Here is a 55,645-nt window from a genome sequence, read left to right as displayed (position 1 = left end):
ACCGCTTCTGCGCCTCAGGCCTGGAGGCGGTGAACATGGCCGCCATGAAGGTGAAGAGCGGCTGGGAAGACCTGGTCGTGGCCGGCGGTGTGGAGAGCATGAGCCGCGTGTCGATCGGCTCCGACGGCGGCGCGTGGGCGCAGGACCCGGAGACCAACAGCGCCACGCTGTTCGTGCCGCAGGGCATCGGCGCTGATTTGATCGCCACGCTCGACGGCTTCACGCGCGACGACGTGGACGCCTTCGCGCTCGAATCGCAGAAGCGCGCCGCCGCTGCGCGCGCGGCCGGGCATTTCCAGCACTCGGTGGTGCCGGTGAAAGATCCGCTGGGCCAGATCATCCTGGCGGTGGACGAGTTCATCAAACCGCACACCACGATGGCGGGCCTGGCGGGCCTGAAGCCCGCCTTCGAACAGCTCGGCGCCATGGGCTTCGACGCGGTGGCACTGCAGCGCTACCCGCAGGTGGAGCGCATCCACCATGTGCACCACGCGGGCAACTCCTCGGGCATCGTGGACGGCGCGGCCGCCCTGCTGATCGGCAGCGAGGCCGCGGGCAAGACCCACGGTTTCACGCCGCGCGCGCGCATCGTGTCGGTCGCGCTCTCGGGCGCGGACCCGACCATCATGCTCACCGGCCCCATGCCGGCCGCGCGCAAGGCGCTGGCCAAGGCCGGCCTCACCATCGACCAGATCGACCTGTTCGAAGTGAATGAAGCCTTTGCCGCCGTGCCCATGCGCTTCATGCGCGAGATGGGCGTACCGCACGAGAAGGTGAACGTGAACGGGGGCGCCATCGCACTGGGTCACCCCTTGGGCGCCACGGGCGCGATGATCCTGAACACGCTGATCGACGAGCTGCACCGGACGAAAAAGCGCTACGGCCTCGCCACGCTGTGTGTCGGCGGCGGCATGGGCATTGCGACGATCGTAGAGCGCATCTGAACCGAGCGGAGACACCAACATGATCACAAAAACCATCCGCTACGAACTTGCCAACGGCATCGCAACGATCACCTTCGACGAGCAGGATTCCCCCGTCAACACCATGTGCCTGCAGTGGCAGGACGATCTGGACGCCGTGACCGCCCAGGTGGGCAAGGACCGCGAACAGATCAAAGGCATCGTGCTGGCCTCGGCCAAGAGCACCTTCTTCGCCGGCGCCGACCTCAAGGGCGTGATGCGCTCGACCGCCGCTGATGGCCACCGCGTGTTCACCGAGATCGAGCGCATCAAGCGGAACTTCCGCAGCCTGGAGACGCTGGGTGTGCCGGTGGTGAGCTGCCTCAATGGCGCCGCGCTCGGCGGTGGCTGGGAGGTGGCGCTGGTCGGCCACCACCGCATCGCGGTCAACAACCCCAAGGTCCAGTTCGGCCTGCCCGAGATCACGCTGGGGCTGATCCCCGGCGGCGGCGGCATCACCAAGATGACGCGGCTGCTGGGCCTGGTGGCCGCGCAGCCCTACATCCTGGAGAGCAAGCTCTTCGGGCCCGAAGAGGCCCTGAAGATCGGCGTTGTGCACGAACTGGTGGCCACGCCCGAAGAGCTGATGCCGCGCGCGCTGGCCCACATCGAAGCCGCGCAAGGAAAACCCGAGGCCTGCCAGCACGTGTGGGACCGCAAGGACTACAAGATGCACGGCGGCACGCCGAGCAACCCCAAGATCGCTGCCATGCTGAGCGTGGCGCCGGCGGTGCTCAAGCAGAAAACGCGCGGTCTCTACCCTGCCCCCGAAGCCGCGCTGGCCGCGATGGTGGAAGGCGCCATGGTGGACTTCGACACCGCCATGCGCATCGAGAGCCGCTACCTCGCGGGCTTGATGGTCAGCCCGGTGGCGAAGAACATGATCAACACCTTCTTCTTCAACATGAACGCCATCAAGGCCGGCCAGAGCCGCCCGAGGGACGTGCCGCGCTACAAGCCGCAGAAGGTGGGGCTGCTGGGCGCCGGCATGATGGGCTCGGGCATCGCCTATGCCCAGGCCAGCCGCGGCATCGCCACCGTGCTGAAGGACGTGAGCCTGGAAGCGGCCAACAAGGGCAAGGCCAACAGCGTGAAGGTGACGCAGCCGCGTGTGGACAAAGGCCGCATGAGCGCAGCCGACCAGCAGGCGCTGCTGGCGCGCATCACACCCACAGCGAGCACGGCGGACCTGCGGGGCTGCGACCTGATCATCGAGGCGGTGTTCGAGCACCGCGAACTCAAGGCCGCGGTGACGCACGAGTCCGAACCCATGCTGGCCGAGGGCGGCTTCTTCGCCAGCAACACCTCCACCCTGCCGATCACCAGCCTGGCCAAGGCGAGCGCCCGGCCGCAGAAGTTCGTCGGCATCCATTTCTTCAGCCCGGTGGACAAGATGAAGCTGGTGGAGATCATCCGGGGCAAGGAAACCGACGACGAGACCATCGCCCGCGCCTACGACTACGTGCAGGCGCTGGGCAAGCTGCCGATCGTGGTGAACGATGCGCGCGGTTTCTACACCAGCCGCACCTTCGGCACCTTCGTGATGGAAGGCGTCGCGATGCTGGGCGAAGGCATTCCGGCGCCGGTGATCGAAAACGCCGCCATGCAGGCCGGCATGCCCGTGGGGCCGCTGGCCGTGCTGGACGAAACCGCGCTCTCGCTCTCCGTGCACGTGCTGGAGCAGACCCGCGCCGACTATGCCGAAGAGGGCCGCCACTACGACACCACGCCGGGCGAAGCGCTGGTGGAGCACATGGTCAAGCAGCACCACCGCAGCGGCCGCGCGGCCGGTGGCGGTTTCTACGACTATCCCGCCGGGCAGAAGAAAACCCTCTGGCCCCAGCTCAAGACCCTGTTTGAAAAGCCCGATGTCGCCTGGGACCTGCAGGACGTGAAAGACCGCCTGCTCTACCGCCAGTCGGTGGAGACAGCGCGCTGCCTGGCCGAAGGCGTGCTCACCAGCGTGCACGACGGCAACATCGGCTCCATCTTCGGCATCGGCTTCCCGGCCTGGACCGGCGGCGCGCTGCAGTTCATCTACGGCATGGGCATCGACGCGTTCGAGAAACGCTGTGCCGAACTGGCAGCGAAGTTCGGCCCGGGTTTTGCACTGACCGATGCCGTCAAAGCGACGATCCGACAGCACCAGCCGGTGTACTGACGCGCGTCAAGACGGCGCAAGGCCAGGCCGCTAGACTGAATCCCGCCGCCGACGGGCACCCTGTCCGCCGGTTTTTTTCGACCCCAAGCCTCCATCCCATGAAACGACTCGAAGGAAAAATCAGCCTCATCACCGGCGCCGCACAAGGCATTGGCCTGGCCACCGCGCTCAAGTTCGCGCGCGAAGGCGCGACCGTCATCGTCTGCGACGTGAAGCAGGCCGCGGTGGACGAAGCGGTGCAGCAGTGCCAGGCGCTCGGCGCCCAGGCGGCCGGCTTCGTGATGGACGTGACGCAGCGCGAGATGGTCGACGCGGTGGTGGGCCAGGTGCTGACGCGCTTTGGCCGCATCGACGTGCTGGTGAACAACGCCGGCATCACGCAGGACGCCCGGCTGCAGAAGATGACGCTGGAGCAGTTCGACCGCGTGATCGACGTCAACCTGCGCGGCGTCTTCCACTGTGCGCAGGCCGTGGCCGACATCATGGTTGAACAGGGCGCCGGCGTGATCCTCAACGCCAGCTCGGTGGTGGGCATCTACGGCAACTTCGGCCAGACCAACTACGCGGCCACCAAGTTCGGCGTGATCGGTTTCACCAAGACCTGGAGCCGCGAGCTCGGTCCCAAGGGCGTGCGCGTCAACGCCGTGGCGCCGGGCTTCATCGCCACCCCCATCCTCAGCACCATCCCCGAGAAGGTGATCCAGGAAATGGAGCACCGCGTGCCGCTGCGCCGTCTGGGCCAGCCTGAGGAGATCGCCAACGTCTATGCGTTCCTGGCGAGCGATGAAGCGAGCTACATCAACGGCGCGGTGATCGAGGTCTCGGGCGGCATGTCGGTTTGACGCCGTCCACCAGATACTTGCCTCCGTCAAGTATTTGACCCAGAATCCGGGGGCATGAACCTGCCCACCGAGATCCCGGTCAACCCCGAACAGGTCCGCGCCCTGCGGGCCTTCAACCGCTTCTACACCCAGCGCATCGGCATCCTCGACCCCTACCTGGGCAGCGCGTTTTCGCTCACCGAGGTGCGTGTGCTCTACGAGCTGGCCCACCACGCGCCGTGCACCGCGAGCGAGCTCGTGCGCCGGCTGCTGCTCGACGCGGGCTACCTCAGCCGCATCCTGCGGCGCTTCGCTGCCGAGGGTTGGTTGGAGCGCACCCCGGCCCCCACTGACGCGCGCCAGCAGATGCTGGCCTTGACCCAGGCAGGTCGCTCGGTGTTCGAGCCCTTGCAGCAGCGCTCGCGCGAAGAAGCCGCCGGCCTGCTGGCCGCACTGGCGCCCGCTCAGCGAGCCGAACTGATGGCGGCGCTGCAGCGCGCGCAGACCCTGCTCTCGCCCGAGACCGCACAGGCCCGCAGCGCACGCACCATCGTGCTGCGCGACCCACGCCCGGGCGACATGGGCTGGGTGGTCCAGCAGCACGGCGAACTCTACTGGTGCGAATACGGCTGGAACGCCGAGTTCGAGGCGCTGGTGGCCAGCATCGTGGCCGGCATGATGAAACACCACGACCCGGCCTGGGAGCGCGGCTGGATCGCCGAGCTCGACGGCGAACGCGCGGGCTCGGTCTTCTTGGTGCGCAAGAGCAAGACGGTGGCCCAGCTGCGCCTGCTGATCCTCACGCCCGCGGCGCGCGGCCTCGGCCTGGGCGGGCGGCTCACCGACGAGTGCATCGCCTTCGCACGCGGCAAGGGCTACCGCAAGATGGTGCTCTGGACCAACCGCAACCTCGACGCCGCGCGCGCCATCTATGCCAGGCGCGGTTTCACCCTGGTGGACAGCGAGGCGCACCACAGCTACGGGCGCGACCTGGTGGGAGAACACTGGGAACTCGCCCTGTGAACCTGGCCCTGCTGGCGGCCGCGGCCACCGGCGTGCAGGTCGGTGCGACCATCGTCGCCTCGCGCTACGTGGTGGCCGAGGTGCCGCCGCTCACGCTGGCCCTGCTGCGTTACGCCATCGGTTTCCTGAGCCTGCTGCCCTTCGTGTGGCGGCCGCTGCGTGCCCACCCCTGGCCGGCCGGCACCACCTGCCCACCGGGCCGCGACCTGCTGGCCATGGCCGCGCTGGGCGTGGGCCAGTTCGCGTTGCTCATCGCCCTGCTCAACTTCGGGCTGCAGCACATCGGCGCGGCCAGCGCGGCGCTGATCTTCAGCCTGTTCCCCCTGCTCACCCTGCTGCTCGCGGGCGCGCTGGGACAGGAACGCCTCACGCCGGGCCTGCTCGCGGGCGTGGTGCTGTCGATCGCCGGGGTCGGGCTGTCGCTCTGGCCGCGGCTGGCGAGCGGCGGCGCGGGCCACTGGTGGGGCGAGGCCGCGGTGCTGGGCAGCGCGCTCACCGGTGCGGTGTGCAGCGTGCTCTACCGGCCCTACCTGCGCCGCTACCCCACGGTGCCGGTGTCGGCCCTGGCCATGGGCGTTTCGGTGCTGTGTCTCGCGCTGCTGGCGCTGTTTGAACACTGGCCGCAACGCGTGGTGGGCCTGGCCCCGGGGACCTGGGCCGTGGTGGCCTTCATCGGCCTGTCCAGCGGCGCGGGCTACTTCGCCTGGCTGTACGCGCTCAAGCACGAATCGCCCACGCGCGTCACGGTGTTCCTTGCGCTCAACCCGGTCACCGCGGCGCTGCTGGGCGCTGCCCTGCTCGGCGAGCCCCTCGATGTCTTTCTGCTCGGCGCCCTGGCGCTCATTGCGCTCGGCCTGTGGCTCGCCACCCGCCGGGCGCGGTAGGCGGGTGCCCCGTGGGGCCAAACACCGCGCCCGATAATCGACCCATGCCCGCCCCAGCGAACACCCTCTCCCCGGCCGTCGAAGCCGCCCCCAACCAGCCCCGATCCAAAACCGACCTCTTCATGTCCTTCACCTGGCTGGCCCTGCAGGGCTTTGGCGGGGTGCTGGCGGTGGTGCAGCGCGAGCTGGTGGAAAAAAAGCGCTGGATGACGCGCGAGCAGTTCGTGGAGGACTGGGCCGTGGCGCAGATCATGCCGGGCCCCAACGTGGTCAACCTTTCGATGATGATCGGCGGACGCTACTTCGGCCTGTCCGGCGCGCTGGCTGCGCTCACCGGCATGCTGGCGGCGCCGCTGGTGGTCGTGCTGCTGCTGGCCGCGCTCTATGGCAGCGTGGCAGACAGCGCCACCGCACAGGGTGCGCTGCGCGGCATGGGCGCGGTGGCCGCCGGCCTCATCACCGCCACCGGCATCAAGCTGATCGCTGCGCTTGGCAAGAACGCCATGGGTCTCGGGGTGTGCATCGGTCTGGCGGTGCTCACCTTCGGGGCGATCGCCCTGCTGCGCTGGCCGCTGGCCTGGGTGCTGCTGGGCCTGGGCGGTGCGGCCTGCCTGAGGGCTTACCGTGTGCTGGGTCGGGCGGGCAACGGGAGCGAGGCATGAACATGGCCCCCACGCTCGCGAACTGGACCGACCTGTTCCTGCACTTCGCCTCGCTCTCGCTGCTGGCGGTGGGCGGCGCCATCACCACCGCACCCGACATGCACCGCTACCTGGTGAGCGAACAGGGCTGGCTGAGCGACGCGCAGTTCACCTCGTCGATCGCGCTGTCGCAGGCCGCGCCCGGCCCGAACGTGCTGTTCGTCGCCCTGCTGGGCTGGAACCTGGGCCTCAACGCGGGGGGTGGTCCGTCGGCCGGCTGGCTGGCCTGGGCGCTCGCGCTGCTGGGCGTCGTGGTGACGCTGGTGGCGATCATGCTGCCCTCGTCCATCCTCACCTACACCGCCACGCAATGGGGCCACCGCAACCGCGAGCTGCGCGCGGTGCGCGCCTTCAAGGCCGGCATGGCCCCGATCGTGATCGCACTGCTTATCGCCACCGGCTGGCTGCTCAGCGCGGCACACAACCAGCCGGCGCGCGACTGGCCACTGTGGCTGCTGACCGCCTGCGCCACCCTGCTGGTGTGGCGCACGAAGATCCACCTGCTGTGGCTCATCGGCGCCGGTGCGGTGCTCGGCGCCTTAGGTCTGGTCTGAGGGGCCGGAGCCCCGCCGGTCATTTTTCCCGCTTCAGACCTGCCAGGCCCTTGATATCCAGCGCGGCCAGCGCGCCGCGAAGGCCATCCATGTCCACGTTGTCACCCGTGAGTTCGACCATCACGCCGTTGGCCAGCATCACCGACATCTCCGCGCTGCTGCCGTCCTTGCGGTATTCCTCCTTGAAAGAAACACCGTCCTTCTGGTAGATGCGCTCGACCTCGTCCCGGGTCTCGCGATTGACGGTGCTCTGGGCCCAGGCGCCCATGGCCATGCCGAGCGCGGGCACGGCACCGAGGTCCTGCACCTTGACTTCCACGCGGCCGTTGTCCCGGGTGTATTCGGCGGTGACGCTGGAGAAGCTCATGCCCATGGCGCTGTCGGAGCGGGCCTCGATCGCGGTGCGCTCCATGCCGGCCAGCTTGTCCGGCACATGGGTCTGCAGCAGATCGGGCGCAAAGGGTTTGCCACCCTGCCCGCCCATGGCCGCCCCCACCATGTCGGCCATGGCCTTGCCGGCCGCGGCGGAGTCACCCTTGGCCTGGGCCTCTTCCATGCGCTTGCTCGCCTCCTCGACCTTCTTGCCCGCTTCTTCGATCTTGGCCGTGTCGATGGTGATCTCGGTCCCCGGCACTTTGATGCTCACCTGGTCGGACGGGGACGCGGCGCCGCCCATCATCATGCCCGGGCCACCCCCGGTAAACAGCGCGCTGACGGCGCCCACCACCAGGCTCGCCACGATGCCGCACACGATCAGCACCGCGGTGTAGCCCACCGCCTTCTCCTCGGGCGCCTTCATCAGCACCGGAATGCCGGTGTAGATCAGGTAGATCGAATACAGCGCGGCGATCACCCCGAGCATGGACAGGGCCGGCAGCAGGCTGAAGATGCCGCCCACGAAACCCGCCGTGGAGCCGTAGGCCACCAGCTTGAAGGCGTTGAGCAGGTTCTTTTCACCCTTGAAGGTGGGCGCCAGCGCATTCGCGATCAGGGCCAGCACATAGACCATCACCAGCGACAGCACGAAGCCCACCACCATGTTGACCAGGCCGCTGACGATGGGCACCCGGAACGAAATGCCAAAGGCGCCCGCGCCAATCAGGCTGAGCCCGATGAAGGTCGCGATGGCCGGTATGGCGGCCAGATAGATCAGGTAATTGGTGTAAATCGCCTTGGGATCGGTGGCTTCCTGTTCAATGACAGGCCATGTTTCCTTGGGTTTGAGAAGAATGGCTTGTACGCGGTCAACGATCGTCATGATTCCCTCCGGTTGAAAAACCTTGCGCGGCCTGGCGCCGCCTGTGTGCCTGGTCCCGCCACCTCCGGCAGGGCCTGGCTCAGAAACGGATCAGCGCGGATTCTCGAAGAACACCGAGTTGGTGTAGTCGCTGATCTCGAAATACACCTTCTTCTCGCCCGGGTCCACCTGCATGTTGAGGTTTTCGTCCAGGGTTCCGTAGCCATAGCGGTAGGCGCGCGGCTTGCCATCGTCGGTGCCCAGCGCGGTGCTGACCTTGTCGATCTTGAGGAAGCGGCGCACCACCTTGTCGCCCGCGTACACCTCCAGCACGCCGTCGGTGCCGGTCCAGTTCTGGATTTCGCGGCTGAGCTTGTTCTGCTGCTCCTGGGTGCAAGCCGCGGCAAACACAGCGACGCTCAAGGCAGCGATCAACCCGGCGCGTTGGGCAGATGGGCTCGTCATTCAATCCTCCAGCAGTGTTGGCAGGCATTGTGCCGCAGGTTCGCGCAGGCACGTGTCGGCCACCGCGTCCAGTTCGGTCGCCTCGGGGTTGATCACCACCACCCGGGCGCCGCGCCGGTGCGCGGTGTGCGCCAGGCCGGCGGCCGGGTAGACCACGCCCGAGGTGCCGACAACCAGCATCAGGTCGCAGCGGTTCGCGGCGTTCTGCGCCGCCTCCAGCGCGGGCAGCGGCAGCATCTCGCCAAACCAGACCACGGCCGGGCGCCGCAGGTTGCCACAGGCCGGGCAATGAGGCGGATGACCGGCCTCCACGAAATCGGGGTGGCAACAGTCGCGCGGCATGTCCAGCCAACGGTCGTCGGCCAGGTTGCCGTGCAGGGCGATCGCGTCGGTGCTGCCCGCGCGCTGGTGCAGGCCGTCCACGTTCTGCGTGATGAGCGTGAGCCGGCCCGGGTGGCGCCGCTGAAAGGCCGCGAGGGCGAGGTGCCCCGCATTGGGTGCCACCTGGGCGATCATGTCGCGGCGGAACTGGTACCAGTCCCACACGCGGCGCGGGTGGGCGCGAAACGCGTCCTCGGTGGCCAGGTCTTCCGGTTTGAACTGCGCCCACAAGCCGGTCTGGGCGTCGCGGAATGTGGGCACGCCGGATTCGGCGCTCATGCCCGCGCCGGTGAGCACGGCGATGTGGTGCGCGCTCCCGATCCAGTCGCGCACCGTGGGCATGTTCAGCTGCGCTGTCGCAGCGCTTCGTAGAGACAGACGCCGCTGGCCACCGACACGTTCAGACTTTCCACCGCACCGGCCATGGGGATGCTGACCAGCTCATCGCAGGTCTTGCGCGTGAGCTGGCGCATGCCGTCGCCCTCGGCGCCCAGCACCAGCGCCACCGGGCCTTTGAGGTCCACCTGGTACAGCGTTTTCGGTGCGTCGTCGCTGGTGCCGATGATCCAGATGTTGCGCTCCTTCAACTCACCCAGGGTGCGCGCCAGGTTGGTCACCATGAAGTACGGCATGGTTTCGGCCGCGCCGCTGGCCACCTTGGCCACGGTGGCGTTGATGCCGGCCGCGTGGTCCTTGGGCGCGATCACGGCGTGAGCGCCCGCGCCATCGGCGACGCGCAGGCAGGCGCCCAGGTTGTGCGGATCGGTGATGCCATCGAGCACCAGCAGCAGCGGCACGGTACCGGCGGCTTCCAGACCCTCCAGCAACTCGTCAAGCGAATGCACCTGGGGAATGGCCATCACCCGCGCCGCCACACCCTGGTGGCCATGGCTGCCGGCGAGCTTGGCCAGGCGCAGGCCATCGGCCTCGATCAGGCGCACATTCGCCTCTTTGACGCGGTCCAGAAACTGGCGCATGCGCGCGTCGCGGCGCGTGGGCTCGAAATAGATTTCGACGATGGATTGCGGCGCGGTTTTCAGGCGCACGCCGACGGCGTGAAAGCCGAAAAGCACTTTGGGAGAAGACATACCCTGATTATCAGCGCCCTCCGGGCGTCCCGCGTCGCCTTCGGCCCGGGTGATCACCTCCGGCGCGCAATGCCCCACAGAGGATGCGGCGGAACGGGCTCCGTCAAGCCGGCGCCTCCGCGGTCTCCACCACCTGACCGGCCTCGATCGTGATCCGGCGCTCACAGCGCTGGGCGATGGCGCGGTCGTGGGTCACCAGCACCAGCGTCGTGCCCTGCTCGCGGTTGAGCTCGAACATGAGTTCCATCACTTTTTCGCCGGTGGCGAAGTCCAGGCTGCCCGTGGGCTCGTCGGCCAGCAACACGGCGGGCTGCACCACAAACGCCCGCGCCAGCGCCACGCGCTGCTGCTCGCCGCCCGAAAGCACCTTGGGGTAGTGACCCAGGCGCTCGCCCAGACCCACACGCTGCAGCATGCGCGTGGCGGTGGCGCGGGCATCGGGCCGGCCGGACAGCTCCAGCGGCAGCATCACGTTTTCCAGCGCGCTCAGGTTGCCCAGCAGCTGAAAGCTCTGGAACACGAAGCCGACCTTCTGGGCGCGCAGGGCGGCCCGCTGGTCTTCGTCGATCACAAACAGGTCCACGCCATCGACGACCACGGTGCCGCTGGTGGGCGTGTCCAGCCCGGCCACGATCGACAGCAGGGTGCTCTTGCCCGAACCCGAGGCGCCCACGATGGCCGCAGTTTCCCCTTTGTTCAGTGAGAAATCGATATCGCGCAAAATGGTCAGGGTACCCGTGGAGTCGGTCACCGACTTGAACACATGCTGCACAGCAATCATCACATCGGACATGGAAAGGCCTCAGGTTGAAACGACGTCACTTTAACGCCCTGCTCGTCGGGGCAGCCTGCCTGGGGTCTATCGGTGCGGCGATGGCACAGACCGCCTCGGCGGCCACAGTGCCCACGGTGCTGGTGGTGGGTGACTCGCTGAGCGCCGAATACGGCCTGCGGCGCGGCAGCGGCTGGGTGGCACTGCTGCAGCAGCGCCTGGACAGCGAAAAAGTCCCGGGCCGCATGGTGAACGCCGGCATCAGCGCCGACACCACGTCGGGCGGCCGCTCGCGCCTGCCGGCCCTGCTGCGTCAGCACAAACCCGCCGTGGTGATCATCGAACTCGGCGGCAACGATGCCCTGCGCGGCATGCCGCTCAGCATGACGCGCGACAACCTGGCCGCCATGGCCCGGCTTTCCCGCGAGGCCGGTGCCCGCGTGCTGCTGGTGGGCATGGAGGTGCCGCCCAACTACGGTCCGAAGTACACACAGGAATTCCGCCAGGTGTTCAAGACGGTGGCGCAGGCCGAGAAGATCGGTCTGGTGCCCTTTCTGCTGGCGGGTGTGGCCGATCTGCCCGATGCGACCACCACGCTGTTCCAGAGCGACCGCATCCACCCGAACGAAATGGCACAACCCACACTGGCCGCCAACGTGTGGCCCGCGCTGCGCGCACTGCTCGTGAAACGATAATCCGGCATGCCCGTTCACACCCTGCCCGCCAGCGAAGCGCTGAGCCGACTCGACCGTTTTGACGCCATCATCGACGCCCGCACCGAAGACGAACACGCGCTCGACCACGTGCCCGGCGCACTCAACTGGCCCACGCTCAACAACGCCGAACGCATCACCATCGGCACGATGTACAAGCAGGTCAACGCGTTCGAAGCCAAGAAGCGCGGCGCCGCACTGTCAGCCCGCAACATCGCGGCCCACATCGAACGCGAGGTGCTCGACAAGCCGCGGGACTGGAAACCGCTGGTGTATTGCTGGCGCGGCGGCAACCGCAGCGGTGCGCTGGCCACCATCCTGGGCGCGATCGGCTTTCAGGTCACGCTGATCGAAGGCGGCTACAAGGCCTGGCGCGCGGCGCTGGTCGAGTCCCTGCCCGGGCTGGCCACCCGCCTGCACTACCGCGTGGTCTGCGGCCCCACCGGCAGTGGCAAGACGCGGCTGCTGCAGGCGCTCGCCGACCAGGGCGCGCAGGTGCTCGACCTGGAAGCCCTGGCGAATCACCGCAGTTCGGTGCTGGGCCACATTCCGGGTGTGCCGCAGCCGAGCCAGAAACGTTTTGACAGCCTGATCTGGGAGGCGCTTCGTCGCTTCGACCCGGCGCGGCCGGTCTACATCGAAAGCGAAAGCAAGAAGGTGGGCAATGTGCGGGTGCCCGATGCACTGATCGACGCCATGCGCGCGAGCCCCTGCATCGACCTGCAGCTGTCGGACCAGGAGCGTGTGGCGCTGCTGCTGGAGGACTACGATTTCTTCGTCCAGGACAGCGCGCATTTCTGCCAGCGGCTGGAAGCGCTGTCCGAGTTGCGCGGCAAGGCCGTGGTGGAAGGCTGGATCGCCCAGGTGCAGGCGGGTCAGACCCCGGCGGTGGTGCTGGAGCTGCTGAAACTGCACTACGACCCGACCTACGCCCAGTCCATCTCACGCAATTTCAGGCAATACGGCCAGGCCTTGCCCTGCGTGCTGCGCGACCGCTCGCCAGCCGCGCTCAACGAAGCGGCAGCGTCATTGATCGCGGGTGAGGCCGCTGCGCCGGCCACCTGAGCCGGTGCGGGTTCAGGCACCCAACCAGAGCACGCCCGCGCCCAAGGCCAGAAAGATCACCGCGGCCACCGCGTGCACCGCCTTGATCGGCACCCGCCGCGTGAGGGCCTCACCAAAGAACACCACCGGCGCGTTGGCCAGCATCATGCCCAGGGTGGTGCCGGCAACCACCGCCACCAGCGGCGCGTACTGCGCCCCCAGCGCGACGGTGGCGATCTGCGTCTTGTCGCCCATCTCGGCCAGAAAAAACACCCAGGTGGTGGTGGCGAACACGCCGAGCCGCCCCTTGGGCGCGGCGTCGATGTCGTCCAGCTTGTCGGGGATCAGCATCCAGCCGGCCATGGCGATGAAGGAGACACCCAGCACCCAGCGCATCACATCCGGTCCCACGGTGGCCATGACCCAGGCACCCACAGCACCGGCCAGGGCGTGGTTGAGCAGCGTGGCCACCAGGATGCCCCAGATGATGGGCCAGGGTTTGCGGAACCGGGCCGCCAGCACCAGCGAAAGCAGCTGGGTCTTGTCGCCCATTTCGGCGAGGGCAACGATGCCGGTGGAGAGGAGAAAGGCTTCCAAAACTGTGCTCCAGGGGCCGGAAAACCAAAAGACCGCACAGCAGCCCCGGCCCTTCCGGCGGCTGTGCGGTCAAAGGTCTTGCCAGGCCTGAAGCTGTCGGCGCCATGGCCATGGGGGCCAAGTGTGTTGACGCGGACCTCTGCGTGGTGCAGAGCGGCTACTCCCCAATGACGGGTGAGGCGCGAGTATAGACGACGGGCAACGGGTGGCCGCGCGCCGGGCAGCGCGCGGCCACCACCGCGTCAGATCAGGGGCACACCGGTCTTGCTCTGGATGAACTCGCGCGTCACGCCGTCGGCCAGTTCCACCAGTTTCAGGCCCTCGGGCGTCACGTCCATCACGCCCAGGTCGGTGATGATGCGGTCGACCACGCCCTTGCCGGTCAGTGGCAGGGTGCACTGGGGCAGGATCTTCAGGTCTTCGGTGCCGTCCTTTTTCTTCGCGACGTGTTCCATCAGCACGATCACGCGCTTGACGCCGGCCACCAGGTCCATGGCGCCGCCCATGCCCTTGACCATCTTGCCCGGGATCATCCAGTTGGCCAGGTCGCCCTCGGCCGTCACCTGCATGGCGCCGAGGATGGACAGGTTGATCTTGCCGCCACGGATCATGGCAAAGCTCTCGTGGCTGCCGAAGATGGCAGAACCCTTCATGGTCGTCACCGTCTGCTTGCCGGCGTTGATCAGGTCGGCGTCCACCTCGTCTTCGTACGGGAAGGGGCCGATGCCCAGCATGCCGTTTTCGCTCTGCAGCCACACCTCGACGTGGTCGGGCACGTGGTTGGCCACCAGCGTCGGGATGCCGATGCCGAGGTTCACATAAAAGCCGTCTTGCAGTTCCTGGGCCGCACGCGCGGCCATCTGGTCTTGGGTCCAAGGCATGTTGTGCTCCTTACTTGCGGTCGCGGGTGGTGCGCTTCTCGATGCGCTTTTCCGGGGTGGGGTTGTGCACGATGCGGTGCACGTAGATGCCCGGCAGGTGCACGTCGTCCGGGGCGATCTCGCCGGTGGCAACGATGCGTTCGACTTCGACGATGCAGATCTTGCCGGCCATGGCGGCGGCCGGGTTGAAGTTGCGTGCGGTCAGGTTGAAGCGCAGGTTGCCCGACTTGTCGGCCACATCGGCCTTGACCAGGGCGACCTCGGGGAACAGCGCGTGTTCCATCACGTAGGTTTCGCCGCCGAACTCACGCAGCTCCTTGCCTTCGGCCACCAGGGTGCCGACACCGGTCTTGGTGAAAAAGGCCGGGATGCCGGCGCCACCGGCACGCAGCTTCTCGGCCAGCGTGCCCTGGGGCGTGAATTCGAGTTCGAGTTCACCAGCCAGGTACTGGCGCTCGAACTCCTTGTTCTCGCCCACATAGGAGGAAATCATCTTTTTGATCTGGCGCGTCTGCAGCAGCTTGCCCAGACCGAAGTCATCCACACCGGCGTTGTTGGAGATGGCGGTCAGGTTCTTGACGCCGGAATCGCGCAGGGCGTCGATCAGCGCTTCGGGAATGCCGCAAAGGCCAAAACCGCCCACGGCGATGAGCTGGCCGTCAGCGACCACGCCCTTGAGGGCTTCGGCTGCGCTCGGGTAAATCTTGTTCACGTCGGTTGCTCCAGTGGTTGAACAGGGGTGAATGCAACGATACTACGTAACAGCATACGTAGTTTGACCTAATGGCTAACCCGAATACCGATCTCTCCGGCATCGACTACCGGCTCGCGTTCGACCTGGCGCCACTCGGGCTGGCGCTCTCGCGCCAGCGCACGATTGTGGACTGCAACCAGGCCTTGTGCGAGATGTTCGGGGCGGCGCGCGAGCAGCTCGTGGGCCAGAGTTTTCAGGTGCTCTACCCGAGTGCCGACGAATACGAGCGCACCGGTGCACGCATCACCCCCATCCTCGGGCGCAGCGGTACCTACGCCGACGACCGCGTCATGAAACGCGTGGACGGCCGCTTCAAGGGCGAAACCTTCTGGTGCCACGTAACCGGGCGCGCCCTGCGCCGCGAGGCCCCACACGAGGCCGGCATCTGGAGCTTTGAAGACCTGAGTTCACGCCGCGCGGTCAAGGCAGAGCTGACCGGGCGCGAACGTGAAGTGGCCGCTTTCCTGATGAACGGCCTGACCAGCAAGGAGATCGGCAAGGCGCTGGGCATCAGCCACCGCACGGTGGAGATCTACCGTGCGCGACTGATGCGCAAATACCAGGCCGGCAGTTCGGTCGATCTGGTCCACAAGTTGATCGCGGGTTGAACCCGTGCCACCTGGAGACCACATGTCCCCCACCCTAGAAGAACTGCTGGCCCGCATGCGTACGCTGGAAGATCAACTGGAGCAGGAGTACAGCCAGCACCGGGAGGAGTTCGCCCGCCGTCGCGCGGCCATGGCGGAACACTTCCTGGAGCTTCAGCAGCGCCAGAAGGTGGGGTTGTGGCCGTACCTGCGACAGAGCCGCTGGCCGGTGCTGCTGTCGGCACCGCTGGTCTACTCGGGCTGGGTGGCCTTCGCACTGCTGGACGCTTTTGTCAGCCTGTACCAGGCGGTGTGTTTTCCGATCTACGGCATCTCCAAGGTCGGCCGCGCGGACTACCTGGTTTTCGACCGTGCCGATCTGCCCTACCTGAACGTGGTGGAAAAATTCAACTGCTTCTACTGTTCCTATGGCAACGGCGTGGCGGCGTATGCACGGGAAATATCGGCGCGCACCGAGCAGTACTGGTGCCCGATCAAGCACGCCCGGCGCCTGCGCGATGCCCATCCACGCTATCCGCAGTTCTTTGAACATGGCGACGCCGAAGCCTTCCGCTTCGGCATGGAACGCCTGCGGCAGATGCTGGCCGAAGCGGGCGCTCCGCCACCCGCGCCGCCGGATCAGCATCCGTCAGACTGAGCGGCAGACCCGCTCCAGGCCTGCCACAAGGGTTCATTGCGGCTGGTAGCCGCTGTCCTTGATGATCTTCGCCCAGACCTCGCGGTAGGCCACTTCGCGTTTGCCCAGCTCGGCGCCACTCATGAAGCCCACGGTCAGGCCCATGGCCGTCAGCTTGTCCTTCACTTCGGGCATGGCGATCACCTTCTGCAGGGCCGCACCGAGCTTGTCCAGCGCGGCTTTGGGTGTGCCAGCCGGTGCAAAGAGACCGTAGTACGGCACCTCTTCGAAGCCCTTGATGCCGAGCTCGGTGAAGGTCGGCACGTCGGGCAGCGCGGCCTGGCGTTGCGTGCCCATCACGGCGACCACGCGCAGCTTGCCGGCCTTGTGGTTTTCGATGAAGTCGGGCACCGAGCCCACGCCCGCGGGAATGATGTTGCCCAGCATGTCGCCCATCATGGGCGCGCTGCCGCGGTAAGGCGCGGCCACCAGGTCCAGGCCGAACTGCTTGCCGATCACCTGCACGGCGAACTGCGGCGTGGACGCGGGCGCGGGGATGCCCATGGTGGCCTTGCCGCCACTGCCCTTGACACCGTCGATCCAGGCCTTGAAGTCGCGCGCGGGCGTGCCGCCCGACAGCGCCACGGCGTTCACGAAGGTGGCAAACCCGGCCACGGGCACGAAGTCCTTGGCGGGGTCGAAGCCTGGGTTCTTCATGGTCAGCGGCAGGATGGAAACGCTGTGGTCGTGACTCAGGAACACGGTGTGGCCATCGGCCGGTGCGACCTTGAGCGCATGCGCGGCGAGCTGGCCGCCCGCACCGGGTTTGTTGTCCACCAGCACGTTGTCCCCGAGCTCGCCCTGCAGGCGCTCGGCGAGGATGCGCGCCACGGCATCGGAACCGCCACCGGCGGGGAAACCGACGAGGATTCTGGTGGGGGTCTGCGCCTGGGCCAGACCGAAGCCGGCCACGGCAGACAAGGCCAGCGCGAGGCGGCCGGCACGGGTGATGAAGGAACGGCGGGGCGATGTCATGGGTTCAACTCCTGAAGAAAAAAACGGTGGTGTTCGGGGTGGCGCTGTCAGGCTCTGGATGGCTCCACCACCTCGGCCGCGGTGCGGAACGCTTCCACCGAGGTGGGGATGCCGCAGTAGATGGCCGCGTGCAGCAGCACCTCCTGAATCTCCTGCACGGTGGCGCCGTTGTTCAGCGCGCCGCGCACATGGCCTTTGAGTTCGTGCTGCTTGCCCAGTGCGGTCAGCATGGCCACGGTGACCAGGCTGCGCGTTTTGCGGTCCAGGCCCTCGCGTTGCCAGACGTCACCCCAGGCGGCGCGCGAGATGTGGTCCTGGATCGGCTGGGTGAACGGCGTGGTGCCGGCCAGCGCCCGGTCCACGAACGCATCACCCATGACCTCGCGGCGCGTGGCCAGGCCTTTGTCGTACTGCTCGTCCTGCATGCTGTGCTCCATGTGTCTGTTCAACGGTTTCCCCGAGGATAAACTTTCAGACCAAGCAAGAAACTGACCGGAGACAAACCATGAGCGATGCCCGCTACCCTCTGCCCGACCTCAACACCCTGCCTGAGGACCTCAAGGCCAAGATCCTGGAGGTGCAGGAAAAAGCCGGCTTCGTGCCCAACGTGTTCCTGGCGCTGGCGCGCCGCCCGGCCGAGTGGCGTGCCTTCTTTGCCTACCACGATGCGTTGATGACGCCCGAAACCGCAGGTCGCGAAAGCGGCCTCACCAAGGGCGACCGCGAGATGATCGTCACGACCACCAGCGCCGCCAACCACTGTCTCTACTGCGTGGTGGCGCACGGCGCGATCCTGCGCATCTACGAGAAAAAGCCGCTGGTGGCCGACCAGGTGGCGGTGAACCACCGCAAGGCCGACATCAGCCCGCGCCAGCGCGCCATGCTCGACTTCGCGATGAAGGTCTGCCTGGCCTCGCACCAGATCGACGACGCCGATTTCGCCGCCCTGCATGCCCACGGTTTCAGCGACGAAGACGCCTGGGACATCGCCGCCATCACCGCGTTCTTCGGCCTGTCCAACCGCATGGCCAGCTTCAGCGGGATGTTGCCCAACCCCGAGTTCTACCTGATGGGGCGGGTGCCGAAAGCGAAGTGAACGGCCAGCGGCATCCAACGGCCCTGAATCAGCCCGGCAGCCGCGGCAGGCCACCCGCGGTTTCGATCAGCGCGCGGGCATGCGCCGACATCGCCACCGACTTCTGCTTCGGAAAATCGACCCAGACGATGGTCGCACCGCCATTGGCGTAAACCGTGTCCGGTTCGTCGGTGCGCAGCATCTCGTGGTAGGTGTCGAACGAGGTGCGGCCCATGGCGCCCAGGTAGGTGCGCACCAGCACGTCGCCCGGAAACTCGAACTGCCGGATGAAGTTGCAGAAGGCGTTGACGATGACAGGCCCCTCGCCCTTTGGATCGGCCGGCAGGCCCATGCCGAAAAACCAGTCCAGGCGTGCGATCTCCATGTAGCGGAAGTACAGCGTGTTGTTGACGTGGCCCATGGCGTCCATGTCGCCCCAGCGGATGGGGACGACCACGCTGTGCACCAGCTTCTTGTCTTCGGGAAGGTTCAGTTTCATCGGTGTGCCTTGATGGATGCGAGGATGCCCAGCACGAACAGCACGCAGGCCGCCCATTGCAGTGCGACCGGCCACTGTCCGCTCCAGGCGAAGGTGTAGACCAGTCCGAACACGGTTTCGCTCACGATGAGCTGGCCCGCGAGGCTCGGGCTCAGGCGCCGGCTGGCCATGTTCCACAGCACCGCGGCCACCCAGGCCGAACCGATGCCGGTGACCGCGCACACGGTCACAAAACCCCAGAAACCGGGGCGCGCCGTCATTTCGTCCCAGGGCGAACCCCACAGCGCCCAGAGCAGCAGCGCGCCCACACCGGCGGCCACGCCCAGCCAGTTGGCCCATTCGGTGGAATTCACTTCCGGGTGACGACCGAGCCAGGCGGCGTTGAGCAGTCCAAAGGCGGTCCAGCTCGCCATCGCCGCCACGGCGTAAAGGATGCCGCGCCACAGGTGCCCGCCGACAGCCTCGCCCGCGGCCTCGCCGGAGGTCTGCATCATGAGCAGCATGCCCAGAACCGTGAGCAGCAGTCCCGGCACCAGCGCCACCCAGCGCATCGCCTGCGGTTTGCCCAGCACCATGACCCACAGGGGAATCGTACCGATGATGAGCACCGGCAGGGCCGCGCCCGCGTCGGCGATGGCCAGCACGAGCAGCAGGTAATAACCGGTGTAGCCGAGCACGCTCAACGCCAGCGCGGCACCGGCCTGCCGCAGCGTCGGCACGCGTGGCACCGGCCCGCCCGCTGCGCGGCGCGCGTGGCCCAGCAACAGCAGCAAGGCCGAGAACAGACCACAGGCCACGAACCGGCCCACGGTGTAGTCCACCGAGGTGAACCCCTCGACGATCAGCGGGGCGACAAAGGTCATGCCCCAGAAAGCCCCCGCGCCGAGACCTGCCAGGATGCCCATCACCATGCCGGGCGGCCAGGCCAGCGGCCGACCCGCTTCAACCGACATCAAGCGTCATACCCCAAAACCGTCGTCCGCAGCGATCACCGCGCCGTTGATGAAATGGCTCTCGTTGGCGCACAGCATCATCAGCACCGCATCCAGGTCGGCGGGTTGGCCCACGCGTTTGCGCGGCAACATGTTGATGAGCTTCTGGCCCTGTTCGGTCTGCCAGTGGTGGTGGTTGATCTCGGTGTCGATGTAACCCGGGCAGATGGCGTTGACATTGATGCCGAAACGCCCCCACTCCATCGCCATCGCCTTGGTCATGTGCACCACGGCGGCCTTGCTCATGCAGTACACGCCGATCTGCGGCAGCACCTTGAGCCCGGCCATCGAAGCGATGTTGACGATGCGTCCACCCACATAGGTGCCCGGCGCCGCGCCCTTGGCCCGCGCCAGCATGCGCTTGGCCACTTCCTGTGCCACGAAGAAAGCGCCCTTGGTGTTGGTGTCGAAGATGAAGTCGTAGTCCTCTTCGCCCACATCCTGCAAGCGCTGCGTGGTGCTCACGCCCGAGTTGTTGATCAGGATGTCGATGGCGCCCACTTCGGTCTCGGCGTGCGCGATCGCGGCCTTGATCGACGCCAGATCGGTCACATCGAGCGCGACAACATGGGCGTCGCCGCCATCGGCTTCGATGTGGGCACGCAAGGCCATCAGGCGGTCGGTGCGGCGGCTGGCCAGCACCACGGCGGCCCCGGCATTGGCCAGCGTCTTGGCAAACTGCTCACCCAGACCGCCCGAAGCGCCGGTGATGAGTGCCACGCGGCCCGAAAGATCCAGCGAGTAAGCCATTTGGATTTCCTCCTCATATGGGACCACCGCGAAGGCACTCGCGTCGGCCGTGACACCGATTGTGGCGCATCGCCCACTAGAATCCGTCTCCATCACGACAATGACTGCCCCATGTTCCTGACGATGGGCTTGCGCTGTCAGACGAAACATCCACCAGAGACTGCACCCCATGAGCCCAGAAGAAATCCTCAGCACCTACGGTCCGCGAGAAGCGATGGAATACGACGTGGTGATCGTCGGCGGCGGCCCCGCCGGCCTGGCCACCGCCATCCGCCTCAAGCAGCTCGCCGCCGACAAAGGCAGTGAGATCAACGTCTGCGTGCTGGAAAAGGGCTCCGAGCCCGGCGCCCACATCCTCTCGGGCGCGGTCATGGACCCCAAGGCCATCACCGAGCTGTTCCCGAACTGGAAGGAACTCGGCGCGCCGCTGAACCAGCCGGTGACCGGCGATGACCTGCTCGTGCTCAGCGAAACCGGCGCCCAGCGCACGCCCGACTGGCTGATGCCGCGCAACTTCGACAACCACGGCTGCTACGTCATCAGCCTGGGCGCCGTCACCAAATGGCTGGGCGAACAGGCCGAAGCCCTGGGTGTGGAGATCTTCCCCGGCTTCGCCGCCGCCGAAGTGCTCTACAACGAGGACGGCTCGGTCAAGGGTGTGGCCACCGGCAACCTGGGCGTGGGCAAGGACGGCGAGCCCATGGAGAGTTTCCAGATCGGCATGGAACTGCACGCCAAGTACACCGTGTTCGCCGAGGGCGCGCGCGGCCACCTGGGCAAGCAGCTGATCGCCAGGTACAAGCTCGACGAAGGCAAGGACGCCCAGACCTTCGCCATCGGCATCAAGGAGCTGTGGGAAGTGCCGGCCGACAAGGCCAAGCCGGGCCTGGTGGTGCACACCGCCGGCTGGCCGCTGAACGACGACGCCTTCGGCGGCGGCTTCCTCTACCACCTCGAGGGCAACAAGGTCACGCTGGGCTACGTCATCGGCCTGGATTACCAGAACCCCTGGATGAGCCCGTTCGAAGAGATGCAGCGCTGGAAGACCCACCCCAGCATCAAGGCGCACATCGAAGGCGGCAAGCGCCTGGGCTACGGCGCACGCGCACTGAACAATGGCACGCCGCAGGCCCTGCCAAAACTGGTGTTCCCGGGTGGCGCCATGGTCGGCTGCGATGCCGGCTTCCTGAACGCTGCGCGCATCAAGGGCAGCCACGCGGCCATCAAGAGCGGCATGCTGTGCGCCGAGGCGGCTTTCGAGGCCGTGGCGGCGGGCCGCCAGTCCGACGAACTCACCGCGTTCGAGAGCGGCTTCAAGGCCAGCTGGCTGCACGAGGAGCTCTGGACCTACCGCAACTTCAAGAACTGGTTCAAGAAGAGCCCGCTCATGGGCAAGCTCATGACCGGGGTGGAGCACTGGTTCCTGCCCAAGGTGGGCGTGAGCGTGCCGCCCTGGACGCTGCACAACACGGCCAAGGACCACACCAAGCTGAAGCCGGCGGCCGAGATGCCGCAGATCACCTACCCCAAGCCCGACGGCGTGATCACCTTCGACCGCCTCTCCAGCGTGTTCGTCAGCAACACCAACCACGAAGAGCAGCAGCCGGCGCACCTGACGTTGAAGGATGCATCGGTGCCGGTGCAGATCAACCTGGCCAAATACGCCGGGCCCGAGAGCCGCTACTGCCCGGCTGGGGTGTACGAGTTCGTCAACAAGGACGGGGCCGACCAGCTGGTGATCAACGCGCAGAACTGCGTGCACTGCAAGACCTGCGACATCAAGGACCCGACGCAGAACATCGTCTGGGTCACGCCCGAGGGCGGTGGCGGGCCGAACTACGCCGGCATGTGAAGCCGCTCAACCCCTGAAAAGGCCGCCCCGGAGCGGCCTTTTCCCTTTGCAGCAACACCCGGGCCAGACGGTGCCGCCGATCGGCAGGTCAAATATTGCAAAAAGTATCAGGGCCGATATTCTGGCGACACTTCCCGACCCGCCGCCATGAACACCGCAGCCCTCTACAAGCACCGCTGGACACTCATCCGGATGCCTTTGGCGTTGTTCGCGATCGCTCTGGCCAGCGGGGTCTGGTGGTGGTGGAATCCCATGCCGCCAACCCGGCTGACCATCAGCACCGGCCTGGCCGACGGCGCCTACCCGCTCCATGCCTCGCGCTACGCCGAAGCCCTCGCCCGCCGGGGCATCCAGCTGGACGTCCAGCTGTCGGCTGGTTCACCCCAGAATCTCGAACGCCTGCAGGCCCACCCCGCGACGGCCGATCTGGCCCTGGTGCAAGGCGGCTTCGGCTGGTCTTCCGCCGTCGGCCCGGACGTTCCGAAGGCATCGGTGCAGACGCTCGCCAACGTGGACATCGAAGCCTTGTGGCTGTTCAGCCAGGGCACCCCGCTGACCACACTGAGCCAGCTCGGGGGCCTGCGCGTGGCCGCCGGGCCCGAGGGCAGCGGGCACCACAACCTGCTGCGGCGCCTGCTGGCGCAGGACCGCGTACCGCCCGAAGACATCCGCTGGTCGGAACTCAGTGGCCTGCCGGCGCGCGACGCCCTGCTGCGCCATGAAGTGGACGCGGTGTTCATGGTCGCCACGCCGCGCTCCCCCGGTGTAGAGGCCCTGCTGGCGGCCCCCGGGGTGCGCCTGGCAACGCTGCAGGGCACCGGAGCGATCGCCGAGCGCAACAAGTACCTCGAAAGCCGCCTGCTGGCTCAGGACGCCATGGGCGCCAACCTGCCCTCCGCAGACACGGCCATGCTGACCACCCCGACCCATCTGCTGGCCCGCGAAGACCTGCATCCGGCGCTCAAGCGGATGGTGACCGCCGTGGCTGTGGAAGTGCATGGGCAGAGTGGTCCCTTTCACCGTGCTGGCGAGTTCCCTTCCTTGCGCGCCAGCGACTTCCCCTCAGCGCCGGAATCCCGCAGGGTCATGCTGCGGGGCCTCAACCTGTTTGAACAACACCTGCCGTTCTGGTGGGCCCAGGTGACCGAGCGCCTGCTGCTGATCGGGCTGCCGGTGCTGCTGGTCACGGCCCTGCTGGTCCTGCTGGTGCCGGCCTGGCTGCGCTGGCGCCTCGAAGGGCACGTCATGCGCTGGTACGGTGAACTGCGCTTCATCGAGGACGATCTCGCCAGCCAGAATCTGGATGTCGGGGGCATGGAGCTGAGCCACATCCACAACCGCCTGCGCCGCATGGAAACGGCCGTCGCGACCATGCAGCTGCCGGAAGAACTGGCCCAGCACTGGTTCACCCTCCGGCAGCACATCGAGTTCGTGCGCTCACGCATCCTGGAGTACCGCGGGCGATGAAACTGATGCTGCTCTACCGTCGCCGCTGGCTGCTGATCTACCTGCCCATCCTGCTGGCACTGGCGGGTGTGCTGGCCATGGTGACCCGCCTCTGGCAACCGCTGCCGCCGCAGCGGCTGGTGATCGGAACCGGTCCGGCCCAGAGCAGCTACCTGCGGCTCGCCCAGCTCTACGCCAGCCGCCTGGAACACCGGGGCATCGCCGTCGACCTCGTCCCTCACCCCCGACCGCAGGACGCGCTGCAGCACATGACACAGGGCGACGGCGCGGTCGACGTCACCTTTGCCCAGGGCCTGTACGCCCCCGCCCATGCAACGCCCACCCCGGCCGACGGCGTGCAGGCGCTGGCCGTGATCGGTCACGAAATCATCTGGATCTTCGCCCGCGACGACATTGCCGACATGGGCCAGCTGCGGGGCCGGCGCATCGCCACATCGGTGGCGGACTCGTCGAACCGGATCGCGGCCGATCTCCTGCTGACCCACCTGCGCATCCGTCCCGACGAGGTCGAATTCGTGCCCGAGGTGGGTGACTCGGCGCTCGCGGCCCTGGCCGAGGGACGAGTGGATGCCGTCGTCCATGTCGCCACCGGCGACTCCCAGACCGCCAACGCGCTCGCCCGGCTGAATGGGGTGCATATCCTGGGCATGGAGCGTGCCGGTGCCCTGGCGGCGCGCGAACGCCGGCTGTGGCCCGTGGTCATGCCGCAAGGCTCCATCGAACTGCGCAGCCAGCTGCCGGCCAGAGACCTGCCCACCATGGTCACCCTGACACACCTCCTGGTCCGGCCCGGCCTGCATCCCGCCCTGCAGCGTGCGCTGCTCGATGTGGCCGGCGAACTGCACATCATGAGCGGTTTTCTCGAGACCCCGGGTCGCTACCCCACCACCGTCGGCAGCGACTTCCCGGTCTCACCTGCGGCTCTGCAACACGCCCGCGGCGAGCGTCCCTGGATGGAAACCCTGCTGCCCTTCGGCACCGCGCAAAGAGCCGAACTGTTCCTGTACGCGGTGCTGCCCCTGGGACTGCTCGGCGTGGCCCTGCTGCTGCGCGCGCCGCGCTACATCGACTGGCGGGTCGACGCCGCCCTGCAGCACATCTACGGCGAAGTGCGCTTCATGGAGGAAGACCTCAACCGGCAGCCGGCCCACAAGCCGGCCTCGCTGCAGCCTCTGCTGGAACGGCTGGACATCCTGGAGCGGCAGGTGGCGCAAATGCAGCTGCCCAACCGCTATGCCGGTCGCGGCTACACCCTGCGCCAGCATCTCTACGAGACCCGCCAGCGACTGATCGCGATGTATGCGGTCTGAGACCCCGCCCATGCACCTCCATGCCAATCTGGTGCAGCGCCTTCAGGCACTCGCCAGCGGCCCGCGCCGCCTGCTCGGCATCGTCGGCGCCCCCGGTTCGGGCAAGTCCACGCTCGCCCAGCTGATCACCCAACACCTGGGTGCACAGGCGCAGGCGGTTCCCATGGACGGTTTCCACCTGGCGCAGGCCGAACTGGAACGGCTGGGCCGGGCCCGGCGCAAAGGCGCGCCCGACACTTTCGACGCCGCTGGTTATGCCGCCCTGCTGCGCCGCCTGCGTGCGCAAAGCGGCAACGAGGTGGTCTATGCGCCCGACTTCCGGCGCGAGATCGAAGAGCCGGTGGCGGGCGCGCTGCCGGTGTTCGCCAGCCCGCCCTTGATCGTCACCGAAGGCAACTACCTGCTGCTCGACGAAGGCGACTGGCAACCGGTGGCCGGTCTGCTCGACGAAGTCTGGTACCTGCACGTGGACGCCGCCCTGCGGCTGGAGCGTCTCTCTGCACGGCACCAGCAGTTCGGCCGCAGCCGCGAGCAGGCGCTGGAATGGATCGCCAGCACCGACGAGCCCAACGCACGGCGGATCGAAGCCGCTGCACACCGCGCGCAGCGCCACATTGGCTGGGATCCCGCAGCCAACAGCTACATCTTTCTGAGCATTTGACCCAGGTCTGGCAGCGGTTTTCACACCAATGACATGCGACGCCGGCAGAGTGGCGCCTGTCGTTGGAGCAAAAAATGTTGAGAAAGACAGAAAAAGGCCGGCATGAGCTGCGTCCGGGCAACCGGACCCTGGGTCAGCGCGAGCGGGCCATTCTGCTGCTGGCCGATGGGCAACAAAGCGAATCGCAGATGGCGGCCCTGTTCACCGGCGATGGCCGGCAACTGGTGGATCTGCTGCTGGAGCAGGGCTATCTGGAGCGACGCGGCGCTGTGCAGGCTGACAAGGGCACCACGATGGACGTGCGTTCGAAGCCGAACAGTCCGCAGGGGTCTGACCAGGCCAGCCCCACCGGCGCGCATGGTGATGCGTTCACGGGCGGCCGATCCCTGGCCACCGCACGCATGTTCCTGTTCGACCTCAGCGAGCGCCTGTTTGCTCCGCGCGACAAGGCCCTCGCGGCCCGATACCGGTCCGCGCTGCGCGAGGCGCGCGATGCCGTGGCCATGCTCGCGGTGGGCCGCGAGATGATCGTCGACGTGGAAGCGCTGGCGGGCAGTGCACGTGCTGACGGCATCAGCGAGCGGCTGGCGAAACTGCTGCCCGTGGAACTGCTGGAAACCATGGGTTGAGCCCTGTCGGGCAAGGTATCCGTTAAACTCGTCGGGTCAGGAGAGAGCTCCCCGAACCGGGAGCCGCCGAAGGCGCAGGCGACCGGAACACGGTCCTGAACGCTCAGGCAAAAGGACTGGCAAGCACCGGCTGCAGAGCGGGTGTACCCCCCTGGAGAGAGACCGCCCGCGAGGTGGTCCACCGAAGGAGCAAGCGCGGCATCGCCCGCGTGAATCTCTCAGGTAAAGCGGACAGCGGGGCAGCGCACGGATGAACCGTGTCCACCCTCCCCTGGGAGGCCTGCCCACTCAGCGAGCGCGTTTGCGCCGCAGAAAGCCCGCCGTGTCCGACCCCTCCGATCTGCTCAAGACCCCGCTGCATGCCCTGCACCTGGAACTCGGCGCCCGCATGGTGCCCTTCGCCGGCTACAGCATGCCGGTGCAGTACCCCGCCGGCCTGATGGCCGAACACCACCACACCCGCACCGCCGCCGGCCTGTTCGACGTCTCGCACATGGGCCAGCTGCGCCTGGTCGGCCCCGATGCCGCCGCCGCGTTCGAGTCGCTCATGCCGGTGGACGTGATCGACCTGGCCGTCGGCAAGCAACGCTACGGTCTGCTGCTCAACGATGCCGGCGGCATCATCGACGACCTGATGTTCGTCAACCGCGGCGACGACATCTTCGTGATCGTCAACGGCGCCTGCAAACACGGTGACCTGGCGCACATCGTCGAGCGCATCGGTGGCCGTTGCACCGTGGAGCCCCAGTTCGACCGCGCCCTGCTGGCCCTGCAAGGCCCGCAAGCCGTGACCGCGTTGCAGCGCCTGCTGCCCGGCGTCGAGAAACTGGTGTTCATGACCGGCGCCGCGTTCACCTGGAACGGTGCCGACCTGTTCGTCACCCGCAGCGGCTACACCGGTGAAGACGGCTGCGAAATTTCCCTGCCCGCGGCCAGCGCCGATGCGTTTGCCCGCGCCCTGCTGGCACAGCCCGAAGTCAAACCCGTCGGCCTGGGCGCGCGCAACTCGCTGCGCCTCGAAGCCGGCCTGTGCCTCTACGGCAACGACATCGACGTGACCACCACACCGGTGGAAGCCGCATTGAACTGGGCGATGCAGAAGGTGCGCCGCACCGGTGGTGCGCGTGCCGGCGGTTTTCCCGGCGCGGCCCGCGTGCTCGGCCAGCTCGACGGCACCGAGCCCTTGACCCGCAAGCGCGTGGGCCTGATCGCGCTGGAACGTGTGCCGGTGCGTGAGCACGTCGAACTGCAGGGCCTGGACGGCCAGAAGATCGGCGAAGTCACCAGCGGCCTGCTCGGCCCGACGGCCGACAAGCCGGTCGCCATCGGCTACGTCGCCCCCGGGTTCGCCGCCATCGGCACCCGCGTCAACGCCATCGTGCGCGGCAAGGCCGTGCCGATGGAGGTCGCGCCCATGCCCTTCGTTCCCAATCGTTATTTCCGCGGCTGAGTCAGCCCTTTCCAACTTTCTTCACCGGAGCCCCCCATGACCACCAAGTACACCGAAGACCACGAATGGATCAGCGTTGACGGCGACATCGCCACCGTCGGCATCACCCACCACGCGCAGGACGCGCTGGGCGACGTGGTGTTCGTCGACCTGCCCGAAGTGGGCAAGACCCTGGCCCAGAAGGACGTCGCTGGCGTGGTCGAGTCCGTCAAGGCCGCTGCCGACGTGTACATGCCCGTCAGCGGCGAAGTCACCGAAGTGAACGAAGCCCTGCGCGACGACCCTTCGCTGGCCAACAGCGATCCCCTGGGCGCGGGCTGGTTCTTCAAGGTCAAGCTCAGTGATGCCGCCCAGGTCGACGCCCTGCTCGACGCCACCGCCTACGAAGCCTTCTCCAAGCAAGGCTGACCCACCCCTGCCGCGTTGCGCGCGTCCCCCCTCAAGGGGGCAGCGCCAGCGGCCCGGCAATGCCGGTTCCGCGGCACCCGCTGGCTCGCTGCCCCTCACGCGAACCACCAGTCCATCACCTCACACTTCCACTCCAATCTGCAGGTCTTCCCATGCTGATGCCGTCTGTCAAACCCCTGGATGAACTCGAAAATGCCAGCGAGTTCATTGCCCGCCACATCGGCATCAGCGAAGCCGACGAAACGATGATGCTGTCGGTCATCGGCGAGGCCTCGCGCCGCGCCCTGATCGACGGCATCGTGCCGCGCAGCATCGCGCGCAGCACCGGCATGGATCTGCCGCCGGCGACCACCGAAGCCGCGGCGCTGGCCGAACTCAAGGCCATCGCCTCGAAGAACAAGGTCTTCAGGAGCTTCATCGGCCAGGGCTACTACGGCACCCACACGCCGGGCGTCATCCTGCGCAACGTGCTGGAGAACCCCGCCTGGTACACCGCCTACACGCCCTACCAGGCCGAGATTTCGCAGGGCCGCATGGAAGCGCTGGTGAACTTCCAGACCCTGGTGACCGACCTCACCGGCATGGCCATCGCCAATGCGTCCATGCTGGATGAGGCCACGGCCGCCGCCGAGGCGATGACGCTGGCCAGGCGCTCGGTCAAGGCCAAGGGCTCGGTGATCGTGGTTGCCGGTGACGCGCACCCGCAGACCATCGAGGTGATCCAGACCCGCGCGAAACCGCTGGGCCTGACGGTCAAGCTGGCGAACTCGGCGCCCGAGTGGTCCGAGGCGCTCAAGGGCGACGACTACTTCGCCGTGCTGGCGCAGTACCCCTCGACCAGCGGCCGCATCGACGACCTGCGCGCCGACGTGACCACCGTGCACGGCAAACAGGCGGCCTTCATCGTGGCTGCCGACCTGCTGGCGCTGACGCTGCTGGTGCCCCCGGGCGAGTTCGACGCCGACATCGTGGTCGGCACCACGCAGCGCTTCGGCATGCCCATGGGTGCGGGCGGCCCGCACGCTGCCTACATGGCCTGCCGCGACGAGTTCAAGCGCTCCCTGCCCGGCCGACTGGTCGGCGTGAGCGTGGACACCCACGGCAACCCGGCCTACCGCCTAGCGCTGCAGACGCGCGAACAGCACATCCGCCGCGAGAAGGCCACCTCCAACATCTGCACGGCGCAGGTGCTCCCGGCCGTCGTGGCCAGCATGTACACCGTCTACCACGGCCCGCAGGGCCTCAAGCGCATCGCCCAGCGTGTGGCGGCCTACACCGCCGTGCTGGCCGCCGGCCTGCAGCAACTGGGCTGCGCGCTGACCAGCAGCTCGGCCTTCGACACGCTCACCGTCAAGGCCGCCGACGCGGCGCAGGCCCAGGCCATCGTGGCCAAGGCCGTCGCACAGGGCGCGAACCTGCGCCTCTCCTGGGGCCAGTACGTCAGCATGTCGCTGGACGAGACCACCACGCGCGAGGACATCGCCCTGCTGTGGTCGGTGTTCGCCACGGACGGTCAGGCACTGCCGACCTTCGACACCTTCGAGAAGGGCGTGGAACCGCTGATTCCGGCCGAACTGCGCCGCACCAGCGCCTACCTCACCCACCCGGTGTTCAACAGCCACCACAGCGAGACCGGCATGCTGCGCTACATCCGCGCGCTCGCCGACAAGGACCTCGCGCTGGATCGCAGCATGATCCCGCTGGGCAGTTGCACCATGAAGCTCAACGCCACCAGCGAGATGATCCCCATCACCTGGCCCGAGTTCGCCAATGTGCATCCCTTCGCCCCGGCCGACCAGCTGCAGGGCTACAAAGAGCTGGACGAGCAGCTGCGCGCCTGGCTCTGCCAGGCCACGGGTTACGCCGGCATCAGCCTGCAGCCCAACGCCGGTTCGCAGGGCGAGTACGCCGGCCTGCTGGCGATCCAGGCCTGGCACGCCTCGCGCGGCGACACGCACCGCAACATCTGCCTGATCCCCTCGTCGGCCCATGGCACCAACCCCGCCTCGGCCCAGATGGCGGGCCTGCAGGTGGTGGTGACCAAGTGCGACGAGAACGGCAACGTGGACATGGCCGACCTGCAGGCCAAGTGCGAACAGCACAGCGCCAACCTGGCCTGCGTGATGATCACCTACCCCTCGACCCACGGCGTGTTCGAGACCACGGTGAAGGAACTCTGCGCCCTGGTGCACCAGCATGGCGGCCGCGTCTACGTGGACGGCGCGAACATGAATGCGCTGGTCGGCGTGGCCGCACCGGGCGAGTTCGGCGGCGACGTGAGCCACCTGAACCTGCACAAGACCTTCTGCATCCCGCACGGCGGCGGCGGTCCGGGTGTGGGTCCGGTCTGCGTGGTCGAGGACCTCGTGCCCTTCCTGCCGGGTCATGGCCGAGGTGCCGAGCCCGGCGGCGTGTGCGGTGCGCCGGCGTCGGCCCACGCCGTCGGTGCCGTCAGCGCAGCGCCGCTGGGCAACGCGGCCGTGCTGCCCATCAGCTGGATGTACATCCGCATGATGGGTCCCCAGGGCCTGCAGCACGCCACCGAGGCCGCCATCCTGTCGGCCAACTACATCAGCAAGCGCCTGGCCGACCACTACCCCACGCTCTACGCCTCGGCCAACGGCCATGTGGCCCACGAGTGCATCCTGGACCTGCGCGGCCTCAAGGAAACCAGCGGCGTGATGGCCGAGGACGTGGCCAAGCGCCTGATGGACTACGGCTTCCACGCCCCCACGCTGAGCTTCCCGGTCGCCAACACGCTGATGGTCGAGCCGACCGAGAGCGAGACGCTGGAAGAGCTGGACCGCTTCATCGCCGCGATGATCGCGATCCGTGAAGAGATCCGCCGCATCGAACGTGGCGAATGGCCACAGGACGACAACCCGCTGAAGAACGCGCCGCACACCGCCGACAGCCTGATGAAGGCCGACTGGCCACATCCCTATGGCCGCGACGTGGGTTCCGCCTCGCAATCGACCCGTGCGCACGCCAAGTACTGGCCGCCGGTGGGCCGCATCGACAACGTCTACGGCGACCGCAACCTGTTCTGCAGCTGCGTGCCGGTCAGCGAGCTGGACTGAGACCTGTCCCTGACCCCGTCTTCACAGGGCGCCGCTGGCGCCCTGTGTTTTTTGTGCCCGGGGTGACGGCCAGAAAGCCGGCGATCCAGCCCGGCATCTGTTCGCGCAGGATGCGCAGGGCCGGTGCCTCCTGCCGGCGGGCCAGGGTGACCAGCCCGAAGCGCGCCGTGGAATTGAGCGCCGGCGTCATGTCCAGCGGCACCAGCCCCTCGGCCGCGGCGTTGGCGGTCAGCACGATGGCGTGGCTGTGCCGGGCGACCTCGATGATGTTCAGCGTCTCATCACTGCGCAAGGTCACCATGTCGTCCGGGTTGGCCTGCGGTCCATAGCGGTCGATCAGCATGCGCGCCACCTCGTCGCTCAAGGGCGTGGAAGCGACCGGATAGGCCAGCACCTCGTCGATGCGCACCGGCCGCCCGAGCCCGATCAAGGGGTGATCGGGACGCACCAGGAAGCCCGCCTCCAGCTCGAAGGTCAGCGCGATCTGCAGATCGGCCGAAGGCCGCACCGATCGCACGTCCACCACCAGCGCATCCAGCCGCTGGTCCCGCAACGCATCGATCAGGACGGCGGTGTTGCCGCGCGAAATCTGCAGCTGCAGCCGCGGGTGGTGCTCGGCCATGTAGAGCATCAACCGCGTGGACAGCAGAGCGCCGGGCCCCGAACTCAGGCCGATCCTCAGGCTGCCGATCAGCCCCGCATGCAGCCCCTTGCCGGTCTGCTTCAGCGCTTCGGCATCGGCCACCAGGCGCCGGGCGCGCTGCAGCGCCTCGTGCCCGAACGGCGTGAGCGCGATGCGCCGGCCCAGGCGATCGAACAGGCGTTCGCCCAGCTCGTCCTCGAGCGACTGGATGCTGCGCGTGAGCGCCGGCTGGGTCAGGAACAAGGCCCGCGAGGCCTGCACGAAAGCCCCCGTTTCGGCCAGCACCACGAAGTGTCGCAACTGCACGAGCGTCATCCAGAACCTCCATTGAAAGTTATGGATTATTGATGATCAATGCATTGGACTTTACAACGACGGCTTACTAACATGCAGAAAAGTTCATGTTTCAAGGAGCCCACTGCATGGATCGACTCAGTGACGCGGCTGTCGCGGAATTCACCGCCATTCGCCGCGACATCCACCGCCACCCGGAACTGGCGTTCAACGAACGCCGCACCGCCGCCCTGGTCGCTGCCCAGCTGGGCGCCTGGGGTTACGAAGTCAGCATGGGACTGGGCGGCACCGGGGTGGTCGGACAGCTCAGGCGCGGGACATCCTCGCGTTCCATCGGCCTGCGCGCCGACATGGATGCCCTGCCGATCGCCGAAGGCACCGGCGCGGCCTGGGCCAGTTGCACGCAGGGCGTCATGCACGCCTGCGGCCACGACGGCCACACCGCCATGCTGCTGGCCGCCGCGCATCATCTGGCGCAGCACGGCCGCTTCGACGGCACGCTGAACCTGATCTTCCAGCCCGCCGAGGAAGGCGGAGGCGGCGCGCTGAAGATGATGGAGGACGGCCTGTTTCAGCGCTTCCCTTGCGACGCCATCTTCGCCATGCACAACATGCCGGGCACGCCGCAGGGACATCTGGTGTTCCGCAGCGGTCCCACCATGGCCTCCTCGGACTACGCCACCGTCACCCTGCAAGGCGTGGGTGGGCACGGCGCCATGCCGCACAAGGCCACCGACCCGCTGGTGGCAGCGGCCTCGATCGTCATGGCGCTGCAGACCATCGTCTCGCGCAATGTCGATCCGCTGCAGCCGGCCGTGGTCACGGTCGGCGCGCTGCAGGCCGGCGAAGCCAACAACGTGATCCCGGACAGCGCCCGGCTGGAGATCAGCCTGCGCGCACTGGACCCGCAGGTGCGGCGCGACATGGAGCGGCGCATCAAGGACCTGATCCAGCTGCAGGCGCAGAGCTACGGTGTGCACGCCGACATCCAGTGGCGTCCCGGCTACGCGGTGCTGGTCAACGACGAACAGCAGACCGCCCGCGCGCTGGCCGTGGCGCAGAAGCATTTCTCCGCCGAGCAAGTCAACCCGCAGGGGCCCATGCTCACCGGCAGCGAGGACTTCGCCTTCATGCTCGAACGCGTGCCGGGCTGCTACCTCTTCATCGGCAACGGCGTCGATGGCGAACCCGGCGCCTGCATGGTGCACAACCCCGCCTACGACTTCAACGACCTGAACATCGCCCCCGGCGCAGCCTACTGGGTCGCGCTCGTGCAGGACCTGCTTTCCCCCACCCCTTGAGAACCACGACAGGAGACAACACCATGAACGCACGCATCCGCATCCAGACGCTCATCGTCGGCGCCACACTGGCCACCCTCGGCCTGACCGGCACGGCCATCGCCCAGACCTTCCCCGCCAAACCGGTGACGCTGATGGTCCCCTACCCGGCCGGCGGCCTGTCGGACGTGATCGCACGCTCGGTCAACATCACCCTGGGCAAGCAGCTCGGCCAGCCGGTGGTGATCGAAAACCTGGGTGGCGCCAGCGGCTCCATCGCGGCGCAGAAGGTGCTCAACGGCCCCTCGGACGGCTACACCCTGTTCCAGGGTTCGCCCAATGAACTGATCCTGGCGCCGCTGGCGATTTCATCGATCAAGTTCAAGAGCGAAGACTTCCGCCTGGTACAGATGATCGCCACCGCGCAGATCGCCTTCCTCGCGAAGAAAGACCTGCCGGTCAACAGCGTGGACGAATTCGTGGACTACGCGCGCAAGGCCGCCAAGGACGGCAAGCCGCTGACCTTCGCCAGCGTCGGCCCCGGTTCGTTCTACCACCTGCTGGGCGAGCACCTGTCCAAGGTCACCGGCATCCCGATGATCCACGTGCCCTACAAGGGCGCGGCCCCCGCCGAGCAGGATTTGATGGCCGGCCAGGTGGACTTCTTCCTCGCGCCCTACGGCAAGAAGTACGACGAGATGCAGAAGCAGGGCCGCGTCAAGGTGCTGGCCATGCTCAACAGCGAGCGGCTGGACAGCGTGAAGCAGTACCCCGCCGTCAGCGAAAGCAAACAGCTCAAGGACTTCACGTTCAAGATCTGGACCGGCTACTTCGTGAAGAAGGACACCCCGGAGCCGGTGGTCAGCGCGCTGCACAAGGCCATCACCGGCACGCTGGGCGACGCCGGCGTGCACGCCGCGCTCGAAGCCAACAGCCAGCTGCTGCCCAAACCACAGACGCTCGCCGAAGCCGACAAGGCCTACACCGACGGCACACAACAGTTCCGGGCCATCGTCAAATCCATCGGTCTGCAGGCACAATAGACGCCTTCTTCCGTCGATCGGGAGAGACCGGGCCTGCAAAGGGAACCGGCGCCGAAGGAGCAACCGCCCCGGAAACTCTCAGGCCAAAGGACCGATCGACGACCGCGCCATTCAAAGCGCACAACTCTGAAGAGTGGCCGGGATTCGTCCCCCGGCCCACCGCAGGAGCAAGCCCGCCGCCACGGCGGGTGAATCTCTCAGGTCACAAACAGAGGGGGTCATGGCCCGCACACGGTGTGCGGGGCGTGCCCCTTTGTTTGACGGCCTTCAAAGAGATTCCCATGGCACAGCAACACCTCATCGTCATCGGCGGCGGCATCACCGGCGTCACCAGCGCCTACGCCCTGGCGCGTCAGGGTCACCGCGTCACCCTGATCGAAAAACACCGCTACGCGGGCATGGAAACCAGCCACGCCAACGGCGGCCAGCTCTCGGCCTCCAACGCCGAAACCTGGACCCACCCCTCCACCCTGCTCAAGGGCATCAAGTGGATGCTCAAGGCCGATGCGCCGCTGCTGGTCAACCCCAAGCCCAGCTGGCACAAGCTGAGCTGGTTCGCCGAGTTCGCGGCGTCCATTCCGAAGTACCGCGACAACACCATCGCCACCGCGAAGTTGGCGATCGCCGCGCGCGAGCACCTCTTCGGCTGGGCACAGGCCGAAGGCATCGATTTCGACCTCAAGCAGCAGGGCATCCTGCACATCTACCGCGACAAGGCCGGCTTCGACCATGCGGGTGAGGTCTCGAAGCTGCTGGCCGAAGGTGGCCTGCCACGCCGCGCCGTCACGCCCGACGAGATGCGCGCCATCGAACCCACGCTGGCCGGTGACTATTACGGCGGCTACTTCACCGAGAGCGACAGCACCGGCGACATCCACAAGTTCACCCACGGCCTCTCCCTGGCCTGCGAGCGCCTGGGCGTGAAGCTGCTCACCGGCCAGACGGTGGCGCGCGTGCAGAGCGACGGCGCGTCCGCAACGGTCACGCTGTCCAGCGGCGAGGTGGTGAGTGGCCATGCCGTGGTGGTCTGCGCCGGCGTGCACAGCCGCGCGCTCGGTGCGCAGCTGGGCGACCGCCTCAACGTCTACCCGGTCAAGGGCTATTCCATCACCGTGATGCTCAACGACGAAGCGAGCCAAGCCGCCGCGCCGCAGGTCAGCCTGCTGGACGACGAAACCAAGCTCGTCACCAGCCGCCTGGGGGTTGACCGCTTCCGCGTCGCGGGCACGGCCGAGTTCAATGGCATGAACCTCGACATCCGCGCCGACCGCATCCGCCCGCTGGTCAACTGGGTCAACCAGTGTTTCCCGGGTGTGAGCACGCGCCGCGTCGAGCCCTGGGCCGGCCTGCGGCCCATGATGCCGGACATGCTGCCGCGCGTCGGCCCCGGCCGCCGGCCCAACGTGTTCTACAACACCGGCCACGGCCACCTGGGCTGGACGCTCTCCGCCATCACCGCGCACCAGCTCACCGGACATGTGGCGCAGTGGCAGGCACAACAGCGCCACACGCGCCCGGTGATACCCGCCCCCGCTGTCTGACGCCGCACGCGCAACCAGCGGCGATCAGCGGGTATGGCGCCCACCGGCCCGCTGGTGCGGCGGGCTTGGGCTAAGCTCCCTGTGTTACCTCCAGCCGATCCGCCCATGCCCACCGATTTCCGCGTGCTGAGCGTCATCCCCCCGATGACACAGCTCAACACGCCCTACCCGTCCACCGCCTACCTCACCGGCTTCCTGCGTTCGCGCGGCATCGACGCGGTGCAGGAAGACCTGGCGCTGGCGCTTGTCCTGAAGCTGTTCACGCCGGCCGGCCTGGAGGCGGTGCGTGGCCGCGCGCTGGCCCAGGCCGAGGCGCAGCGCTCGGGCAGCGTGCACGCATTCCTCGACCAGTTCGACGCCTACCGCAGCACCATCGGCCCGGCCATCGCCTACCTGCAGGGCCGCGACTCGACGCTGGCCCACCGCATCGCCGCGCGCGGCCTGCTGCCCGAAGGCCCGCGCTTTGCCGCGCTCGACGCCTACGTGGACGACGGCAACGGCGACCCGCTGGCCTGGGCCTTCGGCGCGCTCGGCGTGCAGGACAAGGCGCGTCACCTGTGCACGCTCTACCTCAACGATCTGGCCGACGTGCTGCGCGACGCGGTGGACGAACGTTTCGAGTTCGTGCGCTACGCCGAGTCGCTCGCCAGCAGCCAGCCGACATTCGATCCCCTCGCGGCCGCGCTGGCCGCGCCGCCCACGCTGGTGGACGACTTGCTGAGCGACCTGACGCTGGCCGCCATCCACCGCCACAAGCCCGCGCTGGTGCTGCTCTCGGTGCCCTTTCCCGGTTCGGTCTACGCGGCCTTGCGCATCGCGCAGACCATCAAGGCGCACAACCCGCACATCCGCATCGCGCTGGGCGGCGGTTTTGTGAACACCGAACTGCGTGAACTGTCCGACCCGCGGGTCTTCGATTTCGTGGACTTCGTGACGCTGGATGCGGGCGAACGGCCGGTGCTCTCGCTGATCGAGCACCTGCACGGGCAGCGCGGGCGCCAGCGGCTGCAGCGCAGCTTCCTGCGCAACGCCGAAGGTGAAGTGCAGTTCGTGAACTTGGCCGAGCCCGACATCCCGTTCGAAGACGTGGGCACCCCCACCTGGGACGGCCTGCCGCTGGACCGCTACCTGAGCCTGCTCGACATGCTCAACCCCATGCACCGCCTCTGGAGCGACGGTCGCTGGAACAAGCTCACTGTGGCCCACGGCTGCTACTGGAAGAAGTGCAGCTTCTGCGACGTGAGCCTCGACTACATCGGCCGCTACGAAACCGCCACAGCACAGAAACTGGCCGACCGCATCCAGCAGATCGTCGAAGAAACCGGGCAGACCGGCTTCCACTTCGTGGACGAAGCCGCGCCGCCCAAGGCGCTCAAGGCGCTGGCCGAAGAACTGATCCGGCGCCAGCTCAACATCTCGTGGTGGGGCAACATCCGCTTCGAAAAAACCTTCACGCCCGAACTCGCCGAACTGCTCGCGCAAAGCGGCTGCATCGCCATGAGCGGCGGGCTGGAAGTGGCGAGTGACCGCCTGCTCAACCTGATGAAAAAAGGCGTGTCGGTCGAGCAGGTGGCGCGCGTGACCAAGGGCTTCAGCGACGCCGGCATCCTGGTGCACGCCTACCTCATGTACGGCTTTCCGACGCAGACGCTGCAGGACACGGTGGACGCGCTCGAATACGTGCGCCAGCTGTTCGAGGCCGGTTGCATCCAGAGCGGCTTCTTCCACCGCTTCAGCTGCACCGTGCACTCTCCTGTGGGCATGGACCCGGCGGCCTATGGCATTCAGCTGATCCCGCTGCCGCCGGTGAGCTTCGCCAAGAACGACATCGGCTTCATCGACCCCACCGGCACCGACCACGACGCGCTCGGCAGCGGCCTGCGCAAGGCGATCTACAACTACATGCACGGCCTGTGCGTGGAAGACGACGTGCGCCGCTGGTTCGAACACCTGCCGCAGCCCGTGCCGCGCGCCACCGTCAAGCGCGGAAAGATTGCGAAAGCACTCGCCGCCCACCACTGACCCCCTCACCGGAGGACCTCCCATGAAGCTCATCGGCATGCTCGACTCGCCCTATGTGCGCCGCGTCGCCATCTCGCTGCAACTGCTCGACCTCCCGTTCGAACACCAGTCGCTCTCGGTGTTTCGCACTTTCGACGAATTCAGCCGCACCAACCCGGTGGTGAAGGCGCCCACGCTGGTGTGCGACGACGGCACGGTGCTGATGGACTCGACCTTGATCCTGCAGTACGCCGAAGCCCTGACCCACCCACGCAGCCTGATCCCCCGGGAACCCGCAGCACTCGCTCACACGCTGCGCACCGTGGGCCTCGCGCTGGCCGCCTGTGAAAAATCGGTGCAGATCGTCTACGAGCGCGGCCTGCGCCCGGCCGAGAAACAGCATCAACCCTGGGTGGAGCGCGTCACCGGCCAGTTGCTCGCCGCCTGTAACGGGCTGGAGGCGCAGCTCGCCAGCCACCCGCCGGCCCTCACCCGCACCGCGCTGGACCAGGCCGGCGTGAGCACCGCCGTGGCCTGGGCCTTCATCCAGAACATGCTGCCGGAGGTGGTGCCTGCCAGCCGCTACCCGAACCTCGTGGCTTTCTCCCAAGCCGCCGAAGCCCTGCCCGAGTTCCGCGCCGCGCCCCACGGCGACAGCACCTACCGCCCGGCCTGAACCGCCCGAGGATCAGACCGCTCCGCGCAGGCCGCCCTTCATCTGGGCTGCGCCAGCCACTCGCGCATCATCACGATTTCTTTCTCCTGGGCTGCGATCACCTGCTCGGCGAGTTGACGCACCTTCGGGTCCCTGCCGTGCTTCAACACCACGCGGGCCATGTCGATGGCGCCCTGGTGGTGCGGGATCATGCCGGCCAGGAAATCGCGGTCGGCGTCGCCCGTGAGCGATCAGTCCACCCCGGCAGCGATCTGACGAAAAGCCTGCACGAGGGCGAAGGCGCCGCCCGCCCGCATGTCTCGGGCGGGCGCCATAGGTGTGCCAGCGCACAGACTTCTGAGCCACGCGGCGCCAGGATGCTGACGAATTGCCCCCAATGGCAAAAAAAAGCAAAAGAGGTACCCCTATGTTGAAAAGACTTCCGCTGTCCGTGGCGTTGTGCGCCACGTCCCTGGCCGCGCTGGCCCAGACGGTTCCAGGCGCGGGCCAGCAGCTGCAACAGCTGCCCGTGGTTCCGCCCCGCACGGTGCCTGCGCCACGGATCGAGATTCAAAAAGAACCCGCGCCGGTTGCGACGCCTGCGGACGCCAGCGCCATCGTGGTTCAGCGGCTCGCCGTGACCGGCGCCAGCGTCTATTCAGAGAGCGAACTGATGGCCATCGCCGGGTTTGTGCCCGGCCAGCGCCTGACGCTGGGCGACCTGAATGCGATGGCCGACCGGGTGACCAACCGGTATCGCCAGGACGGCTACCTGGTGGGACGCGCCTACCTGCCGGCGCAAGAGGTCAAGGACGGCGTCGTGACCATGGCGGTGCTGGAAGGCAGCTATGGCAACGTGAAGCTGAACAACACGAGCCGGCTGAACGACGGGGTGGCCCACGGCATTCTGGGTGGCCTGAACAGCGGCGAGGTGATCGCCTCCGAACCGCTGGAATCCCGTTTGCTGCAGTTGTCCGATCTGCCCGGCGTCGAGGTCCGGTCCACCCTGGTGCCGGGCGCGTCGCTCGGTCAGTCAGACCTGATGGTGGACGTGATCGAGGGTCCGCGCATCAGCGGCAGCGTGGACGCCGACAACGCCGGCAACCGCTACACGGGGGAAGTCCGCGTGGGCGCCACCCTCAACATCAACAACCCCGCCGGCTGGGGCGACATGGTGACGCTGCGCGCCCTGACCTCGGGCCCCGGCCTGCGCTACGGTCGCGCGGCCTACCAGGTGCCCGTCGGCAGGGGACGGGTGGGCGTGGCCGTGAGCCAGCTGGACTATGAGCTGGGCAAGGAATTCAAGCCCCTGGACGCCCACGGTCGGGCGCGCACCGCCAGCCTGTTCGGCAGTTACCCCTTGCTGCGCACCCGCAACAGCAACCACAGCGTGGGCCTGACCCTCGAGAACCGGCGGTTTGACGACCACGTGGGCGCGTTCGATTTCGTGAGTGAAAAGCACGCCCGGGTGGCGGTGGCGTCGATCTATGGCGACCACAGCGACATGGTGGGCGGGGGCGGCTTCAACAGCTACCTGCTGTCCCTCACGGCCGGCGACCTGGACATCCGCACGCCGTCGGTGCGCGCCACCGATGCCGCCACCGCGCGCACCCATGGCGGCTACGGCAAGCTGGGTTTCCAGCTGATGCGCGTGCAGCAGGTGACCGCATCGACCTCCTTCATGGCATCGGTCGGTGGTCAGTTGGCCTCCACCAATCTGGACTCGTCTGAAAAGATGCAGCTCGGTGGCATGTACGGCGTGCGCGCCTTTCCGGAAGGAGAAGCCTCGGCCGACCAGGGAGCGGTGCTGACACTGGAAGCCCGGCAACTGCTGCCCCTGTCGGACCGGGTTCCAGGCCAGGTCCAGCTGGTGGCCTTCGTGGATGCGGGTTCGGTCACCCTGAACAAGAACCCCTGGAGCGAAGGCTCCAACCACCGGCAGCTCAGCGGCGCCGGGGTGGGCGTCTACTGGGCCCGCGCCAACGATTTCTCCCTCAAGGCGTTCTATGCACGCCCACTTGGCGGCGACGAGGCCACGTCCGCGCCGCACAAATCCGGTCGTTTCTGGGTTCAGGTCGTCAAGTACTTCTGATCGCTCATCCAGCGCCCACGCAGGCCCGTGCTTGACGGGCCGTTCGCTCACAGAAGGTACAACATGAACCACATCCATCGCTCCATCTGGAACCGCTCCACCGGCACTTTCGTGGCCGTTTCCGAGCACGCACGCAACTCGGGCAAGGCCGCCTCGGCAGGCAGCTCGGGGGGCGTGGCCTTTCGCATCAAGGCCGTGTCCTTGCTGGTCATGCTGGCCTGCGGGTCGGTGGCCATGGCACAACCCACCGGGGGCGTGGTCACGTCCGGCAACGCCACCATCGCCGGGCCTTCGAACCAGTTGACGATCACGCAGACGACGCCCAACGCGGCCATCAACTGGCAGGGCTTTGGCATCGCGGCGGGCGAGTCGGTCCGGTTCGTGCAACCCGACAGCCGTTCAATCGCGCTCAACCGCGTGGTCGGCAACGACCCTTCCGCCATCCACGGCAACCTGTCTGCCAATGGCGCGGTGTTTCTCATCAACCCCCATGGCATCCTGTTCGGGCGCGGCTCGAACGTCAACGTGGGTGGCCTGGTGGCGTCCACGCTGAACCTGTCCGACGACGATTTCCGTGCAGGTCGCTACCACTTTTCGGGCGGTGGCAACGGCACGGTGGTCAACCAGGGCGTCATCCGGGCCGCGGACGGTGGCTACGTGGCCCTGCTGGGCGCGGGCGTCACCAACCAGGGCGACGTGGTGGCCCAGAAGGGCACCGTGGCGCTGGCGGCGGGCCGCAGCCTGACGCTGGACATGGCGGGCGACCGGCTGCTCAGCGTCAGCGTTGACGAGGGCACGGTCAACGCACTGGTGGAGAACGGCGGGCTGCTGCAGGCCGATGGGGGCCGGGTGATCATGACGACGCAAGCCGCGTCCAGCCTGATGTCCAACGCGGTCAACAACACCGGCGTGATCCAGGCCAGGACACTGGAAAACCGCAACGGCACGATCCTGCTGCTGGGCGGCATGCAGACCGGCACCATGCAGGTCGGCGGCACCTTGGACGCCAGTGCGCCGAAGGGCGGCGATGGCGGTTTCATCGAGACCTCGGCCGCGTCCGTCAAGATCGCCAGCAATGTGAACGTCACCACCGCAGCGGCCCGGGGCAAGACCGGCACCTGGCTGATCGACCCCCTGGACTTCACCATCGGCAGCGACCCCGGTGACAACATCTCGGGCAGCGCTCTTTCACTGGCGCTGGGCGACAACGACGTGATCATCACCAACGCGCCGGGGGTTGGCAATGGCGATATCTTTGTCGAGGATGCCGTCACATGGGGCAGCGCGACCACCCTGTCCCTGCGCGCCTCGCGGAATGTCAACATCAACGCAGCCATCACGACCACCGATGGCAGCCTGCAGGTTTCCGCAGGGACCGATGTCGCCGTGAATAGGGACATATCAACCACCGGTGGCAACGTGGAGATTTCCGCCGTGCGCGATGTCGCCGTGAATGCGCCCATCTCAGCCACCAATGGCAACGTGGAGGTTTGCTGCGGGCGGGACATCACGGTGGCCACGACGGGGGCCATCACCACCGTCAACGGCAGCATTCTGCTGGCGGCGGGACGGGATGCGACCGTCCAAGGAGCCCTGTCCGCGACCGACGGAAACATCATGGTCTGCGCCCCCGGGGACCTGACCATCGGCGGCGCGATCACGGTGACCGACGGCAGCACCATCCCAGGGCAAAGTCTGGGTCTGCCCCGGGGCCTGGTGCTGAGTGCCGGTTATGGCGCCACCAGCCCGGGCGAAGGCGGCACGCTCACCTTCGAGCCAACGGCGCCGACCACCGCCGTCACCAACGCGCCGGCGGCGATCTACTTCAACCCGGTGTCGTACGTCCCACCGTTCGACTACGAGCCCCAGTTTTCCCTGACCGAAGGTGCCGTCCTCACCCAGTACATGCTGGTGTTCCCGGAGGTCGCCAGCAAAACTTTCGACGGCACGACCACCGCCACGCTGACCGGCCTGAAAGGCCTGCCACCCGGCGCGACACTGGTCGCCGGCTCCGGCGCCAGCGCCCAGTTTTCCAACGCCACCCCCGGTGTCGACAAGACGGTGATCTTCAGCGGCTACACGCTGGACGTCGCCGACCCCGACACGGCCAACTACGCGTTTGCGGTTCCCAATTGCTGTGAACCTGTCGAGCTTAGAACGTCCGGTGACATCTCGGCCGCCGATACGCCGTTGCCTCCACCGCGGCAACCTCGCCCAAGGCCACCCGCACCAGCGCCAGCCCCGCTGCCACCGGTTTCACAGCCGGTGGTTCCGGCGTCCGGGGGCACGGACCGGGTGGTGGGCAACTGGAACCTCCCCGTCATTCCTTTGGCACAGGAAACACCTTATCGCCTGACGGTTGCGCCTTTGGCGCCCATCGGACCGGTCCTGCTCGCCCTGGAGTCCCCGGCCCCGGTGCCCGTGGCGCCAGCGCCGATCGTGGTCCCTGTCGAGGTGGCGCCTCCGGTGCTCGTCGCGCCGCCAGCACCCCGCAGGGTGGTGCCGGTTCGACCACCGAAGCAGGACCGCAACTGAGGCCGGCGTGTGGGCTTGCCTGCGCTCTGCCACCCGCCTGCACGTCCGCCTCGCCCGTCCGACAAGACGAGGACGGCGGCAGCGGGCGCCAGGATCGCGGTGCTGGCTTCGCTCGTGTTGGCGTGGGGCGCGGCGGCGCAGCCGCTGGTGGTCGGAAAGTCCGACCATCCCCCGGAGGAAGCCCACCACGCCTGGACCCAGGCCTCGACCGACAGCCGCCAGGTGGCCGCCTGGGTCATGCGTTCGGGGGACAACAGCGGTTTGCCGTTTGTGTTGATCGACAAGCGCCAGGCACAGGTGTTCGTCTTCAGCGCCGAGGCCCGCCTGCTCGGTGCCACACCCGCGCTGCTGGGTCTGGCGAAAGGTGACGACGCTTCTCCAGGCATCGGGCAGAAGCCCCTGTCACGCATCAAACCCCATGAGCGCACCACGCCTGCGGGGCGTTTCGTGGCGGCCCTGGCCAAAAATCTGTCTGGCGATCCGATTCTGTGGGTCGACTACGAAACGTCCATCTCCCTGCACGCCCTGCGCGGCAACAACCCCCGGGAACAGCGCATAAAACGCCTGACATCCCCCAGCACCCATGACAACCGCATCTCCTTCGGCTGCATCAACGTCGCACCGACGTTCTTCGGCGACGTGGTGATGAAGGCGTTTCAGGGCACCGAAGGCGTGGTCTATGTGCTGCCCGACACGCGTTCCCTGGCGTCGGTGTTTGCGCCGCACGGCTTCGCACCGACGCCGGACTGATCAGTCCGGGGATGTCGCGATCTGGCGCAGCGCCTGCTCGAACACCGCGGCGGGTTGCCCGCCGGAGATCAGGTGGCGGTCGTTGATGATGACGGCCGGCACCGAGTGGATGCCGTGGCTGTTGTAGAACTGTTCGCGCTCGCGCACGTCCTGCGCGAAGGCGTCGCTCGCCAGCACTTCGCGGGCGCGGCCTTCATCCAGACCGGCTTCGACCGCTGCCGCCAGCAACACCGCGTGATCGGCCGGACTTTCTGCGCGGCCGTGGTACGCGGTCAGCAGCGCCTTCTTCAACGCGTGCTGCTGGCCCGGGGCGCCCTCTTCGCCGGCCCACAGCAGCAGGCGGTGCGCGTCGAAGGTGTTCCAGATGCGGCCGCGGCCCTCGGCCTTGAACGTGAACCCGGCCTCGGCACCGCGCTGGCGGATCGTTTCGCGGATCTGCGCCTGCTGCTCGGCCGTGCTGCCGTATTTCTGCGTCAGGTGTTCGGTGACGTCCTGGCCCGCCGGGCCCATCTGCGGGTTGAGCTCGAAGGGCTGGAAGTGCATCTCGGCGCTGATGTCGCCCTGCACGGCGGCCAGGGCCTGTTCCAGTGCGGAAAGACCGATCGCGCACCAGGGGCAGGACACGTCGGACACAAAGTCGATTTTCAGGGTGGTGCTCATGGAACGGCATGTTACGGCCGGCGCAAGCCCCGCGCCCGCGCATGGGCTTGCGCGACAATCGACGCCTCGCCTTTTCTTCGCTCCTCCCACGCACCATGACCGACCGCTACGCCGTCATCGGCAACCCCATTGGCCACAGCAAATCGCCGTTGATCCACGCCGCCTTCGCGCAGGCCACCGGCCAGGACATTGAATACACCGCCATCGAAGGGCCGCTGGACGGCTTCAAGGCCACGGTTGAAGCCTTCATTGCCGCCGGTGGCCGTGGCATGAACGTGACGATTCCGTTCAAGCTGCAGGCCTTCGAGGTCGCCACCGACCCGATGGAATCCGCCCGACTGGCCGGCGCGGTGAACGCGCTCAAGTTCGAGGACGGCCGCATCTTCGCGCAGAACTTCGACGGCCTGGGCCTGGTGAACGACATCCAGCGCAACCTGGGCGTGTCGCTGGCGGGCAAGCGCGTGCTGATCTGCGGCGCTGGCGGCGCCACGCGGGGCGCCATCCTGCCGATCGCGGCACAGAAGCCGGCACTGATCGCCATCGCCAACCGCAGCGCCGACAAGGCGCACGGTCTGAAACGCGACTTCGCGGCCCACGCCGCGCTGCAGACCGGGGGCTACGAAGAACTGGCCGGCGAGCGTTTTGACGTGGTGCTCAACGCCACCTCCACCGGCCTCTCGCAGGCCGATCTGCCGCTGGCAGCCAGCGCCTTCGCGCCCGGCGCGCTGGCCTACGAGCTGGTCTACGGCAAGGGCCTCACCCCCTTCCTGAAGCAGGCTCGGGCCGCGGGCGTGCAGAACATCGCCGATGGCGTGGGCATGCTGGTCGAGCAGGCGGCCGAGGCCTTCGAGTGGTGGCGCGGCGTGCGCCCGGACACCCAGCCGGTGATCGCACGCTTCACGATTCCTCTGGACTGAGTCCGCGTTGACTTCGCACCGCTGGGCACAGGCCGTGCCCCTGCTGGCCGTGTTCGGCTCGGTGGTGGCGCTGGGCATCGGCACCTCGTTCGCCAAACAGCTGTTTCCGCAAGTCGGCTCGCTCGGCACCACGGCCTTGCGGGTGGGCTTTTCGGCGTTGCTCCTGCTGCTGATCTGGCGCCCCTGGCGCTGGCCGCTCTCGCGCGCAGACGCGAAGTGCCTGGTGCGCTACGGCGTGGCGCTGGGCTGCATGAACCTGATGTTCTACCAGTCGCTGCGCACCATCCCCTTCGGCGTCGCGGTGGCCATCGAGTTCAGCGGACCGCTCGCGGTGGCCTTCTTTTCGTCGCGCCGGGCCATCGACTACGTGTGGATCGCGCTGGCCATCGTCGGCCTCGGCCTCCTGCTGCCGCTGGGGCACGATGTGGCCAGCCTCGACCCCGAAGGCGTGGTGTTCGCACTCGGCGCTGCGGTGTGCTGGGCGTCGTACATCGTGTTCGGCAAACGCGTGGGGCACCTGCACGCGGGCCACTCCGTCGCTCTGGGCCTGACCATGGCGGCGATCACCGTGGTGCCCTTCGGCATCTGGCACGCGGGCAGCGCCCTGCTGGACCCGGGCATCCTGCTGTTCGGGCTGGGTGTGGCCGCGGTGTCCAGCGCCATCCCGATCTCGCTGGAAATGGTGGCGCTCAAACGCCTGTCGCACAGCGCGTTCGGCGTCATGGCCAGCATGGAGCCGGCCGTGGCCGCGCTGCTCGGCCTGCTGGTGCTGGGCGAGCAGCTGAGCGGCCTGCAGTGGCTGGCCATCGGCTTCATCATGGCCGCCGCTGCGGGCAGCTCGGTGACGGCGCAGCCCGACACCCACCACGGTCCCGCCGACGAAATCGTGCAGTGATCGCTTCGCGGTGACGCGATCAGGGTTTTCACTGATGAACTCTAGTCCTATAGAGGACTAGAGTTCATCACATGAACAAAGCCCTGCACCTCGTCCCGCCCGCCGAACCCGGTCTGAGCCGCTACGCCTCGCTGGCGCAGGCGCTGCGTGCGCGTGTGATCGCGGGTGAGTGGTCGCCCGGCTCTGCGCTGCCCGCCGAGAGCCAGCTCGCCACCGAACACAGCGTGGCCCTGGGCACCATGCGGCGGGCACTGGAGCTGCTGGCCGAGCAGGGCTTCATCGAGCGCATCCATGGCAAAGGAACCTTTGTGCGCCAGGGGCTCTCGGGCGCGACCATGCTGCGCTTCTTCCGTTTCGACAGCGGCACCGGCGAGGTGCCGGTTTCGCGCATCCTGCAGCGCAGTCGTGTGAACGCGCCGGCCGCGGTGTCGCGGGTGCTGGGCATCGGCACCGGGGAACCGGTCTTGCGCCTGCACCGCCTGCGCCTCATGGGCGGCCAGCCCCGCCTGTTCGAAGAACTCTGGCTCCCGCTTGACCTGTTTGAGCCGCTGGCCGAGGACGACCTCAGCACCTGGGACGACCTGCTCTACCCCATGTTCGCGCGCCGCGTGCAGGTCCACGTGCACCGCGCACTGGACGACATCGGCTTTGCCCAGCTCAGCGCCTCACAGGCCCGCCACCTGGGCCTGCCCGCCGGCCACCCCTGCGCGCAGGTGCAGCGCTCGGCCTACGACCTCACCGGGCGCTGTGTCGAACTGCGCATCACGCGCGGTGACGCGCACGCGTTTCACTACACCGTCAACATCACCTGAAGGAGACACCATGACCAAGATCTGCATTCCCATCGACGTCCGGCTCTCGCGCCGCACTCTCATCACGGCGGCGGGCGCGACTCTGGCAGCCCCCTGGATCGGCGCGCACGCGCAAGGCAAGATCGCTGGCGGCAAGCCGATCACGCTGATCGTGTCGTATCCGCCCGGTGGTGGTGCCGACCTCATGGCCCGCACCATCGCGCCCCGGCTGGAGGCCGCGCTCGGCCAGACCGTGGTGGTGGAAAACAAGGCCGGTGCCAGCGGGCAGCTGGCGGCCGGGCATGTGGCGCGCGCCGCGGCCGACGGCAGCGTGCTGCTGCTCGACGCCTCGTCGTTTGCCGTCACGCCCTCGCTCTTTCCCAAGCTGCCCTACAACGCCGCCACCGCGTTCACACCGCTGGCGGTGCTGGCGACCTTCCCCAACGTGCTGGTGTGCACGCCGAGCTTCGAGGCAAAGAGCGTGAAAGACGTGATCCGCCTGGCCAAGGCCGGTCCGTTGAACTACGCCTCGTCGGGCAACGGCTCGGCCCAGCACCTGGCCGGCGCCTTGTTCGAGCAGCGCGCCGGCGTGACGCTGACCCACGTGGCCTACCGCGGCGGCGGCCCCGCCATGAACGATGTGATGGGTGGCCAGGTGCCGCTGTTCTTTGCCAACGTGGCTTCGTCGCTGGGCCACATCAAGGCGGGCAAGCTGCGTCCGCTCGCCGTCACCAGCACGCTGCGCGCCCGTTCCCTGCCCGACGTGCCCACCATGGCCGAGGCCGGCGTCAGCGGCTACGAGGTGCTGGAGTGGAACCCCATCCTCGGACCGGCCGGCATGGCCGCCGATGTGAAGGCCACGCTGGTCGCGGCCATCCGCAAGGCGCTGGAAGACGCCGAGGTGCTCGGCCGCATCCGCCAGCTCGGCGGCGACGTGTTTGCCGACGCCAGCCAGCAGAGCGCGGGCAAGTTCATCGCCGCGCAGCAGGCGCTGTGGGCCAAGGTGATCAAGGAACGGAACATCACCACCGGATGAACGCGCACCACACCCCTGCGGATGGCTGGGACTGCCATGTGCATGTGTTCGACCCCACGCACCCGGCACAGGCCGGCCACTACCAGCCGGTGCTGCGCGACCTGCCCGAGATCGAGCACACCGCCACGGCACTGGGCATGGGCCATCTCGTGCTGGTGCAACCCAGCGTCTATGGCACCGACAACGGCCTGATCCTGCGGGCGCTGGCCCGCGAGCCGGGCCGTCACCGGGGTGTCGCGGTGGTGGACACCGCCGTCACCGACGCCGAACTCGACACCATGCACCGGCTCGGCGTGCGCGGCGTGCGCTTCAACCTGGTATCACCGGTGGGCAACGGCCCCGAGGCTTTTCGTGCCCTCGCTCCCCGGCTGAAAGCACGTGGCTGGCATGTGCAGTGGTACGCCCGGGCCGACCAGTTGGCCGCCATCGCGGGCCTGCACGAAGGCAGTGGCCTCACCGCCGTGCTCGACCACCTGGCCGGCCTGCACGCGGGCATCAGCGCCGCCGATCCCGCCTGGGCCTCCCTGGAACGCGTGGCTGCACAGGGCGCGTGGGTCAAGCTCTCGGGCTGGTACCGGCTGCAGGCCAGCGCGCCCTACGAGGCCTTGCAAAGCCACATCGGTCGCGTGGCCGCTCTCATGGGCGAACATCTCGTCTGGGGGTCCGACTGGCCGCACACCGCCTTCGAGCACGACGCCCTGCCGCCCTACGACAGCCTCTGGCAGCCGGTGGTGCAAGTCCTCGGCGCGTCCCGCGCCGCCGCCGTGCGCAGGGCCGGCGCCTTGCTCTACGCCTGAACACCCGCGAGACTGAGGCCATGCGCATCCTGCTCGCCGAAGATGAAACCGAACTGGGCACCTGGCTGGTCAAGGCGCTCGCACAGAACGACTTCCAGGTCGACTGGGTGAACGACGGCCGCCTGGTGCGGCGCAGCCTCAAGGCCACGAAGTACGACGCGCTCATCCTCGACCTCGGCCTGCCCGGCCTGGGCGGGCACGATGTGCTGACCGACCTGCGCGAGGCCGATCAGCGCCTGCCCGTGCTCATCCTCACCGCGCGCGATTCGCTCATGGAGCGCGTGAGCTGCCTGCACGGCGGCGCCGACGACTTCCTGGCCAAGCCCTTCGAAGTGAGTGAACTCGAAGCGCGCCTGATCGCGCTGATCCGCCGCTCGCGGGGCAACGAACACCCGCGCTTTGCCTGCGGGCCGCTGGGCTACGACAGCGCCACCAAACAGTTCCGCCTGCAACACGAGCCGCTTTCCCTCACCCCGCGCGAACACGCGCTGCTGCGCGCGCTGATCCAGCACAGCGGCGAAGCCCTGTCCAAGCGCGAACTGGTGGAACGCGTGTTCTCCGACGAGCAGGACGTGAACCCCGAAGCCATCGAGGTGCTGGTGCACCGCCTGCGCAAGCGGCTCGAATCCTCGCCGGTGCGCATCACCACCCTGCGCGGCATGGGCTACCTGCTGGAATGCCCGCCGTGAAAATGCCGCGCTGGCTGGGCGGCAGCATCCGCCGCATGCTGCTCGTGGTGCTGGTGCCGGGCCTGCTGCTGGTGTTTTCGGCCGAACTCTGGCTGGCCTGGCGCACCGCCAGCGAAGCGGCCGACGCCGCCTACGACCGCTCCCTGCTCGGCGCGGTCAAGTCCATCGACTCCAGCATCTCCACCGCCAGCGGCGGCCTGGGCGTGGAGCTGCCCTACCGCATGCTCGAATTCTTCGAACTCACCGCCAACGGGCAGGTGTACTACCGCGTGGCCACCGAAGACGGGCTGGTCGAGATCGGCAGTTCCGACCTGCCGCCGCCGCCCAAGCCCCTGCTCTCGGGCAAGCCGCAGTTTCACGAGGGTGTGTACTTTGGCGAGCCGGTGCGCGTGGGCAGCTACGCGCGTGAACTGGCCACGCCGCTGGCCGGCCAGGCGGGGCCGCAGCGGGTGGTGATCCAGGTGGCCGAAACACTGGAGGCCCGCACCGGTTTCCAGCGCAGCCTGGTGCTGCAGTCGGTGGCGCGCGACTTCCTGCTGGTGTTCGTGGCCAGCACCTTGTTCGGTCTGGCCATCGCCTGGGCCATGCGCCCGCTGGCCCGCCTGCGCCAGGACGTCGAAGCCCGAGCCCCGCAAGACCTCACCCCGATGGACAGCGATGGCGTGCCCGCCGAGCTGCTGCCGCTGGTGGGCGCCCTCAACCACCACATCGAACGCAACCGCGAACAGACCGAAGCGCGCCGCCAGTTCGTGGACGACGCCTCGCACCAGCTGCGCACGCCGCTGACCACGCTGGCCACGCAGGTGGCCTATGCCCAGCGCGAGGCCGACCCCGCCGCCCAGCGCGAGGTGATGGACAACATCCGCCAGCAGCTGGACGAAACCATCCGCCAGACCAACCAGATGCTCTCGCTGGCCAAGGCCGACAGCGCCGCGCCCGAACCCGAAGCGCTGGACGCCGTGGTGCTGGCCGAAGACCTGGTGCGCCGCTGGTGGCCGCTGGCACGCGAGCAGGGGGTGGACCTGGGCCTGGCCGCGCCCATGGCCACGCTGCCCTTTCGCGGCGAGCCCGGCCTGCTGAAGGAAGCCCTGTCCAACCTGCTGCACAACGCCATCCGCCACGGCGGCGCGGGTTGCCACGTGACGCTGGCCGTGGCCGCCGATGGGCGCCATGTGCGCTTCAGCGTGGTCGACGACGGCCCGGGCCTGCCGCCCGAGGAACTGGCGCGCGCCGGCGAGCGCTTCTTCCGTGGCCGCCAGGGCCAACTGCCCGGCTCCGGTCTGGGGCTGGCGATAGCGCGCACCGTGGCACAACGCCACGGCGGCGAGATGCGGGTGAGCGCCGGGCCCGAGTGGCGCGGGCTGGCCGTCACGATGGAACTGGCCGGCACCGGTGCCCCGTCGTCTCATGCGGGTAAACCCTGAAAAATTCGCCTCTGGCCTGAAAGCGGTCTGAAAGTGCGCTTTTTCTACAGTGCCCTCATCGCAACAGACCCGTTGCGAGGATTTCACCCCTTCGAGGAGACATTTTCATGAGCATCACGTCCAAGTTCATCGCCGCCGCCGTCTCGGCCAGCGCCTTCAGCACATTCGCCGCTGGCGCCCTGGAAAAAACCGAGTGCATCGCCCCGGCCAAACCCGGCGGCGGTTTCGACCTCACCTGCAAGCTGGTGCAGAGCGCGCTGCAGGAGGGCAAGTTCATCGCCGACCCGATGCGCGTGACCTACATGCCCGGCGGCATCGGCGCCGTGGCCTACAACACCGTGATCGCGCAGAAGCCCGACGCGGCCAACGCCATCGTCGCGTTCTCGGGCGGCTCGCTGCTGAACCTGGCCCAGGGCAAGTTCGGCCGTTACACCGAGAACGACGTGCGCTGGCTCGCCGCCATCGGCACCGACTACGGCGCCGTGGTCGTGGCCGAGAACTCGCCCTACAAGACCCTCAAGGATGTGATGGCCGCCATCAAGGCCGACCCCGCCAAGGTGGTGCTGGGTGCCGGTGGCACCGTGGGCAGCCAGGACTGGATGAAGGCCGCGCTGACCGCGCGCGCCGGCGGCGTGAACCCCAAGACCATGCGTTACGTGGCCTTTGAAGGCGGCGGCGAGGCACTGACCGCGCTGCAGGGCGGCCACATCCACGTGTTCACCGGCGACGCGGCCGAAGCCCAGCAGCAGCAAAAAGCAGGCGCCAAAATCCGCATCCTGGCGGTGATGAACGACAAACGCCTGACGGGCGACATGGCCAGCATCCCCACCGCCGCCGAACAGGGCTACGACGTGGAATGGCCCATCGTGCGCGGCTTCTACGTCGGCCCCAAGGTGAGCGACGCCGACTACAAGGTCTGGGCGGACACCTTCACCCAGCTGATGGCCACGCCCGCCTACGACAAGCTGCGCAGCGAGCGCGGCCTGTTCCCCATGGCCCTGACCGGCGCGCCGCTGGACGCCTACGTCAAGAAGCAGGTGGCCGGCTACCGCAAGCTGGCCGAAGAGTTCGGCTTGAACGTCGTCCCGGCCAAGTGACCCGGCGGGGCTTCGGCCCCGCTTCGCGGTGCCACCCTCTGCGGTGGCCCGTTCGTCTCCCTCCCTCACTGGAGTACCACCATGAGTGACCGCCTGCTCGGTGCGGTGTGTGTTGTCGCGTCCGCCGCCATGTCCTGGGCCGCGCAAGACTACGCCGCCGCCATCTCTTACGAACCCGTCGGCCCGCGCGCGTTTCCGCTGCTGCTGTCCGTCGGCCTGGGCCTGTGTGGCCTGTGGCTGGTGCTGCGCCCCACGGCTGGGGCCGAGGCCTTTCGCGGCGTGCCCTGGAAGGCCACCGCCCTGTGCGCGGCCGCCGTGCTGGCGTATGCGCTGCTGTTCCAGTGGCTGGGCTTTGCACTGGCCACGGCGCTGATGGCGCTGCCGGTGGGCATGGCGTTCGGTGGCAGCTGGAAACAGTCGCTGGCTGGTGGCGCCGCACTGGGCGGGGTGCTGTTCCTGCTGTTCGACAAGGTGCTGGACGTGGTGCTGCCCACCGGCCCGCTGTCCGCCCTTCTCGGAGGGAGCTGACATGGACACCTTGCAACACCTGGTATTGGGCTTTGGCGTCGCGCTGAGCCCGACCAACCTGCTGATCGCCGCCATGGGCTGCTTCATCGGCACCATCGTCGGTCTGCTGCCCGGCCTGGGGCCGATCAACGGCGTGGCCATCCTGATGCCGCTGGCCTTTGCCATGAAGCTGCCGCCCGAGACCTCGCTCATCTTGCTGGCCGCCGTCTACATCGGCTGCGAATACGGCGGGCGCATCTCGTCCATCCTGCTCAACGTGCCGGGCGATGCGGGCGCGATCATGACCGCACTGGACGGTTACCCCATGGCACGCAAAGGCCTGGGCGGCGTGGCGCTGTCGATATCGGCCTGGAGCTCGTTCGTGGGCTCGCTGGTGGCCACCATCGGCATCGTGCTGATGGCGCCGCTGCTGGCGAGCTGGGCGCTGTCGTTCGGTCCGGCCGAGTACTTCGCGCTCATGTGTTTCGCTTTCGCCTGCATCGCCGGGCTGATGGGCGACGCGCCGGTCAAGGCCGGGCTGGCCGCGCTCATCGGCCTCTCGATGTCCTGCGTGGGGCTGGACTCCAACTCCGGCGTCTACCGCTTCACCGGCGGCGACATCCACCTGTCCGACGGCATCCAGTTCGTGGTGGTCGTCATCGGCGTGTTCTCCATCAGCGAACTGCTGCTCATGCTGCAGCAACACCACAGCAACGCAGGCATGGTCACGCAGACCGGCCGCATGCTGTTCAACTGGCTGGAACTCAAGGCCACCTGGTGGGGCACGCTGCGCTCCAGCGTGGTGGGCTTTGCGGTGGGCGTGCTGCCCGGCGCGGGCGCCACCATCGCCAGCGCCATGACCTACTCCATGGAGAAGAGCCTGACCGATACCGAAGGCACCTTCGGCCAGGGCGACATCCGCGGCGTGGCCGCGCCCGAGGCGGCCAACAACTCGGCCGCCACCGGCTCCTTCGTGCCCATGCTCACGCTGGGCGTGCCCGGCTCGGGCACCACGGCGGTGATGGTGGGCGCGCTCTCGCTCTACAACATCACGCCCGGCCCGGCCCTGTTCACCCAGCAGCCCGATCTGGTGTGGGGCCTGATCGCCTCGCTGTTCCTGGCCAACGTGATCCTGCTGGTGCTCAACATCCCGCTCGTGGGCGTGTTCACCAAGGTGCTGAGCGTGCCCAACTGGCTGCTGGTGCCCGGCATCGTGGCGGTCAGCAGCGTGGGCGTGTACGCGGTGCACGCCACCACCTTCGACCTGGTGCTGATGACTGTGCTCGGCTTCGCCGCCTACCTGCTGCGCAAGCAGGGCATTCCGATGGCACCGCTGATCCTGGGCTTCGTGCTCGGCGACATGATGGAACAGAACCTGCGCCGCGCGCTGTCCATCAGCAACGGCGACGCGGGCATCCTGGTGGGCAGCCCGATCTCGGTCGGGCTGTGGGTGGCAGCGGCGCTGATGCTGGTGGTGCCGCTGGGTCTGCGCCTGCTGGCCGGACGGCGCGGGACCGGGGTGGCGGCGGTTTGAAGCGGCCGCCTGTCCGTACCACTCGCCCCCTGCCGGCCGCATGGCCGGCAGGGGGTTTTTCAAAGCCCGGTCAGTTCGGCACCGGTGGCGGCTGGATCGGCCGGAGCGCCGGCATCCGGAAGTTGCCCTTGCCGCGCTGGTCGTTCACGGTCGATGTGTTCATCGAGAACAGCAGCGTGGTGTAGGCCACCGCATCGGCGTTCACGTCGAGCGCCGTGTCGTTGTTGTTGGAGAAGGTGTCGCAGGCCTGGTGGTAGCACGGGTCGTAGGCCTGGCCCGCGGTGCCGCCCCAGCTCGCGGCCTCGGCGGCCGTCTTGATGCCCTCGGCGCCGGTGAACAGGCCGCCGGCCGGGATCAGGTTCTGGATGAAGGCCCGGTAGTCGGAGCGCCCGTCGAAGTCCGTGCCCTTGAACGGCACGCCGCGCTGCATGTAGAAGGACTCGAACGCCTTCTCGATCTGGTCCGATCCGCCCGGGCCGGGGCCTTCACCCGTAGCGTCCGAGTCGTCGCCGTCGTAGACGAAGAACACGTGGTTGGGCGAACCGATCATGTCGAAGTTCAGGTACAGCGCAATGCTGTCCTTCTCGGTCTGGGACAGCCCTTCCACGTAGTTCGTGGACCCGACCAGGCCCGACTCTTCCGCACCCCACAGCGCAAAGCGCAGCTTGTTGCGGGGCTTGACCTTGGCCATCTGCACCGCGGTCTCCAGGATCGCGGCGACCCCCGAGCCGTTGTCGTTGATGCCCGGGCCTTCGTTGACCGTGTCGAGGTGCGCACCCACCATCACCACGTTGCCCGGATCGCCGGCGCGCGACTCCGCGATGACGTTGCTGGTGGTCGCCTGGCCGCGGAAGGTGTCGGTCTTGAGCCGGAGCACCAGACCCGGCGTCGCCGCCAGCTCCTGGCCGAGGGCCTGTGTGACCGAGGTGACGCCGATGTCCAGCGCGAAGGCTTCGCCCAGCGTGCCGTTGATATCCCCGGCAATGTTGTTGTA

The 55,645-nt window shown here is 67.7% G+C and carries 54 protein-coding genes, 1 pseudogene and 5 riboswitches (2 of these 60 cut by a window edge); of the genes and pseudogenes, 38 read left to right on the top strand and 17 right to left on the bottom strand.

Annotated features, from left to right (window positions below):
* The 7 genes from ACN5W5_RS02520 to ACN5W5_RS02490 form a co-directional block, all read left to right on the top strand.
* Positions 1–944, top strand: partial view of an acetyl-CoA C-acetyltransferase gene (locus ACN5W5_RS02520; RefSeq protein ID WP_420047019.1) — the 3' portion only. 262 nt of this gene lie to the left of the window's left edge; only the last 944 of its 1,206 coding nucleotides appear in the window; the start codon falls outside the window, past its left edge; the stop codon is at positions 942–944.
* Positions 945–963: 19 nt separating this feature from the next.
* Complete coding sequence (locus tag ACN5W5_RS02515; RefSeq protein ID WP_420047018.1) at positions 964–3,123, top strand: 3-hydroxyacyl-CoA dehydrogenase NAD-binding domain-containing protein; 2,160 nt, start codon at positions 964–966, stop codon at positions 3,121–3,123.
* A gap of 98 nt (positions 3,124–3,221) precedes the next feature.
* Complete coding sequence (fabG, locus tag ACN5W5_RS02510; protein WP_420047017.1) at positions 3,222–3,965, top strand: 3-oxoacyl-ACP reductase FabG; 744 nt, start codon at positions 3,222–3,224, stop codon at positions 3,963–3,965.
* Between the two features lie 54 nt (positions 3,966–4,019).
* Positions 4,020–4,967 carry a bifunctional helix-turn-helix transcriptional regulator/GNAT family N-acetyltransferase gene (locus ACN5W5_RS02505; protein ID WP_420047016.1) on the top strand — a complete coding sequence of 316 codons (948 nt, stop codon included), beginning with the start codon at positions 4,020–4,022 and terminating at the stop codon, positions 4,965–4,967.
* Entirely contained in the window at positions 4,964–5,851 is an 888-nt protein-coding gene (locus ACN5W5_RS02500) for a DMT family transporter (RefSeq protein ID WP_420047015.1), read from the top strand. The genes ACN5W5_RS02505 and ACN5W5_RS02500 overlap by 4 nt, the downstream gene beginning before the upstream one ends.
* A 44-nt stretch (positions 5,852–5,895) precedes the next feature.
* Positions 5,896–6,513, top strand: a complete 618-nt coding sequence (locus tag ACN5W5_RS02495) for a chromate transporter (RefSeq protein WP_420047014.1) — start codon at positions 5,896–5,898, stop codon at positions 6,511–6,513.
* Positions 6,510–7,106, top strand: a complete 597-nt coding sequence (locus tag ACN5W5_RS02490; RefSeq protein ID WP_420047013.1) for a chromate transporter — start codon at positions 6,510–6,512, stop codon at positions 7,104–7,106. The genes ACN5W5_RS02495 and ACN5W5_RS02490 overlap by 4 nt, the downstream gene beginning before the upstream one ends.
* A 19-nt stretch (positions 7,107–7,125) precedes the next feature.
* Here ACN5W5_RS02490 and ACN5W5_RS02485 read toward each other — a convergent pair whose 3' ends face one another.
* From ACN5W5_RS02485 to ACN5W5_RS02465, 5 genes are all read right to left on the bottom strand, one after another.
* Positions 7,126–8,364, bottom strand: a complete 1,239-nt coding sequence (locus tag ACN5W5_RS02485) for a Yip1 family protein (protein WP_420047012.1) — start codon at positions 8,362–8,364, stop codon at positions 7,126–7,128.
* Positions 8,365–8,454: 90 nt separating this feature from the next.
* On the bottom strand, positions 8,455–8,808 hold the full coding sequence (locus ACN5W5_RS02480; RefSeq protein ID WP_420047011.1) for a hypothetical protein: 354 nt from the start codon (positions 8,806–8,808) through the stop codon (positions 8,455–8,457).
* On the bottom strand, positions 8,809–9,531 hold the full coding sequence (locus ACN5W5_RS02475) for an SIR2 family NAD-dependent protein deacylase (protein WP_420047010.1): 723 nt from the start codon (positions 9,529–9,531) through the stop codon (positions 8,809–8,811). It abuts the gene before it with no gap.
* Between the two features lie 2 nt (positions 9,532–9,533).
* The gene (gene rlmB, locus ACN5W5_RS02470; protein WP_226466054.1) at positions 9,534–10,277 is read right to left on the bottom strand and encodes a 23S rRNA (guanosine(2251)-2'-O)-methyltransferase RlmB; all 744 of its coding nucleotides are present in this window, start codon (positions 10,275–10,277) and stop codon (positions 9,534–9,536) included.
* 103 nt (positions 10,278–10,380) lie between these two features.
* Positions 10,381–11,070, bottom strand: a complete 690-nt coding sequence (locus ACN5W5_RS02465) for an ABC transporter ATP-binding protein (RefSeq protein WP_420047009.1) — start codon at positions 11,068–11,070, stop codon at positions 10,381–10,383.
* Positions 11,071–11,150: 80 nt separating this feature from the next.
* Between ACN5W5_RS02465 and ACN5W5_RS02460 the strand changes: the two genes are divergently transcribed.
* Both ACN5W5_RS02460 and mnmH read left to right on the top strand, forming a co-directional pair.
* On the top strand, positions 11,151–11,744 hold the full coding sequence (locus tag ACN5W5_RS02460) for an arylesterase (protein ID WP_420047008.1): 594 nt from the start codon (positions 11,151–11,153) through the stop codon (positions 11,742–11,744).
* A 6-nt stretch (positions 11,745–11,750) separates the two neighbouring features.
* A complete protein-coding gene (gene mnmH / locus ACN5W5_RS02455; protein WP_420047007.1) occupies positions 11,751–12,827 on the top strand; it encodes a tRNA 2-selenouridine(34) synthase MnmH in 1,077 nt (358 codons plus the stop codon).
* A 12-nt stretch (positions 12,828–12,839) separates the two neighbouring features.
* On the opposite strand, the gene ACN5W5_RS02450 is transcribed toward mnmH, so the two are convergent.
* From ACN5W5_RS02450 to ACN5W5_RS02440, 3 genes are all read right to left on the bottom strand, one after another.
* A complete protein-coding gene (locus ACN5W5_RS02450; RefSeq protein WP_420047006.1) occupies positions 12,840–13,403 on the bottom strand; it encodes a TMEM165/GDT1 family protein in 564 nt (187 codons plus the stop codon).
* 6 nt (positions 13,404–13,409) lie between these two features.
* Positions 13,410–13,581: riboswitch (yybP-ykoY riboswitch) on the bottom strand.
* Between the two features lie 64 nt (positions 13,582–13,645).
* Positions 13,646–14,284: a CoA transferase subunit B gene (locus tag ACN5W5_RS02445; RefSeq protein WP_177135378.1), complete on the bottom strand. Its 639-nt coding sequence runs from the start codon at positions 14,282–14,284 to the stop codon at positions 13,646–13,648.
* A 10-nt stretch (positions 14,285–14,294) separates the two neighbouring features.
* On the bottom strand, positions 14,295–14,996 hold the full coding sequence (locus ACN5W5_RS02440) for a CoA transferase subunit A (RefSeq protein ID WP_374410626.1): 702 nt from the start codon (positions 14,994–14,996) through the stop codon (positions 14,295–14,297).
* 71 nt (positions 14,997–15,067) lie between these two features.
* Here ACN5W5_RS02440 and ACN5W5_RS02435 point away from each other — a divergent pair, with 71 nt between their 5' ends.
* Both ACN5W5_RS02435 and ACN5W5_RS02430 read left to right on the top strand, forming a co-directional pair.
* Entirely contained in the window at positions 15,068–15,646 is a 579-nt protein-coding gene (locus tag ACN5W5_RS02435; RefSeq protein WP_420047005.1) for a LuxR C-terminal-related transcriptional regulator, read from the top strand.
* A 22-nt stretch (positions 15,647–15,668) separates the two neighbouring features.
* Entirely contained in the window at positions 15,669–16,283 is a 615-nt protein-coding gene (locus ACN5W5_RS02430; protein ID WP_420047004.1) for a hypothetical protein, read from the top strand.
* A 33-nt stretch (positions 16,284–16,316) separates the two neighbouring features.
* Here the strand turns inward: ACN5W5_RS02430 and ACN5W5_RS02425 are convergent, their stop codons facing one another.
* Together ACN5W5_RS02425 and pcaC are read right to left on the bottom strand one after the other, a co-directional pair.
* Positions 16,317–17,297: a Bug family tripartite tricarboxylate transporter substrate binding protein gene (locus tag ACN5W5_RS02425; RefSeq protein WP_420047003.1), complete on the bottom strand. Its 981-nt coding sequence runs from the start codon at positions 17,295–17,297 to the stop codon at positions 16,317–16,319.
* 47 nt (positions 17,298–17,344) lie between these two features.
* Complete coding sequence (pcaC, locus tag ACN5W5_RS02420) at positions 17,345–17,734, bottom strand: 4-carboxymuconolactone decarboxylase (RefSeq protein WP_420047002.1); 390 nt, start codon at positions 17,732–17,734, stop codon at positions 17,345–17,347.
* A 68-nt stretch (positions 17,735–17,802) separates the two neighbouring features.
* Here pcaC and ACN5W5_RS02415 point away from each other — a divergent pair, with 68 nt between their 5' ends.
* Positions 17,803–18,393 carry a peroxidase-related enzyme gene (locus ACN5W5_RS02415; protein ID WP_420047001.1) on the top strand — a complete coding sequence of 197 codons (591 nt, stop codon included), beginning with the start codon at positions 17,803–17,805 and terminating at the stop codon, positions 18,391–18,393.
* A gap of 28 nt (positions 18,394–18,421) precedes the next feature.
* On the opposite strand, the gene ACN5W5_RS02410 is transcribed toward ACN5W5_RS02415, so the two are convergent.
* From ACN5W5_RS02410 to ACN5W5_RS02400, 3 genes are read right to left on the bottom strand one after another with little or no spacing between them, the layout of a single operon-like run.
* Positions 18,422–18,871 (bottom strand): acyl-CoA thioesterase, encoded by a 450-nt coding sequence (locus ACN5W5_RS02410; protein ID WP_420047000.1) that lies wholly within the window; start codon positions 18,869–18,871, stop codon positions 18,422–18,424.
* Complete coding sequence (locus ACN5W5_RS02405) at positions 18,868–19,824, bottom strand: DMT family transporter (protein ID WP_420046999.1); 957 nt, start codon at positions 19,822–19,824, stop codon at positions 18,868–18,870. The genes ACN5W5_RS02410 and ACN5W5_RS02405 overlap by 4 nt, the downstream gene beginning before the upstream one ends.
* Before the next feature lie 6 nt (positions 19,825–19,830).
* The gene (locus tag ACN5W5_RS02400; protein ID WP_420046998.1) at positions 19,831–20,613 is read right to left on the bottom strand and encodes an SDR family oxidoreductase; all 783 of its coding nucleotides are present in this window, start codon (positions 20,611–20,613) and stop codon (positions 19,831–19,833) included.
* A 169-nt stretch (positions 20,614–20,782) separates the two neighbouring features.
* Between ACN5W5_RS02400 and ACN5W5_RS02395 the strand changes: the two genes are divergently transcribed.
* The 8 genes from ACN5W5_RS02395 to gcvP all read left to right on the top strand — a co-directional run bounded on the left by ACN5W5_RS02395 (position 20,783) and on the right by gcvP (position 31,470).
* Positions 20,783–22,465, top strand: a complete 1,683-nt coding sequence (locus ACN5W5_RS02395; RefSeq protein ID WP_420046997.1) for an electron transfer flavoprotein-ubiquinone oxidoreductase — start codon at positions 20,783–20,785, stop codon at positions 22,463–22,465.
* A gap of 147 nt (positions 22,466–22,612) precedes the next feature.
* Positions 22,613–23,932 carry a TAXI family TRAP transporter solute-binding subunit gene (locus ACN5W5_RS02390; protein ID WP_420046996.1) on the top strand — a complete coding sequence of 440 codons (1,320 nt, stop codon included), beginning with the start codon at positions 22,613–22,615 and terminating at the stop codon, positions 23,930–23,932.
* Complete coding sequence (locus ACN5W5_RS02385; protein WP_420046995.1) at positions 23,929–25,242, top strand: ABC transporter substrate-binding protein; 1,314 nt, start codon at positions 23,929–23,931, stop codon at positions 25,240–25,242. The genes ACN5W5_RS02390 and ACN5W5_RS02385 overlap by 4 nt, the downstream gene beginning before the upstream one ends.
* Positions 25,243–25,252: 10 nt before the next feature.
* Positions 25,253–25,903, top strand: a complete 651-nt coding sequence (locus ACN5W5_RS02380; RefSeq protein WP_420046994.1) for a nucleoside/nucleotide kinase family protein — start codon at positions 25,253–25,255, stop codon at positions 25,901–25,903.
* A gap of 74 nt (positions 25,904–25,977) precedes the next feature.
* Positions 25,978–26,532 (top strand): hypothetical protein, encoded by a 555-nt coding sequence (locus tag ACN5W5_RS02375; protein ID WP_420046993.1) that lies wholly within the window; start codon positions 25,978–25,980, stop codon positions 26,530–26,532.
* A gap of 27 nt (positions 26,533–26,559) precedes the next feature.
* A riboswitch (glycine riboswitch) is annotated at positions 26,560–26,661 on the top strand.
* 12 nt (positions 26,662–26,673) lie between these two features.
* Positions 26,674–26,777: riboswitch (glycine riboswitch) on the top strand.
* Positions 26,778–26,854: 77 nt separating this feature from the next.
* Positions 26,855–27,982, top strand: a complete 1,128-nt coding sequence (gcvT, locus tag ACN5W5_RS02370; protein WP_420046992.1) for a glycine cleavage system aminomethyltransferase GcvT — start codon at positions 26,855–26,857, stop codon at positions 27,980–27,982.
* A 36-nt stretch (positions 27,983–28,018) separates the two neighbouring features.
* A complete protein-coding gene (gcvH, locus tag ACN5W5_RS02365) occupies positions 28,019–28,390 on the top strand; it encodes a glycine cleavage system protein GcvH (protein WP_420046991.1) in 372 nt (123 codons plus the stop codon).
* 152 nt (positions 28,391–28,542) lie between these two features.
* Complete coding sequence (gene gcvP / locus ACN5W5_RS02360; protein ID WP_420046990.1) at positions 28,543–31,470, top strand: aminomethyl-transferring glycine dehydrogenase; 2,928 nt, start codon at positions 28,543–28,545, stop codon at positions 31,468–31,470.
* On the opposite strand, the gene ACN5W5_RS02355 is transcribed toward gcvP, so the two are convergent.
* On the bottom strand, positions 31,454–32,428 hold the full coding sequence (locus tag ACN5W5_RS02355; protein ID WP_420046989.1) for a LysR family transcriptional regulator: 975 nt from the start codon (positions 32,426–32,428) through the stop codon (positions 31,454–31,456). The genes gcvP and ACN5W5_RS02355 overlap by 17 nt on opposite strands.
* Positions 32,429–32,535: 107 nt before the next feature.
* On the opposite strand from ACN5W5_RS02355, the gene ACN5W5_RS02350 reads away from it, so the two are divergent.
* The 5 genes from ACN5W5_RS02350 (at position 32,536) to ACN5W5_RS02330 (ending at position 38,948) form a co-directional block, all read left to right on the top strand.
* The gene (locus ACN5W5_RS02350) at positions 32,536–33,708 is read left to right on the top strand and encodes a M20 aminoacylase family protein (RefSeq protein ID WP_420046988.1); all 1,173 of its coding nucleotides are present in this window, start codon (positions 32,536–32,538) and stop codon (positions 33,706–33,708) included.
* Positions 33,709–33,731: 23 nt separating this feature from the next.
* Positions 33,732–34,730 carry a Bug family tripartite tricarboxylate transporter substrate binding protein gene (locus ACN5W5_RS02345; protein WP_420046987.1) on the top strand — a complete coding sequence of 333 codons (999 nt, stop codon included), beginning with the start codon at positions 33,732–33,734 and terminating at the stop codon, positions 34,728–34,730.
* An 8-nt stretch (positions 34,731–34,738) separates the two neighbouring features.
* Positions 34,739–34,834, top strand: a riboswitch (glycine riboswitch).
* A 12-nt stretch (positions 34,835–34,846) separates the two neighbouring features.
* Positions 34,847–34,952: riboswitch (glycine riboswitch) on the top strand.
* Positions 34,953–35,011: 59 nt separating this feature from the next.
* Positions 35,012–36,271, top strand: a complete 1,260-nt coding sequence (locus tag ACN5W5_RS02340; RefSeq protein ID WP_420046986.1) for a D-amino acid dehydrogenase — start codon at positions 35,012–35,014, stop codon at positions 36,269–36,271.
* A 105-nt stretch (positions 36,272–36,376) separates the two neighbouring features.
* Positions 36,377–38,293: a B12-binding domain-containing radical SAM protein gene (locus ACN5W5_RS02335; RefSeq protein WP_420046985.1), complete on the top strand. Its 1,917-nt coding sequence runs from the start codon at positions 36,377–36,379 to the stop codon at positions 38,291–38,293.
* A gap of 22 nt (positions 38,294–38,315) precedes the next feature.
* Complete coding sequence (locus ACN5W5_RS02330; protein ID WP_420046984.1) at positions 38,316–38,948, top strand: glutathione S-transferase; 633 nt, start codon at positions 38,316–38,318, stop codon at positions 38,946–38,948.
* A gap of 38 nt (positions 38,949–38,986) precedes the next feature.
* Here ACN5W5_RS02330 and ACN5W5_RS02325 read toward each other — a convergent pair.
* Positions 38,987–39,172: pseudogene (locus ACN5W5_RS02325) on the bottom strand (DUF305 domain-containing protein); the annotation flags it as partial.
* 182 nt (positions 39,173–39,354) lie between these two features.
* On the opposite strand from ACN5W5_RS02325, the gene ACN5W5_RS02320 reads away from it, so the two are divergent.
* From ACN5W5_RS02320 to ACN5W5_RS02310, 3 genes are all read left to right on the top strand, one after another.
* The gene (locus ACN5W5_RS02320) at positions 39,355–41,019 is read left to right on the top strand and encodes a ShlB/FhaC/HecB family hemolysin secretion/activation protein (RefSeq protein WP_420046983.1); all 1,665 of its coding nucleotides are present in this window, start codon (positions 39,355–39,357) and stop codon (positions 41,017–41,019) included.
* 63 nt (positions 41,020–41,082) lie between these two features.
* Positions 41,083–43,554, top strand: coding sequence for a filamentous hemagglutinin N-terminal domain-containing protein (locus ACN5W5_RS02315; protein ID WP_420046982.1), 2,472 nt, complete (start codon positions 41,083–41,085; stop codon positions 43,552–43,554).
* Positions 43,555–43,653: 99 nt separating this feature from the next.
* Positions 43,654–44,304, top strand: coding sequence for a hypothetical protein (locus ACN5W5_RS02310; protein ID WP_420046981.1), 651 nt, complete (start codon positions 43,654–43,656; stop codon positions 44,302–44,304).
* Here ACN5W5_RS02310 and ACN5W5_RS02305 read toward each other — a convergent pair whose 3' ends face one another.
* The gene (locus ACN5W5_RS02305; protein ID WP_420046980.1) at positions 44,305–44,964 is read right to left on the bottom strand and encodes a DsbA family oxidoreductase; all 660 of its coding nucleotides are present in this window, start codon (positions 44,962–44,964) and stop codon (positions 44,305–44,307) included. It lies immediately after the preceding gene.
* Between the two features lie 95 nt (positions 44,965–45,059).
* On the opposite strand from ACN5W5_RS02305, the gene aroE reads away from it, so the two are divergent.
* From aroE to ACN5W5_RS02255, 10 genes are all read left to right on the top strand, one after another.
* Positions 45,060–45,881, top strand: coding sequence for a shikimate dehydrogenase (gene aroE / locus ACN5W5_RS02300; RefSeq protein ID WP_420046979.1), 822 nt, complete (start codon positions 45,060–45,062; stop codon positions 45,879–45,881).
* Positions 45,882–45,888: 7 nt separating this feature from the next.
* Positions 45,889–46,776 (top strand): EamA family transporter, encoded by an 888-nt coding sequence (locus ACN5W5_RS02295; protein WP_420046978.1) that lies wholly within the window; start codon positions 45,889–45,891, stop codon positions 46,774–46,776.
* A 71-nt stretch (positions 46,777–46,847) separates the two neighbouring features.
* Complete coding sequence (locus ACN5W5_RS02290; RefSeq protein WP_177139024.1) at positions 46,848–47,588, top strand: GntR family transcriptional regulator; 741 nt, start codon at positions 46,848–46,850, stop codon at positions 47,586–47,588.
* Positions 47,589–47,598: 10 nt separating this feature from the next.
* Positions 47,599–48,603, top strand: a complete 1,005-nt coding sequence (locus tag ACN5W5_RS02285) for a tripartite tricarboxylate transporter substrate binding protein (protein ID WP_177139026.1) — start codon at positions 47,599–47,601, stop codon at positions 48,601–48,603.
* On the top strand, positions 48,600–49,400 hold the full coding sequence (locus ACN5W5_RS02280; protein WP_420046977.1) for an amidohydrolase family protein: 801 nt from the start codon (positions 48,600–48,602) through the stop codon (positions 49,398–49,400). Before ACN5W5_RS02285 ends, ACN5W5_RS02280 begins: the two co-directional genes overlap by 4 nt.
* 20 nt (positions 49,401–49,420) lie before the next feature.
* Positions 49,421–50,089 carry a response regulator gene (locus ACN5W5_RS02275; RefSeq protein WP_420046976.1) on the top strand — a complete coding sequence of 223 codons (669 nt, stop codon included), beginning with the start codon at positions 49,421–49,423 and terminating at the stop codon, positions 50,087–50,089.
* A 2-nt stretch (positions 50,090–50,091) separates the two neighbouring features.
* A complete protein-coding gene (locus tag ACN5W5_RS02270) occupies positions 50,092–51,513 on the top strand; it encodes a sensor histidine kinase (RefSeq protein ID WP_420047427.1) in 1,422 nt (473 codons plus the stop codon).
* A 107-nt stretch (positions 51,514–51,620) separates the two neighbouring features.
* Positions 51,621–52,610 carry a Bug family tripartite tricarboxylate transporter substrate binding protein gene (locus tag ACN5W5_RS02265; protein WP_420046975.1) on the top strand — a complete coding sequence of 330 codons (990 nt, stop codon included), beginning with the start codon at positions 51,621–51,623 and terminating at the stop codon, positions 52,608–52,610.
* Positions 52,611–52,691: 81 nt separating this feature from the next.
* Positions 52,692–53,138: a tripartite tricarboxylate transporter TctB family protein gene (locus tag ACN5W5_RS02260; RefSeq protein WP_420046974.1), complete on the top strand. Its 447-nt coding sequence runs from the start codon at positions 52,692–52,694 to the stop codon at positions 53,136–53,138.
* Position 53,139: 1 nt separating this feature from the next.
* Positions 53,140–54,651 (top strand): tripartite tricarboxylate transporter permease, encoded by a 1,512-nt coding sequence (locus ACN5W5_RS02255; RefSeq protein ID WP_420046973.1) that lies wholly within the window; start codon positions 53,140–53,142, stop codon positions 54,649–54,651.
* A 70-nt stretch (positions 54,652–54,721) separates the two neighbouring features.
* Here the strand turns inward: ACN5W5_RS02255 and ACN5W5_RS02250 are convergent, their stop codons facing one another.
* Positions 54,722–55,645, bottom strand: the 3' portion of a protein-coding gene (locus ACN5W5_RS02250; protein WP_420046972.1) for a M28 family metallopeptidase. It continues 618 nt past the right edge of the window; the window shows 924 of its 1,542 coding nt (coding positions 619–1,542); the start codon falls outside the window, past its right edge; it ends in the stop codon at positions 54,722–54,724.

This window comes from Hydrogenophaga sp. ZJX-1 (genome assembly GCF_048590325.1).
Lineage (GTDB): Bacteria > Pseudomonadota > Gammaproteobacteria > Burkholderiales > Burkholderiaceae_C > Hydrogenophaga.
The sequence above is the reverse complement of the archived record's forward strand: the minus strand, read 5'-3'. Positions and strand labels throughout refer to the sequence as shown.

Bases quoted from the DNA above. Each gene is read 5' to 3' on its own strand.
- ACN5W5_RS02515 (WP_420047018.1), top strand. From the start codon at position 964: ATGATCACAAAAACCATCCGCTACGAACTTGCCAACGGCATCGCAACG.
- fabG (WP_420047017.1), top strand. From the start codon at position 3,222: ATGAAACGACTCGAAGGAAAAATCAGCCTCATCACCGGCGCCGCACAA.
- ACN5W5_RS02505 (WP_420047016.1), top strand. From the start codon at position 4,020: ATGAACCTGCCCACCGAGATCCCGGTCAACCCCGAACAGGTCCGCGCC.
- ACN5W5_RS02495 (WP_420047014.1), top strand. From the start codon at position 5,896: ATGCCCGCCCCAGCGAACACCCTCTCCCCGGCCGTCGAAGCCGCCCCC.
- ACN5W5_RS02490 (WP_420047013.1), top strand. From the start codon at position 6,510: ATGAACATGGCCCCCACGCTCGCGAACTGGACCGACCTGTTCCTGCAC.
- ACN5W5_RS02485 (WP_420047012.1), bottom strand. From the start codon at position 8,364: ATGACGATCGTTGACCGCGTACAAGCCATTCTTCTCAAACCCAAGGAA.
- ACN5W5_RS02480 (WP_420047011.1), bottom strand. From the start codon at position 8,808: ATGACGAGCCCATCTGCCCAACGCGCCGGGTTGATCGCTGCCTTGAGC.
- ACN5W5_RS02475 (WP_420047010.1), bottom strand. From the start codon at position 9,531: ATGCCCACGGTGCGCGACTGGATCGGGAGCGCGCACCACATCGCCGTG.
- rlmB (WP_226466054.1), bottom strand. From the start codon at position 10,277: ATGTCTTCTCCCAAAGTGCTTTTCGGCTTTCACGCCGTCGGCGTGCGC.
- ACN5W5_RS02465 (WP_420047009.1), bottom strand. From the start codon at position 11,070: ATGTCCGATGTGATGATTGCTGTGCAGCATGTGTTCAAGTCGGTGACC.
- ACN5W5_RS02460 (WP_420047008.1), top strand. From the start codon at position 11,151: ATGGCACAGACCGCCTCGGCGGCCACAGTGCCCACGGTGCTGGTGGTG.
- mnmH (WP_420047007.1), top strand. From the start codon at position 11,751: ATGCCCGTTCACACCCTGCCCGCCAGCGAAGCGCTGAGCCGACTCGAC.
- ACN5W5_RS02445 (WP_177135378.1), bottom strand. From the start codon at position 14,284: ATGCCTTGGACCCAAGACCAGATGGCCGCGCGTGCGGCCCAGGAACTG.
- ACN5W5_RS02435 (WP_420047005.1), top strand. From the start codon at position 15,068: ATGGCTAACCCGAATACCGATCTCTCCGGCATCGACTACCGGCTCGCG.
- ACN5W5_RS02430 (WP_420047004.1), top strand. From the start codon at position 15,669: ATGTCCCCCACCCTAGAAGAACTGCTGGCCCGCATGCGTACGCTGGAA.
- ACN5W5_RS02425 (WP_420047003.1), bottom strand. From the start codon at position 17,297: ATGACATCGCCCCGCCGTTCCTTCATCACCCGTGCCGGCCGCCTCGCG.
- pcaC (WP_420047002.1), bottom strand. From the start codon at position 17,734: ATGGAGCACAGCATGCAGGACGAGCAGTACGACAAAGGCCTGGCCACG.
- ACN5W5_RS02415 (WP_420047001.1), top strand. From the start codon at position 17,803: ATGAGCGATGCCCGCTACCCTCTGCCCGACCTCAACACCCTGCCTGAG.
- ACN5W5_RS02410 (WP_420047000.1), bottom strand. From the start codon at position 18,871: ATGAAACTGAACCTTCCCGAAGACAAGAAGCTGGTGCACAGCGTGGTC.
- ACN5W5_RS02405 (WP_420046999.1), bottom strand. From the start codon at position 19,824: ATGTCGGTTGAAGCGGGTCGGCCGCTGGCCTGGCCGCCCGGCATGGTG.
- ACN5W5_RS02400 (WP_420046998.1), bottom strand. From the start codon at position 20,613: ATGGCTTACTCGCTGGATCTTTCGGGCCGCGTGGCACTCATCACCGGC.
- ACN5W5_RS02395 (WP_420046997.1), top strand. From the start codon at position 20,783: ATGAGCCCAGAAGAAATCCTCAGCACCTACGGTCCGCGAGAAGCGATG.
- ACN5W5_RS02390 (WP_420046996.1), top strand. From the start codon at position 22,613: ATGAACACCGCAGCCCTCTACAAGCACCGCTGGACACTCATCCGGATG.
- ACN5W5_RS02385 (WP_420046995.1), top strand. From the start codon at position 23,929: ATGAAACTGATGCTGCTCTACCGTCGCCGCTGGCTGCTGATCTACCTG.
- ACN5W5_RS02380 (WP_420046994.1), top strand. From the start codon at position 25,253: ATGCACCTCCATGCCAATCTGGTGCAGCGCCTTCAGGCACTCGCCAGC.
- ACN5W5_RS02375 (WP_420046993.1), top strand. From the start codon at position 25,978: ATGTTGAGAAAGACAGAAAAAGGCCGGCATGAGCTGCGTCCGGGCAAC.
- gcvH (WP_420046991.1), top strand. From the start codon at position 28,019: ATGACCACCAAGTACACCGAAGACCACGAATGGATCAGCGTTGACGGC.
- gcvP (WP_420046990.1), top strand. From the start codon at position 28,543: ATGCTGATGCCGTCTGTCAAACCCCTGGATGAACTCGAAAATGCCAGC.
- ACN5W5_RS02355 (WP_420046989.1), bottom strand. From the start codon at position 32,428: ATGACGCTCGTGCAGTTGCGACACTTCGTGGTGCTGGCCGAAACGGGG.
- ACN5W5_RS02350 (WP_420046988.1), top strand. From the start codon at position 32,536: ATGGATCGACTCAGTGACGCGGCTGTCGCGGAATTCACCGCCATTCGC.
- ACN5W5_RS02345 (WP_420046987.1), top strand. From the start codon at position 33,732: ATGAACGCACGCATCCGCATCCAGACGCTCATCGTCGGCGCCACACTG.
- ACN5W5_RS02340 (WP_420046986.1), top strand. From the start codon at position 35,012: ATGGCACAGCAACACCTCATCGTCATCGGCGGCGGCATCACCGGCGTC.
- ACN5W5_RS02335 (WP_420046985.1), top strand. From the start codon at position 36,377: ATGCCCACCGATTTCCGCGTGCTGAGCGTCATCCCCCCGATGACACAG.
- ACN5W5_RS02330 (WP_420046984.1), top strand. From the start codon at position 38,316: ATGAAGCTCATCGGCATGCTCGACTCGCCCTATGTGCGCCGCGTCGCC.
- ACN5W5_RS02320 (WP_420046983.1), top strand. From the start codon at position 39,355: ATGTTGAAAAGACTTCCGCTGTCCGTGGCGTTGTGCGCCACGTCCCTG.
- ACN5W5_RS02315 (WP_420046982.1), top strand. From the start codon at position 41,083: ATGAACCACATCCATCGCTCCATCTGGAACCGCTCCACCGGCACTTTC.
- ACN5W5_RS02305 (WP_420046980.1), bottom strand. From the start codon at position 44,964: ATGAGCACCACCCTGAAAATCGACTTTGTGTCCGACGTGTCCTGCCCC.
- aroE (WP_420046979.1), top strand. From the start codon at position 45,060: ATGACCGACCGCTACGCCGTCATCGGCAACCCCATTGGCCACAGCAAA.
- ACN5W5_RS02290 (WP_177139024.1), top strand. From the start codon at position 46,848: ATGAACAAAGCCCTGCACCTCGTCCCGCCCGCCGAACCCGGTCTGAGC.
- ACN5W5_RS02285 (WP_177139026.1), top strand. From the start codon at position 47,599: ATGACCAAGATCTGCATTCCCATCGACGTCCGGCTCTCGCGCCGCACT.
- ACN5W5_RS02280 (WP_420046977.1), top strand. From the start codon at position 48,600: ATGAACGCGCACCACACCCCTGCGGATGGCTGGGACTGCCATGTGCAT.
- ACN5W5_RS02275 (WP_420046976.1), top strand. From the start codon at position 49,421: ATGCGCATCCTGCTCGCCGAAGATGAAACCGAACTGGGCACCTGGCTG.
- ACN5W5_RS02270 (WP_420047427.1), top strand. From the start codon at position 50,092: ATGCCGCGCTGGCTGGGCGGCAGCATCCGCCGCATGCTGCTCGTGGTG.
- ACN5W5_RS02265 (WP_420046975.1), top strand. From the start codon at position 51,621: ATGAGCATCACGTCCAAGTTCATCGCCGCCGCCGTCTCGGCCAGCGCC.
- ACN5W5_RS02260 (WP_420046974.1), top strand. From the start codon at position 52,692: ATGAGTGACCGCCTGCTCGGTGCGGTGTGTGTTGTCGCGTCCGCCGCC.
- ACN5W5_RS02255 (WP_420046973.1), top strand. From the start codon at position 53,140: ATGGACACCTTGCAACACCTGGTATTGGGCTTTGGCGTCGCGCTGAGC.